48 protein-coding genes, 1 tRNA gene, 7 pseudogenes and 1 riboswitch (2 of these 57 only partly in view) are annotated in these 57671 nt (G+C 62.2%); of the genes and pseudogenes, 35 read left to right on the top strand and 21 right to left on the bottom strand.

The features are described 5' to 3' along the window. Positions 1 to 965, bottom strand: the 5' portion of a protein-coding gene (locus QA645_RS33130) for an MFS transporter (protein ID WP_283045436.1). It extends 247 nt beyond the left edge of the window; only the first 965 of its 1212 coding nucleotides appear in the window; it begins with the start codon at positions 963 to 965; its stop codon lies off the left edge, out of view. A gap of 87 nt (positions 966 to 1052) precedes the next feature. After that, a riboswitch (Fluoride riboswitch) is annotated at positions 1053 to 1131 on the bottom strand. A 221-nt stretch (positions 1132 to 1352) separates the two neighbouring features. On the opposite strand from QA645_RS33130, the gene QA645_RS33125 reads away from it, so the two are divergent. Next, on the top strand, positions 1353 to 2231 hold the full coding sequence (locus QA645_RS33125) for a DUF1194 domain-containing protein (RefSeq protein WP_254129588.1): 879 nt from the start codon (positions 1353 to 1355) through the stop codon (positions 2229 to 2231). A gap of 126 nt (positions 2232 to 2357) precedes the next feature. Further along, the gene (locus QA645_RS33120; RefSeq protein WP_283045435.1) at positions 2358 to 2993 is read left to right on the top strand and encodes a hypothetical protein; all 636 of its coding nucleotides are present in this window, start codon (positions 2358 to 2360) and stop codon (positions 2991 to 2993) included. A 4-nt stretch (positions 2994 to 2997) separates the two neighbouring features. On the opposite strand, the gene QA645_RS33115 is transcribed toward QA645_RS33120, so the two are convergent. Together QA645_RS33115 and QA645_RS33110 are read right to left on the bottom strand one after the other, a co-directional pair. Further along, on the bottom strand, positions 2998 to 3843 hold the full coding sequence (locus QA645_RS33115; RefSeq protein WP_283045434.1) for a nucleotidyltransferase domain-containing protein: 846 nt from the start codon (positions 3841 to 3843) through the stop codon (positions 2998 to 3000). An 18-nt stretch (positions 3844 to 3861) separates the two neighbouring features. Continuing rightward, positions 3862 to 4503, bottom strand: a complete 642-nt coding sequence (locus QA645_RS33110) for a carboxymuconolactone decarboxylase (RefSeq protein ID WP_283045433.1) — start codon at positions 4501 to 4503, stop codon at positions 3862 to 3864. Between the two features lie 135 nt (positions 4504 to 4638). On the opposite strand from QA645_RS33110, the gene QA645_RS33105 reads away from it, so the two are divergent. After that, entirely contained in the window at positions 4639 to 5022 is a 384-nt protein-coding gene (locus QA645_RS33105; protein ID WP_283045432.1) for a VOC family protein, read from the top strand. A 28-nt stretch (positions 5023 to 5050) separates the two neighbouring features. Here the strand turns inward: QA645_RS33105 and QA645_RS33100 are convergent, their stop codons facing one another. Next, complete coding sequence (locus QA645_RS33100) at positions 5051 to 6109, bottom strand: methyltransferase domain-containing protein (RefSeq protein WP_254129593.1); 1059 nt, start codon at positions 6107 to 6109, stop codon at positions 5051 to 5053. 253 nt (positions 6110 to 6362) lie between these two features. Between QA645_RS33100 and QA645_RS33095 the strand changes: the two genes are divergently transcribed. Then, positions 6363 to 6950 (top strand): hypothetical protein, encoded by a 588-nt coding sequence (locus QA645_RS33095; RefSeq protein WP_283045431.1) that lies wholly within the window; start codon positions 6363 to 6365, stop codon positions 6948 to 6950. Between the two features lie 4 nt (positions 6951 to 6954). On the opposite strand, the gene QA645_RS33090 is transcribed toward QA645_RS33095, so the two are convergent. From QA645_RS33090 to QA645_RS33055, 8 genes are all read right to left on the bottom strand, one after another. Beyond that, complete coding sequence (locus QA645_RS33090) at positions 6955 to 8199, bottom strand: methyltransferase (RefSeq protein WP_283045430.1); 1245 nt, start codon at positions 8197 to 8199, stop codon at positions 6955 to 6957. Beyond that, the gene (locus tag QA645_RS33085) at positions 8192 to 8926 is read right to left on the bottom strand and encodes a TlyA family RNA methyltransferase (RefSeq protein WP_283045429.1); all 735 of its coding nucleotides are present in this window, start codon (positions 8924 to 8926) and stop codon (positions 8192 to 8194) included. The genes QA645_RS33090 and QA645_RS33085 overlap by 8 nt, the downstream gene beginning before the upstream one ends. A 27-nt stretch (positions 8927 to 8953) precedes the next feature. Next, entirely contained in the window at positions 8954 to 9508 is a 555-nt protein-coding gene (locus QA645_RS33080) for a nucleoside 2-deoxyribosyltransferase (RefSeq protein WP_283045428.1), read from the bottom strand. Between the two features lie 38 nt (positions 9509 to 9546). Then, on the bottom strand, positions 9547 to 11475 hold the full coding sequence (gene dxs / locus QA645_RS33075; RefSeq protein ID WP_254192410.1) for a 1-deoxy-D-xylulose-5-phosphate synthase: 1929 nt from the start codon (positions 11473 to 11475) through the stop codon (positions 9547 to 9549). A gap of 595 nt (positions 11476 to 12070) precedes the next feature. Beyond that, a complete protein-coding gene (locus tag QA645_RS33070) occupies positions 12071 to 12322 on the bottom strand; it encodes an exodeoxyribonuclease VII small subunit (protein ID WP_254129599.1) in 252 nt (83 codons plus the stop codon). Positions 12323 to 12396: 74 nt separating this feature from the next. Continuing rightward, entirely contained in the window at positions 12397 to 13326 is a 930-nt protein-coding gene (locus QA645_RS33065; RefSeq protein WP_254129600.1) for a histone deacetylase family protein, read from the bottom strand. A gap of 135 nt (positions 13327 to 13461) precedes the next feature. After that, on the bottom strand, positions 13462 to 15123 hold the full coding sequence (locus tag QA645_RS33060; RefSeq protein WP_283045427.1) for a bifunctional metallophosphatase/5'-nucleotidase: 1662 nt from the start codon (positions 15121 to 15123) through the stop codon (positions 13462 to 13464). Positions 15124 to 15185: 62 nt separating this feature from the next. After that, on the bottom strand, positions 15186 to 15944 hold the full coding sequence (locus QA645_RS33055; protein ID WP_283053454.1) for an enoyl-CoA hydratase-related protein: 759 nt from the start codon (positions 15942 to 15944) through the stop codon (positions 15186 to 15188). Positions 15945 to 16242: 298 nt separating this feature from the next. Here QA645_RS33055 and QA645_RS33050 point away from each other — a divergent pair, with 298 nt between their 5' ends. Beyond that, complete coding sequence (locus tag QA645_RS33050; protein WP_283045426.1) at positions 16243 to 17502, top strand: MFS transporter; 1260 nt, start codon at positions 16243 to 16245, stop codon at positions 17500 to 17502. Between the two features lie 27 nt (positions 17503 to 17529). On the opposite strand, the gene QA645_RS33045 is transcribed toward QA645_RS33050, so the two are convergent. Continuing rightward, positions 17530 to 19308 (bottom strand): acyl-CoA dehydrogenase, encoded by a 1779-nt coding sequence (locus QA645_RS33045; protein WP_283045425.1) that lies wholly within the window; start codon positions 19306 to 19308, stop codon positions 17530 to 17532. Between the two features lie 241 nt (positions 19309 to 19549). Here QA645_RS33045 and QA645_RS33040 point away from each other — a divergent pair. After that, positions 19550 to 19624 (top strand) — tRNA-Gln (locus tag QA645_RS33040). A gap of 228 nt (positions 19625 to 19852) precedes the next feature. After that, positions 19853 to 21199, top strand: coding sequence for a hypothetical protein (locus tag QA645_RS33035; RefSeq protein WP_283045424.1), 1347 nt, complete (start codon positions 19853 to 19855; stop codon positions 21197 to 21199). Positions 21200 to 21249: 50 nt separating this feature from the next. Here QA645_RS33035 and QA645_RS33030 read toward each other — a convergent pair whose 3' ends face one another. The 3 genes from QA645_RS33030 to QA645_RS43395 all read right to left on the bottom strand — a co-directional run bounded on the left by QA645_RS33030 (position 21250) and on the right by QA645_RS43395 (position 23487). Further along, a complete protein-coding gene (locus QA645_RS33030; protein ID WP_283045423.1) occupies positions 21250 to 21492 on the bottom strand; it encodes a hypothetical protein in 243 nt (80 codons plus the stop codon). A 175-nt stretch (positions 21493 to 21667) separates the two neighbouring features. Then, positions 21668 to 22417 carry a hypothetical protein gene (locus tag QA645_RS43400; protein WP_349253147.1) on the bottom strand — a complete coding sequence of 250 codons (750 nt, stop codon included), beginning with the start codon at positions 22415 to 22417 and terminating at the stop codon, positions 21668 to 21670. After that, positions 22411 to 23487, bottom strand: coding sequence for a recombinase family protein (locus QA645_RS43395; protein ID WP_349253146.1), 1077 nt, complete (start codon positions 23485 to 23487; stop codon positions 22411 to 22413). Before QA645_RS43395 ends, QA645_RS43400 begins: the two co-directional genes overlap by 7 nt. 546 nt (positions 23488 to 24033) lie before the next feature. On the opposite strand from QA645_RS43395, the gene QA645_RS33020 reads away from it, so the two are divergent. From QA645_RS33020 to QA645_RS32990, 7 genes are read left to right on the top strand one after another with little or no spacing between them, the layout of a single operon-like run. Continuing rightward, on the top strand, positions 24034 to 24336 hold the full coding sequence (locus tag QA645_RS33020) for a hypothetical protein (protein ID WP_283045422.1): 303 nt from the start codon (positions 24034 to 24036) through the stop codon (positions 24334 to 24336). Beyond that, positions 24333 to 24764: a PIN domain-containing protein gene (locus QA645_RS33015; RefSeq protein WP_283045421.1), complete on the top strand. Its 432-nt coding sequence runs from the start codon at positions 24333 to 24335 to the stop codon at positions 24762 to 24764. Before QA645_RS33020 ends, QA645_RS33015 begins: the two co-directional genes overlap by 4 nt. Then, positions 24761 to 27760: a TrlF family AAA-like ATPase gene (locus QA645_RS33010; protein ID WP_283045420.1), complete on the top strand. Its 3000-nt coding sequence runs from the start codon at positions 24761 to 24763 to the stop codon at positions 27758 to 27760. The genes QA645_RS33015 and QA645_RS33010 overlap by 4 nt, the downstream gene beginning before the upstream one ends. A gap of 15 nt (positions 27761 to 27775) precedes the next feature. Continuing rightward, the gene (locus tag QA645_RS33005) at positions 27776 to 28246 is read left to right on the top strand and encodes a hypothetical protein (RefSeq protein WP_283045419.1); all 471 of its coding nucleotides are present in this window, start codon (positions 27776 to 27778) and stop codon (positions 28244 to 28246) included. Between the two features lie 59 nt (positions 28247 to 28305). Further along, entirely contained in the window at positions 28306 to 30270 is a 1965-nt protein-coding gene (locus tag QA645_RS33000; RefSeq protein ID WP_283045418.1) for an AAA family ATPase, read from the top strand. Between the two features lie 2 nt (positions 30271 to 30272). Next, entirely contained in the window at positions 30273 to 32156 is a 1884-nt protein-coding gene (locus QA645_RS32995; protein WP_283045417.1) for an ATP-dependent helicase, read from the top strand. Further along, positions 32153 to 33496, top strand: coding sequence for a hypothetical protein (locus QA645_RS32990; RefSeq protein ID WP_283045416.1), 1344 nt, complete (start codon positions 32153 to 32155; stop codon positions 33494 to 33496). Before QA645_RS32995 ends, QA645_RS32990 begins: the two co-directional genes overlap by 4 nt. Positions 33497 to 33504: 8 nt before the next feature. On the opposite strand, the gene QA645_RS32985 is transcribed toward QA645_RS32990, so the two are convergent. Next, positions 33505 to 35124 (bottom strand): caspase family protein, encoded by a 1620-nt coding sequence (locus QA645_RS32985; protein ID WP_283045415.1) that lies wholly within the window; start codon positions 35122 to 35124, stop codon positions 33505 to 33507. Between the two features lie 547 nt (positions 35125 to 35671). Between QA645_RS32985 and QA645_RS32980 the strand changes: the two genes are divergently transcribed. The 4 genes from QA645_RS32980 to QA645_RS32965 all read left to right on the top strand — a co-directional run bounded on the left by QA645_RS32980 (position 35672) and on the right by QA645_RS32965 (position 41501). Continuing rightward, positions 35672 to 36868 (top strand): DUF932 domain-containing protein, encoded by a 1197-nt coding sequence (locus QA645_RS32980; RefSeq protein ID WP_283045414.1) that lies wholly within the window; start codon positions 35672 to 35674, stop codon positions 36866 to 36868. Positions 36869 to 37039: 171 nt separating this feature from the next. Continuing rightward, positions 37040 to 39127, top strand: coding sequence for a ParB/RepB/Spo0J family partition protein (locus tag QA645_RS32975; protein ID WP_283045413.1), 2088 nt, complete (start codon positions 37040 to 37042; stop codon positions 39125 to 39127). A gap of 59 nt (positions 39128 to 39186) precedes the next feature. Next, on the top strand, positions 39187 to 40239 hold the full coding sequence (locus tag QA645_RS32970; protein WP_283045412.1) for a toprim domain-containing protein: 1053 nt from the start codon (positions 39187 to 39189) through the stop codon (positions 40237 to 40239). A 326-nt stretch (positions 40240 to 40565) separates the two neighbouring features. Beyond that, entirely contained in the window at positions 40566 to 41501 is a 936-nt protein-coding gene (locus QA645_RS32965) for a DUF2493 domain-containing protein (RefSeq protein ID WP_283045411.1), read from the top strand. Between the two features lie 45 nt (positions 41502 to 41546). Here QA645_RS32965 and QA645_RS32960 read toward each other — a convergent pair whose 3' ends face one another. Next, on the bottom strand, positions 41547 to 42248 hold the full coding sequence (locus tag QA645_RS32960) for a hypothetical protein (RefSeq protein ID WP_283045410.1): 702 nt from the start codon (positions 42246 to 42248) through the stop codon (positions 41547 to 41549). Between the two features lie 574 nt (positions 42249 to 42822). Between QA645_RS32960 and QA645_RS32955 the strand changes: the two genes are divergently transcribed. Together QA645_RS32955 and QA645_RS32950 are read left to right on the top strand one after the other, a co-directional pair. Further along, a complete protein-coding gene (locus QA645_RS32955; RefSeq protein ID WP_283045409.1) occupies positions 42823 to 43167 on the top strand; it encodes an integration host factor subunit beta in 345 nt (114 codons plus the stop codon). 210 nt (positions 43168 to 43377) lie between these two features. Next, positions 43378 to 43569 (top strand): hypothetical protein, encoded by a 192-nt coding sequence (locus QA645_RS32950; RefSeq protein WP_247355708.1) that lies wholly within the window; start codon positions 43378 to 43380, stop codon positions 43567 to 43569. A gap of 162 nt (positions 43570 to 43731) precedes the next feature. Here QA645_RS32950 and QA645_RS32945 read toward each other — a convergent pair whose 3' ends face one another. Further along, positions 43732 to 44151, bottom strand: coding sequence for a hypothetical protein (locus QA645_RS32945; protein ID WP_283045408.1), 420 nt, complete (start codon positions 44149 to 44151; stop codon positions 43732 to 43734). A gap of 413 nt (positions 44152 to 44564) precedes the next feature. Here QA645_RS32945 and QA645_RS32940 point away from each other — a divergent pair, with 413 nt between their 5' ends. From QA645_RS32940 to QA645_RS32875, 14 genes and pseudogenes are all read left to right on the top strand, one after another. Then, a complete protein-coding gene (locus QA645_RS32940; RefSeq protein ID WP_283045407.1) occupies positions 44565 to 44987 on the top strand; it encodes a hypothetical protein in 423 nt (140 codons plus the stop codon). Between the two features lie 601 nt (positions 44988 to 45588). Continuing rightward, a pseudogene (locus tag QA645_RS32935) lies at positions 45589 to 45690 on the top strand (DUF736 domain-containing protein); the annotation flags it as partial. 65 nt (positions 45691 to 45755) lie between these two features. After that, positions 45756 to 46775, top strand: coding sequence for an integrase core domain-containing protein (locus tag QA645_RS32930; protein ID WP_283045406.1), 1020 nt, complete (start codon positions 45756 to 45758; stop codon positions 46773 to 46775). A gap of 23 nt (positions 46776 to 46798) precedes the next feature. Beyond that, positions 46799 to 47509 (top strand): annotated as a pseudogene (locus tag QA645_RS32925) (TrbI/VirB10 family protein); the annotation flags it as partial. Then, a complete protein-coding gene (locus QA645_RS32920; RefSeq protein ID WP_283045405.1) occupies positions 47472 to 48278 on the top strand; it encodes a zincin-like metallopeptidase domain-containing protein in 807 nt (268 codons plus the stop codon). The pseudogene QA645_RS32925 and the gene QA645_RS32920, both read left to right, overlap by 38 nt. Positions 48279 to 48386: 108 nt before the next feature. Continuing rightward, positions 48387 to 49975 (top strand): annotated as a pseudogene (locus tag QA645_RS32915) (ParB/RepB/Spo0J family partition protein); the annotation flags it as partial. Between the two features lie 2 nt (positions 49976 to 49977). Beyond that, positions 49978 to 50412, top strand: a pseudogene (locus QA645_RS32910) (TrbI/VirB10 family protein); the annotation flags it as partial. After that, positions 50409 to 50639 (top strand): DUF2274 domain-containing protein, encoded by a 231-nt coding sequence (locus tag QA645_RS32905; protein ID WP_283045404.1) that lies wholly within the window; start codon positions 50409 to 50411, stop codon positions 50637 to 50639. The pseudogene QA645_RS32910 and the gene QA645_RS32905, both read left to right, overlap by 4 nt. Positions 50640 to 50759: 120 nt before the next feature. Next, positions 50760 to 51698 (top strand): alpha/beta hydrolase, encoded by a 939-nt coding sequence (locus QA645_RS32900; RefSeq protein WP_283045403.1) that lies wholly within the window; start codon positions 50760 to 50762, stop codon positions 51696 to 51698. Positions 51699 to 51722: 24 nt separating this feature from the next. Continuing rightward, entirely contained in the window at positions 51723 to 52328 is a 606-nt protein-coding gene (locus tag QA645_RS32895) for a ribbon-helix-helix protein, CopG family (RefSeq protein ID WP_283045402.1), read from the top strand. Positions 52329 to 52335: 7 nt separating this feature from the next. Then, positions 52336 to 53631: an MFS transporter gene (locus QA645_RS32890; protein WP_283045401.1), complete on the top strand. Its 1296-nt coding sequence runs from the start codon at positions 52336 to 52338 to the stop codon at positions 53629 to 53631. A 42-nt stretch (positions 53632 to 53673) separates the two neighbouring features. Next, positions 53674 to 53874, top strand: a complete 201-nt coding sequence (locus tag QA645_RS32885; protein WP_283045400.1) for a hypothetical protein — start codon at positions 53674 to 53676, stop codon at positions 53872 to 53874. Further along, entirely contained in the window at positions 53871 to 54224 is a 354-nt protein-coding gene (locus QA645_RS32880) for a hypothetical protein (protein WP_283045399.1), read from the top strand. The genes QA645_RS32885 and QA645_RS32880 overlap by 4 nt, the downstream gene beginning before the upstream one ends. A 309-nt stretch (positions 54225 to 54533) precedes the next feature. Then, positions 54534 to 54659 (top strand): annotated as a pseudogene (locus QA645_RS32875) (DUF2274 domain-containing protein); the annotation flags it as partial. 59 nt (positions 54660 to 54718) lie between these two features. Here the strand turns inward: QA645_RS32875 and QA645_RS32870 are convergent. After that, positions 54719 to 55534, bottom strand: a pseudogene (locus QA645_RS32870) (LysR family transcriptional regulator); the annotation flags it as partial. Between the two features lie 574 nt (positions 55535 to 56108). Further along, positions 56109 to 56342 (bottom strand): annotated as a pseudogene (locus QA645_RS32865) (transposase); the annotation flags it as partial. 402 nt (positions 56343 to 56744) lie between these two features. On the opposite strand from QA645_RS32865, the gene QA645_RS32860 reads away from it, so the two are divergent. Continuing rightward, positions 56745 to 57671, top strand: the 5' portion of a protein-coding gene (locus tag QA645_RS32860) for an IS110 family transposase (protein ID WP_283045398.1). The gene runs 99 nt beyond the window's last position; only the first 927 of its 1026 coding nucleotides appear in the window; the start codon lies at positions 56745 to 56747; its stop codon lies off the right edge, out of view.

The following is a 57671-nucleotide window of genomic DNA, read 5'->3' as shown; positions in this document are numbered from 1 at the left end:
CCCATATGCAGACCCCACAGCACGACGCCGAGCGCGAGGCCGGGCAGACTCGGCAGCAGCGCCAATGCGAGGTCGGCGCCGGCGAGGAAAACCAGGCCGAGCGCGAGCAGGGCGGTCCGGTTGATCCGGTCCGACAGCGCGCCGGCCGGATAGGCCGAGAGCGCGTAGGTGATGTTCATGAGCACCAGCACCGCCGGCACCCACATCGCATTGAGGCCGATGTTCTGCGCACGCAGGATCAGAAAGGCCTCACTGAAGCGGGCGAGCGTGAAGGCGACGCCGACCGCGACGACGCGCCAATACACGGGTCCAAGCTGCCGCATGGCGGCGGTGTCGAGCGGATTTCTTGCGGGCTCCCGGCTGGCATCCGGCTCCGGCTCGTTCACCGCGAACGCAATCAGGCCGAAGGACAGGAACGCCGGCACCACGGCGACCCAGAACACCGCGGCAAATTGGTCCGCCGTCCACCACATCAGGCCGATCGCGGCGAGCGGTCCGACGAAGGCGCCGATCGTGTCGAGCGACTGTCGCAGGCCGAAGCTCGCGCCGCGCAGGCCCGCCGGCGAGATATCGGCGATCAAAGCATCGCGGGGCGCGCCGCGGATGCCCTTGCCCACGCGGTCGATGAAGCGCGCCGCCACCAGCCAGCCGACGCTGGGGGCGAGCGGGAATAGCGGCTTGGTCAGGGCGGCCAGGCCATAGCCGAGGGCGGCGAGCAGCTTGCGCCGGCCGAGCCAGTCCGACAGCGCGCCGGAGAAGATCTTCGTGATCGAGGCGGTCGCCTCCGCGATGCCCTCAATCAAGCCGACGGTGAGCGTGGAGGCGCCGAGCACGGTGACGAGATAGACCGGCAGCAGCGCGTGGATCATCTCGGAGGAGACGTCCATCAGCATCGAGACGAAGCCGAGCACCCAGATTCCCCTGGGTAGCTTGGTGCGCGCAGCATTCGGTGCGGTCGTCGTCACGTCCCTCGCCTTTGTTTCAGGCAACAAAAAACCCGCCAGCGGCGGGTTTGTCCATGCTCCCGCCAAAGGCAGAGGCTGATTGCCTCACCTCCAGCAGGAGTCATCAGCCCACTACGGTCGTTCGACCGCCGGGCGGTTATCGGGGGACTCCATCCCCATCTGTATCGTCAGCCTAGCATGGAAATCACGGGGAACAAGTAGGCGGGGCGCTCTGTCCCGCGGCGCGATCGCGTGGCGGCGCAAGCGTGGCGACATGGCGGCAGTTTCGCGCATCGCACTAAAAGACTAACTCGCAATCCCTAACCTGAATGTGAAGCACAAGCGATCTTCGCGCTTTGCGGCAAGGCGTTTGCATGTCACCATCGCGTCATACGACGGGAGACTGCGATGCGGTTGCTGTTCTCGATCGGGGCTGTGCTGGTGGCCGGCGTACTTGCCGGAGGGGACGTCGCGGGCATCGCGGCACCAAGTTCTAAACTTGAACCGCCGAAGTTTGAACCTTCAAGATATCAGCGGCAGGCGGCCGACGGCGATGCACAGTCGGTCGATGTCGAGCTGATCCTCGCGGTCGACGTCTCCTATTCCATGGACATGGACGAGCTCGCGATCCAGCGCGAGGGCTACGCGCAGGCGATCCAGTCCAAGGAGTTCCTGCAGGCGCTGAAGGCCGGGCCGAACGGCAGGATCGCGGTGACCTATTTCGAATGGGCTGCATCCTCCGATCAGAAGATCATCATTCCGTGGCGCCTCATCGACGGACCGGAGACGGCGGACGCGGTCGCCGCCGAGATCTTGAAGACGCCGATCCGGCGCGCCTCACGCACCTCGATCTCCGGCGCGATCGGATTTGCGATGCCGTTGTTCGACGAGGATCCCTATCACGGCATTCGCCGCGTCATCGACATCTCCGGCGACGGCCCCAACAACAATGGCGGCCCCGTCACCGTCGCGCGCGACGCCGCGCTCGAGAAAGGCATCGTCATCAACGGCCTGCCGATCATGGTCAAGGAGCCGTCCTATTCGACCATGGATATCGACAATCTCGATTACTATTACGAAGACTGCGTTGTCGGCGGTCCCGGCTCCTTCGTCATCTCGATCAAGGATCGCGACAAGTTCAAGGAAGCCATCCGCACCAAGCTGCTGATGGAAGTTGCCGGACGCACGCCCGAGCGCCCTGTCGTGCGCGTTGCGGACAAGGAGAAGGAGCCGCGCGTGAACTGCCTGATCGGCGAGAAGATCTGGTCGGATCGCTGGGGCCGCTAGGGGCCCATCCCGATGAGACCGTTTGCCTCATCGCCTCAGGCATTCCAAATTAACCGCTCGTTAACTGCGGCATGGTCCTAATCGAATTGTTTCTGGATATTTCTGACGCTGCTCCCGAGCAGATTCATGCCCATCGTCACGCAGAGCACCAGCCAGATTTCGCCCGCCAATGAGCGCATGTATCACCAGAGCGCTCTGCTCGGTGAATGGAAGGGCAATTGGGCGGGCAACAACCAGCCCGTCGGCTTCAAGGTCGTGAATATCAGAGGCAGCCGTGCGCAAGTCGAGTACACCCATAACGGGCACACCGAGCGTGGTTTTGCCCAGATCAGCGGTTCGCTCATCACTTTCGGCTCGGTCACGGTCGGCACCAAGGACGGCAAGAACCTCGTGCTCCTGTTCTCCGCGGGCGGCGCAGGCAAGCAGACTGCGAGCTTGACGAAACAGGCGCCGCCGGCCTCCGACAGCCGCCTGATGGGAAGCTGGGGCGGCTATTCCAGCGACAACGGCAAGAGCGCGAGCTTTCGTGTGCTGTCGGTCAACGGCAACGAAGCCCAGGTCAGCGTCACCACCGACGGCATCACCCGCCAGGGCACCGGCATCGTCTACAAGAACGTCATCATGTTCGGGCAGTCGCAGATCGCGACGGATGACGGGCAGAACGGCAAGATCATCTACCAGGTCGGCACCAAATCCTTCATGGTGCCGGTGACGAAATATCCACCGGCGGATTCTTCATCCTCGGTCGACGTGACGGCGTAGTCGCTCAACGCTGATTCCCGCTCGACTGTGTTAGCACCTGCAATTGCCGATCGATGTCCCGCAACACCTGGCAGGCCGACGCAAGCGCGCCGTCGCCGAACAATTGCCAGACCTCTTTTGCCCGTTCGTCCAGATGCGGAATCGTCACCGGCAAGCGCGCGGCTTCCAGCAGCGCGTCCTTCTCGTTGATGAGATAGCGCGCGTTCAGCGCGAACAGGACCTGTGCAGTGCAGGCGAGCGATCGGTAGATGCATCCGGCGACATGGGTCCGATCGTCGCGGGCGATGGCAAGCTCGGCGTTCTCGATGCCGAACAGCACCTCCCACCGAAAGCGCCGGATCAGAGCATCGCGCAACGCTTGGGGATAAGGCTGCGTGATCGATTTCAGCCGGGCGATCAGGCCCTGCGGATCATGCATCGGCTCGCAATACGCAATCTCGCCCATCCAGATCGCCGAGCAGAAGCCGTGCGGATGGCCGGGCTGATAGTCCATGGTGACGGCCCCGGCATGGCAGGCTTCCATCACGGCTTCGACGGCATCGGCGTTGCGGTAGAGCAGATCGACCTTGTGTCCTTCCACCGACAACCACGCGCCGCCGACGATCCACGGTCCCCATTCGCCAATGGGCGTCACCGCCGTAGCTGCCGGGTTGTCGGCGACCGCCTTCGCGGCCGCCAGCAGCCGTTCCGTATCGAGCGGCGCGGCCGCCGTGAAGTAGAGGCCGATATCGTAGTCGGACGTCGGATGCGCGCTGCCCCGCGCACGCGAGCCGCCGAGCACGATGGCCGCGATGCCCGGCACCTCGGCAAAGGCGGACGTCAGGCGCGTGAGCAAGGGATCGTGCGGCATGAACGGCGCGTACTGCTACTATTTCGCCACGAGCGGTGGCAATGGCGGCACGCTGTCATTCGGGGCTTCCGCCTGCATCGTGATCAGCGTCATCGAGACCAGATCGTAATAGCCGATCAGGCCGATGATATCCATGATGCCGCGCTCGCCGAATTTCTGCTGCGCGGCGCGATAGACGTCGTCGGAGACCTTCCTGTCGCGATAGAGCGCCGTCGCGAGGTCGTAAAGCGCGGCCTCGTCGTCCTTCATCGCCTGCGGCCGTACGCCGTTGGCGAGGTCCTTGGCGACCTGCGGATCGAGACCGGCCTTCATCGCCAGCGGATAATGCGCGAACCATTCATATTGCGCCGTCCACTGCCGCGCCGTGATCAGGATGGCGAATTCGCTTAAACGCGCCGGCAGCGACGAATTCCAGCGCAGATAGTCCGACATCGCCGAGAGCTTCGGCGCGAGCTCGGGATTGCGGATGTAAGCGCGATAGGGTGGGTTGGTGAATTTGGCATTGCGCGGCGGCACCGCGATCGCGTCCGCCCATTCCTTCTGCGGTGCCGAAAGCTCATCGGGCTTCAGCGGCACGAAGCGGGTCGGCTCGGCCGCGCGGGCCGCTCCCGGGATCGTCACAGCGAGCAGCGCGGCCAGCGCCAGGCCGGAATATTTCATCGTCATCCTCCCATCGCGGCGGACTTGTGCCGCCTTGTTCGATCGCCAGCTTACGATGCGGCACGACCCGTGCAAGATGTCCGCTGCGCATGCTAGGCTGCGTGCTGGAGATTGCTTGCCGGATGGGAGAACCTCATGACCGACGAAACCGCGATGATGGTCGGCTCCGCGACCGTCTTCGTCGTCTCCGACATCGAAGCGAGCCTCGCTTATTACCGTGATGTGCTCGGCTTTCAGGTCACTTTCGAATATGGCTCGCCCTTGTCTTACGCTTGCCTGTGCCGCGACGAGGTGGCCCTGCATCTGCTCGCGACGGCGGCAACGAAACGATTGCCCGGGCAGGGCGGCCTCTGCATCTTCGTCCGCGACGTGGACCGGCTCTACACCGAGCTGTCCGGACGCGGCGCGAGGCTCATCAACCGGCCGGAGGACCGCGACTACGGCATGCGCGATTTCGATGTCGTCGATGCCGACGGCAATCAAGTCACATTTGGCATGGGCACGGACGCGGCGGCCTGACGGCCGGCCGCGCCCGTCGCGATTAGGATCAGATCCGTGCTTCCAGGATCAGGTTGAAGGGGGTCTCGGCGGCCCGGCGGAAGCGTGATAGGCCGCCTTCGCTGGCGACCTTGCGCAGCCGTGCTTCGCCGGCTTGCGCGCCGAGTGCGAGGCCCACCTCCTGATCGAGCGAGGCCGGGGTGCAGATCATGGTCGACGCCGCATAATAGACGCGCCCGACCGGATTGAGATTGTCCTCGAGGCGGTCGCCCGCGAACGGTTCGACCAGCATGCAGGTGCCGTCCTTCGCCATGGTCTGTCGCACGTGGCTGATCGCGCCGACGGGATCGCCCATGTCGTGCAGGCAATCGAAGAAGCAGACGAGATCATAGCCCTCGGCCGGATAGGTCTTGGCCGAATGAACCGCGAAGCTGACGCGATCACCGAGCTTCGCCTCGGCTGCCGCCTTGCGCGCCGCCTCGATCGAACCCTCGTGATAGTCGAAGCCGTAGAAGCGCGACTTCGGGAAGGCCTCGGCCATCAACCGTGTCGAGACGCCATGGCCGCAGCCGACATCGGCGACCTTGGCGCCGCGCTTCAGCTTGTCCACGACGCCGTCGAGCGCGGGGAGCCATTCCTGCACGAGGTGGTGCATGTAGCCGGTGCGGAAGAAGCGGGCCGTGCCGCAGAACAGGCACTCGCTGCGCCGGTTCCAGCCGACGCCCTTGCCGGACTTGAATGCGTCCGAGACCTTCGGCTCGTCGAGAAACGCCGATGCGATGACGTTGCCGAATGCGCCGAGGAAAACCGGACTATCCTCGTCAGCAAGCGCCATCGCCTGCTCCGGCAACATCGAAAACTTTCGTGATGCGGAATCGTATTCGATGTAACCGGATGCCGCCTGGCTCGACAGCCATTCGCGGATATAGCGCTCCGTCGTTCCGGTGGCGCTCGCGAGCTCGGACGAACTCATCGGCCCCTTGGCGGCGAGGGTCCGGTAGAGACCGAGCTTGTCTCCGAGCAGCACCAGCGATGCATTCATCGCCGCGCCGAACTCGGTGACCATCTTGCCCATAAAGGCATTCAACCTGTCGGCATTGACCTCCATGACGGCCTCCTTACAAAGGTTGGGCATTTTCAAGGGTCTGCGCAATCGCGCTGCGGGACAGCGCCAGGCTTTCGCGGTCAAGCCCGCGGCCTGAACTTGCGCGTCCTCTCAATGGGTCAATCCGCCACGGAGGAGGTTCAAAGCGTCAGGAAGAGGTGATCTGGGAACCGGATGGCGCAGTCAACGGCATCGCATCGCTGGTATTGGGGCGGGCCCCGGCGTATAATTCGTGACCATTCTGACGGTTACCTGAATGCCCAGCCTTGTACGTTCCTGCGGTCTCGCAACTCTCTTCGCGGTGCTCTGCTTCGGTGGAGCACCGGCTCATGCGCAGGTCGCACCCCTGCAGTATTGGATTCCGGGCGGGGCTTTCGGCTTCGGCAACAGCGCCGACAGCTACGGTAATTTCCCGGCCTTCAATGCCGGCGATGCGAGCGGCTATGGCTTTCGTCCCGGTTTCTTTGTCGGAAGCCAGAGCGGCAATCTCGGTCTGAGCGGTTTCAGCCAGCCGGGCCTGGCCGGCAATTTCAGCGCGCTGTCCTACGACAGCACGCAGTTCGGCTACAACATGAAGAGCGCGGGTGGCATGCCCGTGACGTTCTTTGCCGGCTTCGACACGCTGAAATATGGCAACGGCATCGGCAGTTCGGTTGCGCCGCTGACCTCCGGCGCTGCGCCCGGCTATGGCGGATTCGCCGGTGTCGAGTTCAAACCGACGTCGAACCTCAGCCTGTCGTTCGGGGCCGGTTTTTCCCAGCGAGGCTCGGGCCGCATGGATAGCGATATCAGGTCGGACATGCTGCCTGGCGAGTCGCCGGCGCTCGGCCAGCTACGACACTAGGGCGTCATCGCGTAAATCGCGCCACCAGCTCCACGTGCGGGGTGTGGCGGAACTGGTCGACCGGGACCACGGCGTCGATCTTGTAACCGCCATCGATCAGCAGCCTCGCGTCGCGGGCGAAGGTTGCGACGTTGCAGGATACCGCGATCACGATCGGTACCTTGCTCGCCGCGAGTTTCAGCGCTTGCGCTTGTGCGCCCTGGCGCGGCGGATCGAACACCACGGCATCGATATCGCGCAACTCCGGCGGCACCAGCGGACGGCGGAACAGGTCGCGCGGCTCGGCCTTGATCGGCTTCAGCCCCGGCGTGCGCGCGGCCTTCGCGAGCGCGGCGATCGCGCCGGCGTCGTTGTCGTAAGCGGTGACGCGGGCCTTCTCGGCGAGCCGCAATGCGAACGGGCCGACGCCGCAGAAGAGATCGAGGACCTCCTTCGCCTTGCCGAGGCGCTCGGCAACGAGTGCAGCCAGCGTCTCTTCTCCCGCCACCGTTGCCTGCAGGAACGAGCCCGGCGGCAGCGTCACCTCGGCACGGCCCATCCTGATCGTCGGCGGCAGGCGTTGCAGCACCAGCTCACCATGCCGCGTCAGCCGCGCCAGGTGATGCTGCTCGGCGACGCGCGATAGCGCCGTGACCAGAGGCGTCGGCAGCGGCCCGGAGCCGCGCACGTCGACATCGAGACCATTGGCGGTCGCGGTCACCTGGATATCGAGCGGTTTCGTCACCGGCATTTTTGACGTCAGCGGCTCCGCGAGCGCCCAGGCGGCATCGAGCGCACCGTCGAGCGCAGGATCGAGGATCGGGCAGCGATGGATCGGGATCACGTCGTGTGAGCTTGCGGCCGAGAAGCCGACCTTGAGCACGTCATGCGTGCCGAACCTTCCGTGCAGCGTCACACGCCTTCGGCCGGTGCCGTGGGCATCGACCAGCGGCGCCACCTCGCAATCGAGGCCGGCCTGCGCCAGTGTCTCGACCACGATGTTGCGCTTCCACGCGTGATAGGGCTCGGCCGCCCAATGCTGGATGGCGCAGCCGCCGCAGATGCCGAAATGTGGGCAGAACGGCTCAACGCGCTCGGGGCTTGCGACGTCGACCGCGAGCAGCTTGCGGCGGTCGGGATGACCGGCGACATGGTCGACCTCGACGCTCTCGCCGCCAAGCGTGTAGGGCACGTAGACCGCATCGCCGGTCGTGAGCGAGACGCCATCGCCGCGATGGCCGACATGATCGATCGTGATGCGTTCAACCACGGCGCGCGCCCAGGAAGAATTCGATGTTGCCGTCGCCGCCTGTGATCGAGGAGGGAAACACCGCGATGTCGGTGCAGCCGAGCGACGCGGCAAAGGTCGCGATGTCGTCGCAGATTTCCTGATGCACCGCGGCGTCGCGGACGATGCCCTTCTTGTTGTGCTTCCGATCGGCTTCGAACTGCGGCTTGATCAGCGCCAGCAGGCTCATCGGCGCGGCGGCCAGCGACAGCGCCACCGGCAGCACGGCCTTCAGCGAAATGAAACTGACGTCGATCACGACGACATCGGGCCGCGCCGGCAGTCGCTTGCCCTCATAGCTGCGAATGTCGGTCGCCTCCATCGATACGATCTTTGGATGATCGCGCAGCGAAGCATGCAGCTGGCTGGTGCCGACGTCGATGGCGAACACCAGGCTCGCGCCATTCGCCAGCAGCACTTCGGTGAAGCCGCCGGTGGAGGCGCCGACGTCGAGGCAGACATGGTCCTCGATGTCGATCGGATAGCGCTCCAATGCGCCCGCGAGCTTGACGCCACCGCGCGACACATAGGGGTGCGCCGGCTCGGCCTGGATCACGGCGTCCTCGGCGATCGTCTCCGAAGGTTTGGCGACCTGCTTGTCGTCGGCCGTGACGAGGCCGGCCTCGATCGCCGCGCGCGCGCGCGCCCGGCTCTCGAACAGGCCGCGCTCGACCAGCAAAACATCCGCACGCTTGCGGGCAGGGGACATGGTCTCTCCGAAAGACGATTGAAACGTCTATGATGCGATCAATCGCGCGGCTGCGATCCGGACGCAAGTCTCGAACGCGGCGAGATCGTGCCAGACGTCGGCCGGCGGTTCTGCGGGCGTCACCAGTGGGCAGCCGTGCAGCTCCAGCGCGTGGATCATCATGAGATTGTCGACGAGGCCGAAATCCTCGACCGTCAGCCCCTGTGCGTCGACGAGCCGCCCGTCTTCGGAGGTGACGGCCGTGAAGCGCCCGACGCGGTCGGCATAGGTGGCGCCATCGTTGGAATAGGCCAGGCAGAGCTTGCGGCGCCCGGCCATGTAGCCGAGCTCGTAGACGGTGCCGGGATCGGCACCGGCGCCCCGGAACGGGGTGAGATTGGCGATGATGGCGTCGGCCCCGTCCATCATGGCCTCATTGCCGCAAAAGATCTGCCGCGACGCATCAGGCGCGGTGAGGTCGATGGCGTTGTCGAGGGGATAGAGGCCGGTGAGGCCGTGGGCAGCGCAGATCGCGGCTTTCTGCCGGCCGATCTCAACCGCATCCGGCAGGAACACATCGGGACCTGCCAGATAGATTTTCATGAACGTCGCGCCGCTTCGCGTGAGGTCGAAGCTCGCCCTCAGGCGAGCTTGACCGTCTCGGTCTTGACGTCCTTGCCGAGCGCTTCGAACACCTTGGCGACGATGCCCTTGGCGTCGAGACCGGCGCGGGCGTACATCGCGTTCGGCGTGTCGTGATCCTGGAACACGTCGGGCAGGACCATCGTGCGGAACTTGACCATGCCGGTGTCGAGCACGCCCTGATCGGTCAGGAACTGCGCGACATGCGAGCCGAAGCCGCCGATCGAACCTTCTTCCACCGTGATCAGAACGTCGTGGTCGCGGGCGAGCTTGAGCACCAGCTCGGTGTCGAGCGGCTTCATGAAGCGCGCATCCGCAATCGAGGTCGAGAGGCCATGGGCGGCGAGCTCGTCGGCCGCCTTCTCGCATTCGGCCAGACGCGTGCCGAAGGAGAGCAGGGCGATCTTGTTGCCCTGGCGGATCATGCGTCCCTTGCCGATCTCGAGGGGAACGCCGACGTCGGGCATCTCGATGCCGCGGCCTTCGCCGCGCGGATAGCGCAGCGAGCTCGGACGGTCGTCGATCGCAACCTGGGTCGCCACCATGTGCACGAGTTCGGCTTCGTCGGCCGCCGCCATGATCACCATGTTCGGCAGACAGCCGAGATAGGCGTTGTCGAACGAGCCGGCATGCGTCGCGCCGTCGGCACCGACGAGGCCGGCGCGGTCGATGGCGAAGCGCACGGGCAGGTTCTGGATCGCGACGTCATGGACGATCTGGTCGTAGCCGCGCTGCAGGAAGGTCGAGTAGATCGCGCAGAACGGCTTGTAGCCTTCGGTCGCAAGACCGGCGGCGAAGGTCACCGCGTGCTGTTCGGCGATACCGACGTCGAAGGTGCGGTCGGGGAAAGCCTTGTTGAAGATGTCGACGCCGGTGCCCGACGGCATCGCCGCGGTGATTGCGACGATCTTCTCGTCCTTCTGGGCTTCCTTGACCAGGCTCTGGCCGAACACGTTCTGGTAGGCCGGCGCGTTCGGCTTGGCTTTCGCCTGGGTGCCGGTCGCGACGTCGAACTTGACGACGGCGTGGTACTTGTCGGCGGACGCTTCCGCCGGGCCGTAGCCCTTGCCCTTCTGTGTCACGACGTGGACCAGGATCGGGCCGGTCTCCATGTCGCGCACGTTCTTCAGTACGGGCAGCAGATGGTCGAGGTTATGGCCGTCGATCGGGCCGACGTAATAGAAGCCGAGCTCTTCGAACAGCGTGCCGCCGTCCATCATGAAGCCGCGGGAATATTCCTCGACGCGGTTGGCGCGGTTGGCGAGGATCTTCGGCAAGCGCTTGTTGATCTGCTTGGCCGCATCGCGCAGGGTGCGATAGGTCTTGCCGGAGTAGAGGCGCGACAGATAGGCGCTCATGGCGCCGACCGGCGGCGCGATCGACATGTCATTGTCGTTGAGGATGACGATCAGGCGCGAGTTCATGGCGCCCGCATTGTTCATGGCCTCGTAGGCCATGCCTGCCGACATCGCACCGTCACCGATCACTGCGATAACGTTGTTCTTGCCGCCGGCGAGGTCGCGCGCGACGGCCATGCCGAGGCCGGCGGAGATCGAGGTCGAGGAATGCGCGGCGCCGAACGGATCGTAATCGCTCTCGCTGCGCTTGGTGAAGCCGGAGAGGCCGCCGCCGGTGCGCAAGGTGCGGATGCGGTCGCGGCGTCCGGTGAGGATCTTGTGCGGATAGGCCTGGTGGCCGACGTCCCAGATCAGCCGATCGCGCGGCGTGTCGAAGACGTAGTGGATCGCGGTGGTGAGCTCGACCACACCGAGACCCGCGCCGAAGTGACCGCCGGTCACCGAGACGGCATCGATGGTCTCCTGACGCAGCTCGTCGGCGACCTGGCGAACCTGCTCGACCTTGAGCTTGCGCAGGTCTTCCGGCGTCCGGATGGTGTCGAGAAGCGGCGTTTTACTATATGCGTTCACGGCGATTTCCAATTTGTCAGCGCCGGAAGGTCATTCCGGTGCGCGATGGGTTTGCACAATGTCGGCGCAGCGCGAGTCCTCAAACCGTCGGAGCCACCTGCATGGGGCAAGGCCCCGTCTTCAAGCTTAGGTGAGCTTAAGTGCGCTCCGGTTCAGTCTCTGTGATCCCTGTCACGTAGATCGGCTTCGTCCGTCCCAGCCAATTTCATTAGCGATTTGAAGCTCTTGTCGTCGGAAATCGGTCCCCACGTCAAAGCTAACAAAAAGCCACACTCCGCGCAGCTTTACACCAAAGCTTCGGCCAAAGCCAACCCGCCCGACCGCTTACGGGTATGCAGGTGCAACCGGCGGGCCAATTTGGTTAATCGCGGCGCCGGCGGGGAAGTTCCAATCTTGCCCGGTTCCTTGGCAGGATTCTGGGCGAAAGAACAGCCATTTTTACGGGATTCGCCGGGCGAAAACGCGTCAGCGCGGGAACTCGTCAATTTTGGTGCCCGGCTGCTCGCTCCCGGGAGCAGAGATAGCGGCGTGCGATCTTGAAAAAATGCAGGCGACCGATGCTCGGGACGGGCAGCTTTGGGAGAGAAAGCGCCCTTTACTGCACGTCGAGCGGTGCGGTTCCGACCGCCTGGCCGCTGGCATCGGTCGTGATCTTGTCGACCCGAGCCTCGGCCTGGCGCAACAGTTCCTCGCAGCGGCGCTTCAGGGCTTCGCCGCGCTCGTAGATCGTGACGGATTCCTCGAGCGGCACCTTGCCGTCCTCGAGCCGCTTCACGATCGTTTCGAGTTCCTCGATCGCGCGCTCGAAGGTGAGCCGGGAGACGTCGACTTGGGTATTTTCGGCCATATCCGTTTCCGATTGCCCGATTCGCTTGCCATCTCAAACAGCAGAGTTTTGCGGGCTTTATGTGGCGGGTCCGTCTAGGCGCCCATCAGGGCGCCGACATGCGCCGTAACAGATTCTTTCAGTCCTTGCAGGTCGTAGCCGCCTTCGAGCACAGAAACAACGCGGCCGCCAGCGGACTTGTCGGCGAGGTCCATTAGCTTGCGCGTAACCCAGGAATAGTCCTCCGCGCGCAAATTCAGCGAGGCCAGCGGATCGCGGTAATGTGCGTCGAAGCCCGCGGAGATGATGAGCAGCTCAGGGCTGAATTTCTCGAGTTGCGGCAGGATCAGATTCTCGAACGCGCTGCGGAATTCGGGCCCGCCGTCTTCCGAGGCGAGCGGCGCATTGACGATGGTGTCGTGATCGCCGCGCTCGCCCTTGGCGCCGGTGCCCGGAAACAGCGGCATTTGATGCGTCGAGCAGTACATCACGGTCGGGTCCGACCAGAAGATGTCCTGGGTGCCGTTGCCGTGGTGAACGTCGAAATCGACGATGGCCGCGCGCTTGATGCCGTATTTGCGCTGCGCATGGCGCGCGGCGATCGCGACATTGTCGAAGAAGCAGAAGCCCATCGGCTTGCCGATCTCGGCGTGATGGCCGGGCGGGCGCACCGCGACGAAGGCGTTGCGGTGCTCGCCGTTCATCACCGCTTCGGTCGCAGCCACCGCACCGCCGACGCCGCGCATCACCGCTTCCCACGTGCCGGGGGACATCGAGGTGTCGCCGTCGATATAGACCTGGCCGCTGGTCGGCGCGATGTGGCGCAGCTCGGTGACGTAATGCTCGTTGTGGCACAGCGTGACGAGATCGAGATCGCCCTCCGGCGCGAGGTCGCGCGCCAGGAACTGGAAGCGCTCGACCGACAGCGCCTCCTCCACCGCGCGCAGGCGGTCGGGTCTTTCAGGGTGTCCCGGCGGCGTGACGTGGTCGAGGCAGGCCTTGTGGGAAAGGAGGAGCGTGCTCATCAGGTCGGCCTCACAGGGAACGAACTCTCGACGTCGCTTGGCGCATCCGGCGCCAAAACGCAATGCAAAACCCAATCTATGCGTTCCACCGCGAATGGCAAAGGGTTGTCCCGTTCCGCGCGGGCTTCATCCGCATCAATTCACGCGCAGGATGCGGGTCGGCGGCAGCGGGCCGATCGGACCATGTGCCTTGAAAAAGGCAAACAGCGCATCGGCGTCATAGCCGCCATATTGCGGCGAAGCGCCCTGTTTCGCGACCGTAAACCCGTCGCCGCCGACGGCGAGGTAATCGTTGACGGTCACGCGGTAGCCGGTACCCGGCTCGATCGGTTTGCCATTGAGCGTCATTTTGTCGGCCATCACGCGTTCGCCGAACTGCTTTGACGCATCCCAGCTATAGCTGAATCCGATCGACACCTGGAGGATCCGCGGCCGCTTCGGATCGAGCCATTGCTGCTCCAGCATGTCCTTGAGCTGGTTGCCCGTGAGCGTCATCGTGACGAGGCGGTTGCGAAATGGCTGGCTCGCGAACAGCTCGCCGTAGGACACCGACACCGCGCCGTTCTCTTTCGGAATGATGTCGGTGCGGATGCCGCCGGGATTGGTGAGCGCGATGACAGCGCTGCCATCCTTGGCGTCCCTGGTTGCGGCGAGCTGTGCATCGGCAATGACGTCGCCGAGCGCGCTTTCACCGGCCTCGTTCGGGACGCGCGACAGCGTCTGCGTCACCGATCCGGCCGGCCGGTTGGCGATCGGCGCCGAGAGCTTGTCATAGGCGTCGATCAGCGCGGTCTGCTCGGGATCCTTGGCGAGCGACGCGTTGGCGACGATGACGTTCTCGGCCTTGGCGCTGACGATGTCGCGCGTTGCCGGATCGAGCTTGAGGTCGATCGCAGTGACCAGCGTGCCGTATTTGTCGCCGCTGGTGACGAGCCTGCCGTCGATATTGCAAACATAGGCACGATGGGTGTGGCCGCTGACCACGACGTCGACGGCGCGGTCGAATTTTTTCACAATATCGACGATGGGCCCCGTGATCGCCGGGCATTCGTTGTAGTCGCCGGAGGGCTCGCCGCCCTGGTGGATCAGCACCACGATCGCCTCGACGCCTCGCGCCTTCAGTTGCGGCACCAGCGCGTTCACCGTCTCGGCCTCGTCGCGAAATTCGAGCCCGGCAATGCCCGACGGAGAGACGATGCCGGCGGTCTCCTTCAAGGTCAGCCCGATAAAGGCGACCGGGATGCCCTCGAATTCCCTGATCTCGTAAGGCGGCAACACGCTCTTGCCGGTCGCGGTCTCGATGGTGGAAGCCGCGAGGTAGTGGAATTTTGCTCCGGTGAACGGATGCGGCCCCTGGCATCCATCTTCCGGATGGCAGCCGCCGTTCTGCATCCTGAGCAGCTCGGTCTTGCCCTCGTCGAATTCGTGATTGCCGACCGAGGTGATCGCAAGCCCCATCATCGAGAGCGCCTCGACCGACGGTTCGTCGTGAAACATCGCCGACAGGAACGGGCTCGCACCGATCAGGTCGCCGGCGGCGACGAAGATGGTGTTCTTGTGCCCCTCGCGCAATTGCTTCACCAGCGTCGCCATGTACTCGGCGCCGCCGGCGGCGACCATCACCTTCTTGCTCTTGTCCTCGGGATCGTTGATGCGGATGCCGCCCGGCGGCGGACGGAGATTGCCGTGGAAATCGTTGATCGCGAGGATGCGCAGCTCGACGGGCGCTGCGGTCTGGGCTGCGGCGGGCAGGGCGAAGATGAGCGCGAGCGCAGCAAGGATGGATTGGTATCGCATGGAATCAGAGTAGTCGTTCCGCGCGAAGATTTCACGAAGCATTGTCGTGATCGCGCCGAGGCCTATCGCTTCTTCCTGTTCGCAAACGCGTTGAACGCGGCGATCGCTTCGCCGGATTTCAGCCGCTCGCCGAACAGATGGCCCTCCTGATCGATGCGGCGGGTGAGTTCTTCCGGCGGGGCACGCAGCAGCTTGCGCGAGGTCGCAACCGCTTCGGCCGGCAGCCGGCAGATCTCGCGCGCCACCTTGCGGGCCTCGACTTCGGTATGTCCCGGCGACACCACGGTGTTGACGAAGCCGGCGGCATGGGCCTCCGCGGCGGTGAAGCTGCGCCCCATCACCAGCATTGCAAAGGCGCGCTGGTATCCCATCGTGTGCGGCATCAACAGGCTGGCAGCTCCGACCGGCACGAGTCCGAGATGGATATAGGGCGCGGAGAATGTCGCAGCGGTGGAGGCGAGCACATAGTCGCAGTGGAACAGCATCACCGTCCCCACGCCGATCGAGGCACCGTCCACGGCGGCAATGATCGGTTTGACGTTGAGGGTGAGCGAATAGAGAAATTTGGCGCCGTCTGACAAGGTTTCCGGACGCGAAGTATCCGCGTGCATGAAATCGTCGATGTCATCGCCGGCCGTGAACACGCCGGAGCCGCCGGTGATGATCATGCAACGGATATCGGGATTGTTCTGCGCGGTGTCGATCGCGCGGCTCATCTCGCGATACATGTCCTGGGTGATCGCGTTCTTCTTGCTCGGGCGGCGCAGGGTGATGACGCGCGTTCCACGCTCTTCGGTGACGACGATATTGCCGTTCGGCATGAACACTCCCTGCGGCCGCCGCGGCGCCTGCCATCGGCGAGTCTTAGCATAGCTCAGCCTACATGATCCGGCCGGCGTGCCAATCCTGCGGCTCACCAATTCGGTGGGGATGCCGGTGGGCGGTTGCATGACACCCGTCCGACATTGCATTCGTACGGGGGAACCGTGATGCGAAAGCTGCCTCCCATATGCTGCGGCGTTTTGCGCATTGCAACAATTGGCTACAATGTTTAATTTGAAAAACCGGTGGTTGTGCGGCACGATCAGCCGTCTCGTTCAGGAGGCCGACACTTGATCGATGATTGCCGCAACGGGCGTTGACGAATCCTCGGTTCACTACCGCGGCTGGCGCGTGGTGCTGGCCTGCTTCCTGATGGCCTTCTTCATGTTCGGCTTTGGTCTCTATGGCCAGGGCGTCTATCTCGCCGAGCTCCAGCGCGCGCATGGCTGGCCCGGTACGCTGGTGTCCACGGCCAGCACATTCTCGTTCCTGCTGACCTCCGTCCTTGTCATTTTCACCGACGATCTGCTTGCCCGCATCGGGCTGCGGGCGTTGATCCTGTGCGGGCTGGCCGCGCTTGGCGCATCGACCGCGCTGCTGGCTCTGATGCAGGCGCCCTGGCAGCTCTATCTTGCCTATGCGCTGATGTCGGTCGGCTGGACCGGCATGGGCTCGGTGGTGATCGCAACGGTGCTGAACGCGTGGTTCGTGCGGCGCCGCGGGCTTGCGCTCAGCCTCGCCTTCAACGGCGCGACCTTCGGCGGCATCATCCTGGTCCCGGTTTTGCTGGCGCTCAGCAGCAGCATCGGCTTTCGCTCAGCCATGCTGGTGGCCACCATCGTGATGGTGGTGCTGGTGCTGCCGGTCGTCGTCGTCTTCACCGGCTGGCCGGTCGATGCGGCACCGAATGCAGCTGGTATATCCGGGGCCAAGGCCGCGGGTCATTCGCGCAAGGATCTGCTCGCCAATGCGTCATTCTGGACCATGGTCCTGCCGATCGCGATCGCGTTGCTCGCGCAAATGGGATTCATCATCCACCAGGTGACGTTTCTCGAGCCGCTGATCGGCCGCGCCAGTGCCGGCCTGGCGGTCACCATCATGGCCGCGATGGCGGTGGTCGGCCGGCTGTCGCTCGGCCTGTTCGTCGACCGGCTCGATCCGCGGCTTGCCTGCGCCGCGTCGATGACGAGCCAGGCGGCGGCGCTGTTCGTTCTGCTGCAGAGCCAGAGCCCGACCGTGCTGCTCATCTGTTGCGCCGTCTATGGCTTCTCGATCGGCAACATGATCACGTTCCCGCCTTTGATCATCCAGCGCGAGATCGGCAGCACGGCTTTCGCAGCCGCGATGGGGTTGGGGACGTCGATCAGCGGCATCGTCAGCGCCTTCGGCCCCGGCATCGTCGGCCTCGTGCGCAGCGTGAGCGGCGATTACACCATGGCGTTCGCGATGTGCGTGGTGCTCGATGTCATTGCGGCCGGCATCGTGCTGTGGCGGCCGGGAAGACGGGCAGCCGTCACGCGCGATCTATCGCCCGAGCAGGATCGTAAGGTGGGATAATCCACCCGACGTGTCCAGGCTTTCAGGTTACCCCAGCAACACTGCATCCGCCGCCGCGACCGACTCCGCGCTCTCCGTTACGGTGCGCTCGAGCGCGGGCGCCTGCACCGTGATGTTTTCGGCGAAGAAGCGTGCGAGCGAAACGTAACGCGCGGCTTCCGTGTTGCCGTCGGCCTTGGCGGCGAGTGCCTCGGAGGCCAGCATGCAGCCGCCGAGCGTCGCGCCGAACTGCTGCAGATACGGCGTCGCGCCGGCGAGCGCCTCGTTCGGCGCAGAGGTGACGCGCTCCAGCAGCCACTTGCTCGTGCGCGTCAGCGCCTCCAGCGCCTCGCGCAGTTTCACGCCCGTGGTGCCGAAGGCAGGATCGTTGGAAGCTTCGACCTGCTTCACGGTGGCGGAGAACTCGTCGAGCAGCGCCCACACCGCCGCGCCGCCGTTGGCCGCGAGCTTGCGGGTGACGAGGTCGATCGCCTGGATGCCGTTGGTGCCCTCATAGATCGCGGTGATGCGGGCATCGCGATAGTGCTGCGCGGCGCCGGTCTCTTCGATGAAGCCCATGCCGCCATGCACCTGCACGCCGAGATAGGCGACCTCGTTGCCGATATCGGTGGAATAGCCCTTTGCCATCGGCGTCAGCAGCGCGGCGCGCGCAGCAGCATCGGCGCGCACCTTCGGATCCTTGGCGCGCAGGGACACGTCGAGCGCGACCGCGGTCGCATAGCAGATGGTGCGTGCGGCCGCGGTCTGCGCCCGCATCCGCATCAGCATGCGCTTGACGTCGGGATGCACGAAGATCGCATCCGACCCGTCGCCCTTCTTGCCGACGGCGCGGCCCTGCTTGCGCTCCTGCGCATAGGCCAGCGCCTGCTGATAGGCGCGATCGGCGACGCCGACACCCTCCAGGCCGACGCCGAGACGGGCCTGGTTCATCATCGTGAACATGCAGCGCATGCCCTGGTTCTCCTCGCCGATCAGGAAACCGATCGCGCCGCCATGGTCGCCCATGGTCATGGTGCAGGTCGGCGAGGCGTGCATGCCGAGCTTGTGCTCGACGCCGGAAGCGAAGATGTCGTTGCGCGCACCGAGCGAGCCGTCGGCATTGACCATGAACTTGGGAACGAGAAAGAGCGAGATCCCCTTGGTGCCGGCGGGCGCGTCCGGCAGGCGCGCCAGCACGAAATGCACGATGTTGTCGGTCATGTCGTGCTCGCCATAGGTGATGAAGATCTTCGTCCCCTTGATGCGATAGGTGCCGTCGGCCTGCTTGTCGGCGCGGGTGCGCAGCGCACCGACGTCGGAGCCGGCCTGTGCTTCCGTGAGCTGCATGGTGCCGGTCCATTCGCCGGTGACGAGCTTTTCGAGATAGATCGATTTCAGCTCGTCGCTGCCATGCGCATCGAGCGCCTCGATTGCAGACGCCGTCAGCAGCGGGCAGAGGCCGAAGGCGACGTTGGAGGCGCTCCAGATTTCGGTGCAGGCGGCGTTGATCGCCATCGGCAGGCCCTGGCCGCCGAAATCTTCCGGCCCGGACACCGCGTTCCAGCCGCCGTCGGTCCAGCGCTTGTAGGCATCCGGCCAGCCCGGCGCGGTCGTGACCTTGCCGTCGTCGAGCTTGATGCCGTGCTCGTCGCCGACCTTGTTGAGCGGCGCCAGCACGTCGGTCGCGAACTTGCCGGCTTCCTCCAGCACCGCCGACACGATGTCGCCGTCGAAATCGCCGTAATGGCCGGCGTCCACGGCGGCCTTGAGGCCGGCGCCATGGTTGAGCGACAGCAGCATGTCAGAAATCGGCGCGCGGTAGGTCATGGCTCACTCCCGTGGACAGGTTTGGCGCCGTATTCCCATGAAACGCCGGAGGTCTCAATGGGCGGGAGGGCCGGGGCCGGGCGGGGATCCAGCCTATAATAGAGTGTGGCCGGGCCGGCCCCGGGCCCGCGGTATTTTGCCTCTCCAGGCGGTTGAAATGCTGCGCCGCTCCCTATAGACCGGCTGCGACCAGAGGGAATCTGCGGTTGCCGGTTCTTCCGCCGTTCCCCTCGTCGCCTGATGGGGCGTAGCCAAGCGGTAAGGCAGCGGATTTTGATTCCGCCATTCGGAGGTTCGATCCCTCCCGCCCCAGCCACCGGTATTATCAAGCCTCCTCAATCCTCCTCCGATCTCCTTCCCGCGCATCGCGCGCTTGGCGGCAATGCTTTGTTAGTTATGGGCTTTTCTCCTCTAACCATGTCTTGCGTCCGCATCTCTCATCACCCGCCTCGGGCCGCCTTGAATTAAAAACGGAATCAAGCTAGATAATCCAGCGAAGTATGACTGGGCAGTAAGCCCAATCGATCTTGGAATTTCCGAAATTATGACCAAGTTTTTCAACGCCAAAAATCTTCATTCCCTGCCGGACGGCGGTCTGGACGAGAAAGGCAAGCGCAAGCAGAAGCTCTATACCGATGAACACCATCGGAGCTTCAAACTGCTCGTGACCGGCAACTCGCGTCTGTTCTATTCGCAGTGGGAGAAGCCCAAGCACATGCTGAAGGAGATCCAGAAGCGCCAGCCCAAGCTCACGCCACTCGGCAGCGTAGAGGATTTCTCTTACAGCGCCGCGCTCGCCGCGCATCTCAAACTGCAGGACGACATCAAGCAGGGCATCTATCCTGAGACCACCAAAGGCGTGGGCCGCCGCAAGACCGGCCCGACCTTCGAAACCTATGGCACGAAAGTCGTCGCAGGGTGGGCTGACAAGCGCAAGAACGCCAAGGATGCCGCAGGCATGAAGCGGATCATTCCGATCTATTGCACGGCGATCAACAACCTGCCGATTGGGAAAATCGGCACGCCCGAGGTGCTCGACGTCATGCGTCCGATCTGGGACGCCAAGCCGGCGATGGCCGAGGAAGTGCGTGCGCTGGTTGCCCGCGTCCTGAAGGCGGCGGCGAGGGAAGAACTGCGTCCCATGAGCGATCCGGCAAGCGTTGAGGCTATCGTCGCGGTGCTCGGCAAGCCCGTCAAAAAACGCGGGCGGATTCGCGGACCCATGAAAGCGCTCAAGGGAGAGAAGATGCCTGAGTTCATGGTCGAGCTGCGCGCCATCAAGAGCCAGTCGGCACGCGCGCTTGAAGCGCTGATCCTCTCCAACCTGCGCACCAATGCGGTGCGCTATCTGCACATCGACCATCTGGATCTGGAAGGCGGTGCTGACGATCCGTTGCGGCTGGGTCCGAAATGGACTGTGCCGAACGACCTGATGAAGGTCGATGACGACGGCCATCCGTTCATCCTGCCGATGGTCCCGCGTCTCGTCGCCGTGCTCAAAGAGCAGATTGCGTACCTGCAAGAAACCTTCCCCGGCCAGCCGGTCGGGCTGTTGTGGCCCGGCGACGCTAGTCAGCTCAAAAATCCATTCGAGCAGCCGATCTCGGAAAACACCATGCGCGATCTGCTCGTGGATACGCTGAAGAAGAACGCGACGCCGCACGGCATGCGCGCCACCTTCCAGACGTGGGCGGAAAATGAGCTGCAGGACGACGGCGAAACCATGAAGTTCAATCCCGATGCCATCGGCTACTGCATGGCCCACAATCCGGGCGACAAGGTCAAGCGCGCCTACCGGCGCAATCGGCTCTGGAAGCCCCGCATGGGCATCATGAATGCATGGGAGCGCCACCTTGCGCGGCCGAGGCCGCAGCTCAAGGCGGTCGCCTGAATATGCGGCGTTATAGACGCAACGGAGGGCTCGTAGCTGAAAATTAGTCTTCACCGCGCGCCACGAACGGCGCGCGGTTGTATGTCGGGCCATTGCTCGATATAGCGCGTGATCTCGCTCGCCATCACCACCACCGAGTGTCCGTGCTTCTTGGCCTTCAGTTCGCCGCGCGCGATCACGCGGTCCAGTTTTGCCAGCGACATCCGCAATTCGATGGCAGCCTCCCGGCGTGTCAGGAACAGCCGCTGCGTTGGCGCTGGCACCTCTCGTTGCGCCTTGTGCATTCCCGTCATGGCCCGTCTCCTCTTTATCGGCGCTCCAGCTATCATCACTAGCTCCAGCTATCATCAGTCGCGGGCTTCGATCTCCCGCGGATGTAGCGGATGATGGTCTCGCTGAACCCGTCGATGTGGGTCCATCGGCCACAACCAACGCCGTTCCTGTTGGACGCGAAAATCTCTCTCACGGCTAATCCAGGAATGAGCTCGGGCGACTCATCATGGTCGCAGAGGGCTGACCCGAGGTGAACAAGTTAATGCTTAGGTCGTTGAATCGGCGGCTAAGTTGTGCAGATAGGTGGGTTGCTATGAATGTCGTTGAGCTCAACTCGGCCTGCGCGAGCCGCCGACTGACTACGAACAAGGTCATAGGTTCAAATCCTATCCCCGCAACCACCGACGCTTGCGATAGCAAGCCGTTCAGAGCCCCGGCCTCCGAAAGGAAGTCGGGGTTCTTTTTGCCTGCCGCAAACCGGAGGATCGCGGCTAGGTCGCCGCGCAGCACGATCGCGAGTTCCTCCGCCTCAGGCATCAGCGTCACCTGATCGACGAGGGTACGGAAAACCTCCGCTGCCTCCCCTTTGTCGTCGTCGCTTTGCAGGCTTTCGTACAGCGCGGCCACGCGCTGCCGATAGATCTCCGCCATGTTGGGATGTAGGAGTGGCGGCGGCTCTTCTCCGTTCGCGAGCTTCTCCCGTACCTCCACCTTTCTGGCCTCGAGCCGCTTCATGTCCTCGACAATGGCCTCGATCGGACCCCCAGCCTTGATGGCGGCCACCAGCTTTCCAAGTTCACGTTCAATGCGCGGAAGCTCGTTCCTCATCGCCGCAAGGTCTGCTCCTCGGTCGATCCGCAGCCGGTTCACCTCGCGGGTAAACTCATCGCAGAACTCTTTGAACAGCTCTGGTTCCATCAGGTGCGTGCGAAGGCCGCTCAGCACAGAGGTCTCCAGCGCATCGCGCCGATGTTCAAACGATTATTGCACGTTCCCTTGTTGCGAGCCGTTGCGCAGCCGAGCAGGTCCTTCGAAATCATCGTGTACCCGCCGCCGCAGCATCCGCACTTCACGAGGCCCGCGAGGAGGTATTTGGGCCGATGGCGCTCATTAAGCCTGTTCTCGCCAGGCGCTGAAGGCTCGTAGGCGAGCGTCTGCTGACGCGCCTTGACCGCATCCCACATTTCCTGATCGACAATGCGCAGCTCGGGGACTTCTTGGATCACCCATTCGGATTCAGGATTCAGCCGAGAAACGCGCTTTCCGGTATCAGGGTCTTTGAGATAGCGGAGCCGATTCCACACGAGGCGACCCACATAGAGCTCGTTGTTGAGGATGCCAACGCCGCGCTTTGGATTGCCGTGGATCGTCGATGGTCCCCATTCGGCACCCTGCGGCCCAGGTACGCCTTCCTTATTCAACTCAAAGGCAATCGCGCGGGATGACTTGCCGGCAATGTAGTCTGCAAAAATACGGCGCACAACAGCGGCTTCCGCATCGTTAATCGTCCGATCGCCGCGGATCGGCTCGCCATCGGCCGCAAATTGCTTCACCACGTCGTAGCCGAAGCACAGCCCGCCACCGGACTTGCCGTCCTCGACGCGGCCGCGCAGTCCGCGGCGCGTCTTGTCGGCCAGGTCCTTCAAGAAGAGGGCGTTCATCGTGCCCTTGAGACCAACATGCAGATGCGTCACGTCACCTTCCGAGAGCGTGACGATACGCACTCCGCTGAAAGCCATACGTTTGAATAGTCCAGCGATATCCTCCTGATCGCGGCTCAGGCGATCCATCGCCTCCGCGAGCACGACGACGAATTTTCCGCGCGTCGCGTCACTGATCAGCTCTTGAATGCCAGGGCGCAGGAGCGACGCGCCGGAGATTGCGCGATCGGTATAGCTATCGACGACGGTCCAACCCTGCTTTTCGGCATGCAGGCGGCAGAGCCGCAATTGATCCTCGATCGAAGCGTCTCGTTGATTGTCGGATGAGTAGCGGGCGTAGAGCGCGACCTTCACCAGGCGACCTCCTTACTCCGGGAGGCGATCTCGCGTCCAGTTCTCAGATTCTGTTTTAACGAAGTCATGTGCAGCCTGCCGGGCCAGCAGTCGGACCAGATTGACGAGACGAGGATCAGGCTTTGACGACGCAAGCACGGCCGGTTCGCGTGTCGCGTCGGCGACCACACGAAGCTTTTCGGCTGTTGTCGTCTCGGTCGCGCCACGATCGCGTCCCTGTCCTCGGGAGGAATACTCCGCTTCGCGACGATGATGCCAACAGGCAGCGTGTTTGCAAGATAAAAACGTATTGTAAATCAATAGCTTGCAGCGAGGCGGGGCGGGGCGTGGAGGGTGACGGCGTAGTCGCGGGGCACAGATCGCCCGTCGTCGTAGCAATAATATTCTTGTGATCACCGCCCTTGGAAGGGAGGCGTCTAACCACGGTGGCACCCTCTCGCGTCTTGGAGAGGCCATTTTCATTTGCCGGGACCGATAACAATTCCACCAGCCTTGCGCTTTAAGGACAATGCGGCTATATATCTGGATATAGCATGGAGGCATGCGATGAGCAACAGCGCGCAGAAGAGAGCCCTCGAGAATTATCGGTCCCGCCTGACAGAGCGTGGCATCGCGCGGTTCGAAATCCAGGCGCTCGATGCCGACCGCGATCTGCTTCGGTCGCTTGCTCGGAAATTGACGGAGGAAGGTCCGGAAGCTGGGCAGCTTCGCCGAACCATACAGCAGGCAGTGGCGGGGGAGCCTCCGAAAGCGGGCGGCATTCTCGCCGCGCTGCGTCGCTCGCCTCTGGTTGGTGAGGATCTCGACCTCAGCCGGCCGCGAGAAGAGGGACGTAAGGTCGATCTGTGACGCGCTATCTCCTAGATACCAATATCATCAGCAATGTCATAAAGCCCGAGCCGTCCGGCTCGCTACTGGCCTGGATGGGCGCGCAGAGAGACGACGACCTCTTCATTGCTTCGCTTACCGTCGCTGAAATCCGCCTAGGCATCTTGGAGAAGCCGAAAGGCAAGAAACGCAGCAGCCTAGAGACTTGGTTCGCCGGTGTCGAAGGCCCGCAAGCGCTGTTTGCGGGCCGTGTTTTATCGTTTGACGAGAAAGCTGGCCTTGTCTGGGCGCGACTGATGGCAGACGGCAAGGCGCGCGGCCGTCCACGAAACGCCCTCGATACGATCATCGCGGCCATCGCCGAGGCGAACGGATGCGTCGTAGTCACCGACAACGAAAAGGACTTTGAGGGCGTTGAAATCATCAACCCACTTAGGGTGGTTGAATGAGCGGCGCCCCCACAGGAACCCGCGAGCCGGGCGGCTCGAAGTGGCATCGGTGGGATCCGCACATCCACGCCCCGGGCACCGTACTCAATAACCAGTACCGTGGGAGCGACGCCTGGGAGAAATTCCTCTCTGCCGTCGAAGCGTCTTCCCCACGCATACGGGCGCTGGGTATCACCGACTATTATAACGTTGACGTCTACGAGCAGGTGCTCGCGCACCGAAAAGCGGGACGCCTCGCCGAGGTTGATCTCATCTTCCCCAATGTCGAGCTGCGTTACGGCATTGGGACCGGAAGTGGCTCGCCGATCAACTTCCATCTTCTTGTTTCGCCAGACGATCCCGAGCACGTCGAGCAGATCCGGCGTTTCCTCCGCTCTCTGACCTACACCGCCTACGGCCAACCCTTCCGTTGTGAGCGCTCAGACCTCATCCGCCTCGGCCGTGCTCACGACAGAACGGTTGTCGATGATGTCGCGGCCTTCGCTGTCGGCGCCAACCAGTTCAAGGTCAACCCTGACGAGCTGCGTGCAGAGTGGAAGAAGAACCCTTGGGTCCAGGATAACGTCCTGATCGCGGTCGCCGCCGGCAGCAACGACGGTACATCAGGACTCCAAGGCGACGCATCCCTCGCGACGCTCCGCAAAGAGATCGAACGGACCGCCCACGTCATCTTTTCATCGCAACCCAAGCAGCGAGCGTTCTGGCTCGGTCAAGGCGCGGTTACGGTCGAAAGGCTCGTCTCGGATTGGAACGGCAGGAAACCATGCTTGCACGGAAGCGACGCGCATGGTCCCGACCGCGTCGGCGTCGTGGAAAATGATCGTTACTGCTGGATCAAGGGCGATCTCGCTTTCGAATCGCTCCGTCAGACCTGCTTAGAGCCGGAGACGCGCGTCTTCATCGGCGTGACGTCCCCGCGCGGCGCACTCCCCTCGCAAGTCGTCAGCAATGTTGAAGTGACGGATGCAACGTGGCTGGTCACAAACAACGTGCCACTCAACGCAGGGCTTGTCGGCATCATCGGCGCGCGGGGTTCCGGAAAGACGGCGCTTGCAGACATCATCGCTGCCGGCGGATACGCCCTCTCGCCCCATCTCAGCGAGCGCTCCTTCATTCGCCGCGCCAAAGACCATCTTGGTGAAGCCTCGGCGCGCCTAACATGGGAGGACGGTGATCCGACCTCGAACGAGCTTCGTCATGTCGAGATGGAGGACTTCCTCGACTCACCGCGAGTTCAGTATCTCTCGCAACAATTCGTTGATAGCCTTTGCTCAGCCGAGGGCGTCACCGATGAACTTCTAGCTGAGGTCGAGCGTGTCATCTTTCAAGCCCATCCGGACGAGGATCGGATGGGAACCACCGAATTTCGAGAGTTGCTTGACCTTCGCGCAGCACGTGGACGCGCCCTGCGCCAAAGCCATGAGGAAGCACTCGCAGAAGCTGCTTCCGAGCTAAATATTGAACGCGAGCGTAAAGCCGGTTTGCCCGCGTTGAAGAAGCTACGGAGCGAGAAGGCGGCATCCATAACCAAGGACAAGCGCGATCGAAGCAGCCTGATTGGCAAAGGCGGCGAAGAACGCGCCAAGCGGCTCGATGTGGTGTCCACGGCCGCGGAGTCCGTTCGGTTTCAAGTCGAGCAATCGCAACGACGTCGCCAAGCACTTCTGGCGCTCAAAGACGAGGCGGACGATACCCGCAAGACGAAAGCGCCGGCACGCCTTCGGCAATTGCAACAGGCCCACCCCGAAGCCGGGCTGAGCACCGAGCAGTGGAAAGCGTTTCTTCTGGAGTTCGCGGGCGATGTCGACGTGATCCTGTCGACGGCAATCAAAGCCGTTGACACGCGCATCAAGACGTTGTCCGGACCAAGCGCGGGAGAAATCACGGTTGCGTCCGGGGTACCGCCGTCGCCGACGTCGCTGCTTCCGGACGGACAAGAGCTCGCCAACCTCACGCTCAGTTTGCTCAACAAGGAGGTCGCCCGGCTCCGCGCCTTAATCGGCATCGACACGGAAAATGCGAAAGCCTTCGCCCGCCTGTCCGAAAAAATCTCTCGCGACGAGGCGGCGTTGGCCAAGCTCGATCGTGACATCGAGACGGCAGAGCAGGCCGACGAACGGATCAAGGACCTCATTCAATCGCGGCGCGACAGCTACGCTTCCGTTTTCGACGGCATTATCGACGAAGAGCGCGAGCTGTCTGCGCTCTATGCGCCGCTCAAAGCCCGCCTCGAGGCGGAGGAGGGGGCGCTTGGAAAGCTCTCCTTCACTGTCCGGCGAGCGGTCGATGTCGCCGCCTGGGCGCAAATGGGCGAGGAGTTGTTGGACCTGCGCAAGACCGGTCCGTTCAAGGGCCGTGGCGCGTTGCTGGCCGCAGCGAAAATGGATCTCCAGCCAGCATGGGAAGAAGGCTCAAGCGCCGAGGTCGCCGAAGCGATGGCGCGCTTCCGTGAAGCTCACGAGCGCGACTTGGTCGAGCATGCACCCGTCGAGCGCAGCAATGCCTCGGCATATCGCGAATGGGCGGGCCGAATTTCCAGTTGGCTATACGGAACGAGCCACATCACCGTCAGCTATGGCGTCCAATACGAAGGCGTCGATATCGAACAGCTCTCGCCCGGCACGCGTGGTATTGTTCTGCTCCTTCTCTACCTTGCGATCGATCGGGATGACGACCGGCCGCTCATAATCGACCAGCCTGAAGAGAACCTCGATCCGAAGTCGATCTTCGACGAACTCGTGGAGCGATTCCGTCGCGCCAAACTGCGCAGGCAGATAATCATCGTCACTCATAACGCCAACCTCGTCGTGAACACCGACGCAGATCAGGTCATCGTGGCAACCTGCGGCCCGCATCGACCGGGTCAATTGCCGGAGATCACTTATCAGAGCGGAGGGCTTGAAAACCCCAATATCCGCCGCATGGTTTGCGAGATTCTCGAAGGAGGCGAAATTGCATTCCGTGAACGCGCGCGTCGCCTGCGTGTCCAAATGTAGGGCGGAGGCATCGCAATGGATGGGCATAATTTCGAGAGGTTGAGGGCGCACATCCTGTCCCTCTCGGTGTCTCAACGCTTCGATATCGCGCGCACGGAGTGGTCGCTGGTCGCGATCGAGATCAGCGAGGAGTTCGATCAGTGCCCCTGCGGTCAAGAGATCAAGGAACATTGCTACATCCGCAATCGCCTCAACGGCAACGAGACCTATGTTGGCAATATCTGCATCAACCGCTTCATCCAGATTGACACGGGAAATCTATTCGACGGTCTGAAGCGCATCGCGAAGGACCTGACCGCAAACGCGAACAACGATCTCATCGAGCATGCCTACCGAATGGGCTACCTCTACGGTGAGAAGGAATACACATTCCTGAAGCAAACGATGCGAAAGCGAAATCTCTCCGCCGCGCAAATCGCGTGGAAGGCCAAAGTAAATCGGAGGATCGTGTCCCAAACCGTGGTTCGGAAACGCACCGTCAGATAATGCGAGCGCGCCACCGTAAAACTGAAGCTAACGAGCGCAACTCTTAGGGAATGGCGCGAATGCATATTGAAAAACTTAGCCTGACCAATTTCCGATGCTTCGGCCCTGCTGCGATGACGATCGATCTCACGCCTGACCTCACCACGTTCGTCGGCGTGAACGGCGCGGGCAAGACGGCCGTTCTGCAAGCGCTTCAGCGCCTATTCGGGATAACCGGCGAACAGCGCCGCCTCCGCCGGCAGGACTTCCACGTTCCGGCCGCAGAACCAGTGGCACCGGCGCAGCGCACGTTGATATTAGAAGCAATACTGGCTTTTCCCGAGTTAGACGCAGGCGGACCCAACGCCAGCGCCATTCCTGAATTCTTCCACCAGATGGCGGCCGATGATGCCGGCCGACTGAAATGTCGTCTGCGCCTCGAGGCGACCTGGACCGACGACGGCTCGCTTGAAGGGACGATCGAGCAGAAATATTGGGCCGTTCGGGCATTCGGCGCCTTTGCAGAAGTCGACTGTATCGAGTTGAAGCCGATCGACCGCGCTCGCATCCAAATGATCTACGTGCCTGCCTCGCGAGACGGCGCGTCCCAGGTCACTGCCTTCCTTCGAGGTCGGCTTTGGCGCGCGATCAATTGGTCGCAGGGCGTGAGGCAGACCTTTGCCGATACCGGCGCCACCCTTAACGGCGCGTTCGCGGCCGAGCCTGCTGTCGAGATCGTCGTCGGCGCCGTCGCTCGCCGATGGCAGGAGGTTCATACGGCGGGCACGGACACAACGCCAATCTTCCGTCCGATCGACCTGCGCTTCCAAGAGTTCATCCGCAAAGTCGAGGTCGTCTTCCGGCCAGACGAGGCTGGACGTGAGCGCGCGCTTGACGATCTTAGCGACGGTCAGCGTTCGCTATTCCATCTGGCAATGACCGCCGCCACCTTGGACGTCGAAGCCAACATAGCCGCGAACCCAGCCGGACCAGGCTTCCAGCCCGGGGGCGTTCCGCTCCCTGCGCTCACGCTGATCGCCGTGGAGGAGCCCGAGAACAACCTTGCTCCGTTCTATCTCTCCCGCATCGTGCGCCAGATCGAAAACCTGACAGCCGGGCCGCGCGCGCAGGCGATCATTTCGAGCCACTCGGCAAGCATTCTCGCCCGTGTCGATCCGTCCCAGGTTCGCCATTTCAGGCTCAACCCGGCCGACCGAACCGCCCATATCCGCGCCATCCGCCTTCCTCTAGGTCAAGAGGAAGCGTCGAAATTCGTTCGTGAGGCAGTTCGGACCTATCCGGAACTCTATTTTGCGCGCTTCGCGGTTCTAGGCGAGGGCGCCTCCGAGGAAGTCGTGCTGCCGCGCCTGGCCGAAGCGATGGGCCTCGACATCGACCGTTCCTTCGTCGCTGTCGTTCCGCTCGGCGGCCGTCACGTGAATCATCTGTGGCGCCTCCTGACCGATCTCGACATCCCCTACGCAACGCTGCTCGATCTCGATTGGGGCCGCGACGGAGGCGGATGGGGCCGCATCAAGACGGCCTGCGCCCAGCTTCTGGAAGTCGGGGTCGCGCCCCAGGCGCTGTTCGGACAGCATCTCAACCCCGCCGGTCCGGCAGCTAACCTCGCGATGTTTGACGGCCTCTCGGCCGACAACACAGCATTGATGACCCAATGGACGAATTGGCTGCGCCAATTCCACGTCTTCTACTGCACACCCCTCGACCTCGACTATTCCATGTTGCAGGCGTTCCCGGTCGCCTATCAGGTGCTCGAGCCAGGCCGCCATGGGCCCTCAGCGCAAGGCGATCCCCGAACGGCGGTTCTCGGCGAAGCTGGGCGCGGCGACCTCTATGGCGCAGCGCAAGACCAGCTGCTGCGTTGGTATCGCTATCTGTTCCTCGGTCGAGGCAAGCCCAGCACGCATGTTCGTGTCCTCAGCGGCCAAACGTCCGAAGTACTGACGGCGGGCGCGCCCGAAGAACTCCGGGCGCTACTTGCATCGATCGTGGCGCGCCTGGCGCCAGCCCCGCCGGCCACCTGAGTATGAAACTCGTTCGACCAGAGGACTGGCGACCAAGGGGGATCGGCGATCTCGAACCCGCCGCTTGGCGCGCTTTGCGCCAACCCGGCTCGACCTGCGTCGTCGCGGGGCCCGGCGCCGGCAAGACGGAATTTCTCGCGCAGCGCGCGGCCTATCTTCTCGAGACTGGCCTATGTCCCGCTCCATTCCGCGTGCTGGCGATCTCGTTCAAAAGCGACGCTGCCGACAATCTCGCCGCCCGCGTGCGGAAGCGCTGCCCGCCTGAGCTCGCAAACCGCTTCACCTCGTTGACGTTCGACGCCTTTACCAAGAGCTTGGTCGATCGATTCCAGCCGGCGATTCCTGCGGACTGGAGGCCTACCCGCCCTTATAACATTGGATTCCCGACCTATCGTGAGGTGACGGGCTTCCTTCAGCAAGAGCTTCTGGGCGCGCCAACCGACTGGAGAGCCGACGTCGCGGGACTGGGCGCGGGCGACTTCGAGTCTCACCACGTCGGGGCCTATCGCCTGCCGATCGTCCGCGCGGCGCCGCAGTCGGGCATCCAGCGCACCATCCAGCGATGGTGGGCGGGCCAGCTTGGCGCTCAGCCGCGGTCGAGTCTGACATTCGTCAGCCTCAACCGTCTTGCCGAACTGCTGCTGCGTGCCGGCCCTCACATTCGGCGAGCTCTGCAGCTCACCTACCCCTTCGTCTTTGTCGACGAGTTCCAGGATACGACCTACGCACAATACGATTTTCTGTTGTCGGCGTTTGCCGGGGGCGATATCGCGGTCACTGCGGTCGGCGACGACAAGCAGCGCATCATGACATGGGCTGGCGCGCGGGCCGACGCCTTCGAGCGGTTCGAGGCCGACTTCGGGGCCATTCGCATCCCGCTGCTCTTCAATTTCAGATCTTCGCCGGATCTCGTGCGCATTCAACATGTCGTCGCCAGGGCGTTAGATCCCAACGCGGTCGCGACGGTCGCTCAGGCCCTGCGCCAGGTCGACGGCGATGTCGCGCAGGTTTGGAATAGCCCGACAAAGGCGCGCGAGGCCGAACATCTCGCCAAATGGCTGGCAAACGATATGGCCGCGCGTGGCCGTGCGCCACGCGATTACGCCATTCTGGTCAAGCAGAAGTCCGACGACTTCGAAGCCGACCTAGCCGGCGCTTTCGCTCAGGAAGGACTTCGCCTGCGCAACGAAAGTCACGCGCTCGGCCGCACGACCCTGCAGGACCTCCTAACCGATACCTTCGCTAAGATCGCTATCGCGCTACTTCGCCTTGGCTCGACCCGGCGCGCCGCCGACGCTTGGCAGGTGTCGTCGGCGGCTCTTCTCGAAATCCGCGCAGTCGTAGCCGACAACGATATCGCCGAAGCCAGAACGGAGGAACAACTCACCACGTTCGTCACCGCGCTGCGCGCTGATATGGCCAACACCGCGCCGTCAGCAGCCAGTGCAGCCATATTCATAGATCGGACCTTTGCCTTCCTCGATCTCCTCGCGATAGCCCGAACCTATATCGAGTATTCGACCGGCGACCTTCTCGCGATCATGGTCGACGCCTTCAGGCGCCATTTAGCCGCGTCCGTGGATGGGGCCGCGACATGGACGGAGACGCTCGACGCCTTCGAAGGCATCGGACAGGTTCCGCTCATGACCGTCCACAAAAGCAAGGGGCTCGAATACGACACCATCGTCTTCGTCGGGCTCGATGACCAAGCGTGGTGGGCGCATCGACCAGGAAATCCGGAGGGGCTCGCCACATTCTTCGTCGCACTCTCCCGCGCCAAGCAAAGGGCGATCTTCGCCTTCTGCCGCGAGCGCGGGCAACGTCAGCGTGTTGCGGAACTCTTTCAGCTTCTGACCGACGCCGGCGTGCCGGAGATCGCGATATGAGCGTTCCTGCGGATCTCGCCGAACGCCTCGCCTCGATCATTCAACAGCGTGCGACCAACGCTCAGATGCCTTCACTCGGTCTCAGCGCCGGGCTGACGATTCCGCCCCACCAGGAAGGCGTCAGCAAACGCGACCGTGCACGTGAGGCACTTGCAGGAAAGAGTCCACGAGAACTTGGCGAAATCGCCCGCCGGCTCGGCGTTCATCTCGGCGACTATGACCTGGAGGAGACGGGCCTTGCGGTGTTGGAAAGCGACAGCGCCCCCATAACCGAGATCACGCGCCGCGACGTCGCCAAATGCTTTGGGGATGATCTTTGCGGGCAGCAGGATCCTGTAGCACTTGTTGGACGGCTTTTCCCGATTCAGAACCTGGCTGCCGAATTCTTTTCCGGCCGAAGCCTTGCGCGCGAGATCGAGCAGCACATGGTGCGCAACCCCGGCGACTGGGATGTCGAATACTTGTTCCAGCAGATCGGCGCCTTGACCTGTTCGCGCGACAGATTCGGCCACCTCCTCGAGGCCGCATTGCACCCGCTCGGTCGCCGCGGCCCAGAACAGATCGATTTGGCCGAGGCGATCAACCGCGTGCTGAGACGGGATGGCTACATACTAAACATCGAAGCCGAAGAATCTGGTTACCCCATATACCGTCTTCAACCTTTGAGCCGTGGGCCGACGGGGAGCCCAAAAAACCTCATCTTCGCCTCGAACGGCCCCAAGCCCGAGATCGGCTTTGCCGACGCGATTAACAATGACATCGTCATTTTGTCCAACGCTTCGAGCTGCCTCGTCTACGACCGTCCGCTCAAGCGTGACGGCCTCCTGTGGAGCGAACTCGTTGATTGGTGGCGCGCAAGGCCAGGTGTCGATCCCGGTGACGCCGCACGGACACTTGGTCTGCGCTTGCGCGCGTCACTCGCGTCCGATGCGGAGCGCTATTTGTTCGACACGTATTTCAGGCTCTACCGCCCGAAGCTCAAAGACGCACTCCCTGCCATCATCCCGCAGGTCTATCTCCACTACGACCCGGCCGTCGTAAAGCTTCTTCGCCACCGCGCCGGGCTCCGACGTCAGCGAATGGATTTTCTTCAGCTTCTTCCGAACAATCAGCGCGTGGTCATCGAGGTCGATGGCGCCCAGCATTTCAGCCGCGAGGGAGAGCCGTCATTGGTAGCCTATGCCGAGATGGTCTCGGCCGATCGTGAGCTACGACTGGCCGGCTATGAAATCTACCGGTTCGGATCCAATGAGTTGGTCGGCGCCGGCGCCTCGGACATGATCGAACGCTTCTTTGAGCGGCTATGGACGCTGCACAAGATCAACCCGACGACCGGATAAGGCGGATTTCACCGCCGCCGAAGCTCGCGGCGCACGGGCGTGGGCACGGCTTGGCTGGTCGGCGCCGCCAGCATCGGACTCGCCCGACTGGTGCCGAATTGGAACTTCTGTGCCGCGTCGACAAGTTCAAGCGTCCCTGATCGACCGAAAGAGATTTCCAGACGGCGTTGCTTCAGGTCGAACGTGAAGGTCACGCCATCTCTTTCGTATGTCGCTCGTTCTGATCGATCATCGTCATGCACCTCGCCACCTTGGCTTTCCTGGATATCTTCCAACTTCTCGACCAAGGCGTCGAAGGTGTCGTCCATCCGTTCGAATTCGACTACCAAGCGATCGAACTCGTTCCCAAAAATCTCATCGATGGCCGCACGATGCGCATCCCAGCCATCACGGAGCTCTAGTCGACGTCGGATGATATACTCCGCCGGATCATCGGGGTTCTGGCCCGTCTCGATCGAGTAACGAAATGCTGCCGTATCCAGGTCGCCGCCACCGGTGTCGTCGGCCTTTCGGACGTCCTTCCGCCGCGCGTTGAGCGCACTGCGCGCCGCTTCGTAGAGCTCTTGCAACTCCTCCGCCACGCGGTCAGAGAGCAGACGCTGACACCACGCTTCCGCAGAATCGCTTGCTTCGGTGGGCACGGTATGTTTTTTCGCGCGCGAAAACCCGGGAAGGCAGCGTATTTCGCCCGTCTCCGTCCCCTCCAAGAATTCGCTGTTGTTCCGCAGCGAGATGCCCGCCAAAGCCGCGTCGGCCGGCACTGCTGGCGGTTTCGGAATGTGATGTATCCGGAAGCTATTGCTGCCCGAAAGAATGGCTTGAGGCGTCTGGCTGCCACGCACCTGCATCTCGCGTGTGATGTACCGTGGCACTTCCTGGCGGAGATGATCGCGCAATCCGAAGTCGGTCAGCCAGCGCTCGCGGGTTAAGGCAGCCGGCGCCCGACCTTCGAGCGCTTCTAGCAAGAAGTGTGTCCAAACCCCGTGCTTCAGCGTCGTCGAGGGATAGGACTTTTCACCCGGCGAGCATGACAGGAAGACGCCAAGGTACCAGGCACTGTCGAGAAATTCCCGGACTTCACTCGCATCGAGATTGGAAATGACGTCGCGTGACTTGACCACTCCACTAAACTTTTCCGCGCAGGCATCTACGAACACGAGCGCTTGACGACACTCACTGTCCATGAGCGGCTCAAGAAGATCGTCGCGCATCGACAGCGACGTATCCTCGATGTTGGTGCGGTTGGTGTCGTAAGTGCTGAGACGATTGCCGCCTGCACCATGAAACCCATGTCCGGCGTAATAAAAGATGAAGAGCTCGTCCGCAGCGAGATTCTTGATCGTGTACTTCAGCTCGTCCCGCAAGGCTGTCAGGCTGGCATCAGCATCTTTGAGCACATGCACCGACACGTCATCGCCGTCCAAACCGGCATAGTTTCTTTTGATGATGTCGGCAAATGCGTCAGCGTCGGCATGAGCGAAGTCCACGGACGGCAAGGGGTCCCCGTTCGATGGCTTCCGATAGTTCTCGAGCGCGACGACAAAGGCGGTCACCCGCAAAAAACCGCGCTCGGATGGTGCCTCCAGCCCAACCGGTTCGACGCCTGCGCTTCCCCTCCTAGTCATCATCGTCCTCTTCCAGAAACTCGTTCTCCAGGCGCCGTGCCTCGGTGCGCAACCGATCCAGGTCGTGACCGGATCGGTGAAGCGCAAGCAGGAGGAAAAGCAGCCTTCGAGCCGTCGGGCTCATCGCTCGTTTCCGCCCTTCGCTCGTTCCAGCCGCGCCCCAAGATCGGACTGTGGCCATGCTCGAGCTCGTCAACCTCGCGAGCCGGGCACTGCGGCCACTGGCTTCGCCGTCGTTGAGTTCCTGCGCGATCCGCCTGACTGCGGTTGACTGGTTCACGATCGTCCTATCACTCTGTCACAGTGACAGAGTTACTATAGTTTCACGTGCGACGGCAAGTCGTTGTTTATGCCTGGCGCTGGCCGGACCGGATGTAGGTTCCAGAAATCCAGCCCTAAGGGGGGCGCCTCTTCCCCCTGCGGCCAACCCCAGGGCTCGGCCGCCCCCTTCTCTCATGTCCCCCTTTTAGAGTGAGAGGACGGATCGGCTTCGCCGTGATGGGTTGAAGACTGGAGGACAGGCCTCCGGCACCCGTCATGGAGAGCCGCTATGACCCATGTGGAAGTTCTGGATGCCGCCCGCGAGCGTGTCGGCGGTTACAAGGTGGACGTGAGCCGCGGCCAGCGAGTCGGCCGCGTGTCGTCGGAGTGGTTCTCGCGCCCGGCAGACGAGCGCTACCTATCCCTGTCCGATCTCCACGCCGCCGTGCACGGACGGACCGAACGTAGCCGTACCCGAACTGTGGAAAGCGCGGCGATCCGGGTGCAGGCAAGCCGCGATGATGCGGAGCGTCTGGCGCTGATCCTACCTGGTGCCGACATGCCGATCGCACCGACCCACTGGAGCTTCGGCCAGCTTGCCAGTTTGGTTGGAGCGCCGGCGGCCTACCTCCGTCAGCTTCCAGCGCCGCTCGCTGGCATCAACCTCCAATTTGGCCTCAGCTCGCATCGAGGCGAGCAGGTCAAGACGCTGGAGATCGAAGATGGTCGCGTCGAGCTTCGCGCAGTTACGGGGCCCGAATACGGGCGGATCTTTGATCATGAACTCGTGGCGGCCGTTCAGCGTATCGCCGGCAATGGCACTGGCGAGACGCGCTGGAAGACCCCGGGCGTACTCGATTGGACAACTGGTGTTTATCATCCGCATGTTGACATCACCAAGGATACGACGACGCTCTACGCGTCCGACCGCGACGTCTTCCTCTTCCTGGTCGACGACCTCAACCCGATCGAGGCCGGCCGATTGGCCGACGGTTCACCCGACCTCTATTTTCGCGGATTCTACTGCTGGAATTCGGAGGTGGGTGCCAAGACGCTCGGCATGGCGAGCTTCTATCTCCGTGCCGTTTGCCAGAATCGGAATTTGTGGGGCGTGGAGGATTTCGAGGAGATTACCATCCGCCACTCCAAATACGCCGCCTCGCGCTTCGCGCACGAAGCGGCGCCGGCGCTGACCCGATTCGCCAACTCCTCAGCCGTCCCGTTCGTCAACGGCATCAAGGCGGCGCGGGAGCGGATCGTCGCCCGGACCGATGAGGACCGCAGTGACTTCCTGCGCAAGCGCGGCTTCTCCAAGACCGAGACGGCGAAGATCATCGAGACGGTGCTGACCGAGGAAGGCCGCAAGCCCGAGAGCGTATTCGATTTCGTGCAAGGCATCACTGCGGTCGCGCGGGACAAGACCCATCAGGACGCACGGCTTGACCTGGAGGCGCGTGCGAAGAAGCTGCTCGACCGGGCAGCCTGACTCCCGGAAAGCCGGAGACGCGGAACGGCGTGTCTCCGGCTTCGTGCCTTTCCGTCTTTCCTGATTGCCGACTTCGCGGCGCTGCCCTTGAGAGGTAGAGGGCGGCGCTGCGCTTCGTGACGAGTTCAGGCCGAGAGAAAGGCTCTCGGCGCTCGTTACGGAGTATTTCCTATGGCGACCGCTGTTCAGAAGATCACTCTCTCGCCCTCGCGCGACATTCCCTTTAACAAGCTCGTGCTCAGCCAGTCGAACGTCCGGCGCGTCAAGGCCAACGTCTCGATCGAGGAACTGGCCGAAGACATCGCCCGCCGCGGCCTGCTGCAAGGCCTCAGCGTGCGAGCCGTCCTTGACGCCGATGGAGCTGCGACCGGCATGTTCGAAATCCCGGCCGGTGGGCGGCGCTATCGCGCGCTCGAGCTGCTCGTGAAGCAGAAGCGTCTCGCCAAGACCGCGCCCGTGCCCTGTGTGATACGCGACAGCGGTATCGCCGAAGAGGACTCGCTCGCCGAAAACGTCCAGCGTGCACCGCTTCATGCCCTCGACCAATTCCGAAGCTTCCTGGCGCTCCGCCAGAAGGGGCAATCTGAGGAGGAGATCGCCGCCGCCTTCTTCGTTTCCGTCAATGTGGTGAAGCAGCGCCTGAAGCTGGCATCGGTCTCGCCGGCGCTGCTCGACGTCTACTCCGAGGATGGATTGAGCCTAGACCAGGTCATGGCCTTCACCGTTTCCGGTGACCACGAACTTCAGGAGCAGGTGTTTGAGCGGCTGAAGGCGTCCCACGAGAAGCAGCCCTACGTCATCCGACGGATGCTGACCGAGGGCGCCGTGCGCGCCTCGGATAAGCGGGCGCAGTTCATCGGAGTGGACGCTTACGTCGCGGCCGGCGGTACGGTGTTGCGCGACCTGTTCCAGGGTGACGATGGCGGCTGGTTGCAGGACGTCGCGCTCATCGAGCAGATGGTGGCCGACAAGCTAAAGACGGAGGCCCAAACGATCGCCGCAGAAAACTGGAAATGGATCGAGGTCGCGCCGGACTTTGCCTACGGCCATGTGTTCGGTCTGCGCCAGCTTCGCGGCGAGGCCGTCGCGCTCACGGCGGAGGAGGAGACGACCCGCGACGCGTTGCAGGCGGAGTTCAATCGGCTATCCGAGGAATACGCCGACGCCGACGAACTGCCCAGCAAAGTCGACGAACGCCTGTCGGAGTTGGAAACGGCACTGGAGGGCTTCGAGAACCGTCCCGTCGTGTTCGACCCGGAAGAAATCGCGCGCGCTGGCGCGTTCGTCAGCATCGATGCCAACGGCCAGCTTCGTGTCGAGCGCGGCTACGTCCGGCCCGAGGACGAGCTGCCGGCGGAGCCAGAGCCCCATCCTGCCGACGGTGAAGCCGAACGAGCGGTGGCCGCAACCAACGACGGCGGCGAGGCCGTCGTGGCGGCCGTGCCTGCTGGCGAGCCGGACGAGGACGAGGGCCTTTCGCCTATCTCCGACCGGCTGATGACCGAACTGACCTCGCACCGCACGCTCGGCCTTCGCCACGCGCTGGGCGAGCGGCCGGACGTCGCCTTCCTCGCGGCCTTGCATGTCCTTACGCTCAAGACCTTCTATCGCTATGGCTCGGATAGCTGTCTCAAGCTTGACTTGAAGAGCGTCAGCTTCGGCTCGCAGGCACCAGGGTTGAACGACAGCGCATCGGCCGAGGCCATCCGCGCTCGGCACGAGAGCTGGGCGAAGGTCCTTCCGAAGGAGTCGGCCGGCCTCTGGGACGCGCTCCAGGAATGGGACGGTGACAGTCAGGCAGGCCTGTTCGCCCACATTGTCAGCCTCTCGGTCAATGCCGTGTACGAGCCGTGGAATCGCCGGCCACGGGCGTTTGCCCATGCCGATCGTGTTGCGCAGGCGGTCGATCTCGACATGGCGGCAGCCGGATGGAAGCCGACTGTCGACAATTTCCTCGGTCGGGTGACGAAGGCTCGCATCCTGCAGGCGGTAGCACAGGCGAAAGGCCAGCGCGCCGCCGATCGCATCGAGCATATGAAGAAAGGCGACATGGCGGCCGAAGCGGAGACGCTCCTCGCCGACACGGCCTGGCTGCCCGAACCGCTGCGCACGCCGGGCCAAACCGCCGGAGAGGAGCAAACACCCGAATCTGCGATCGAGGAAACTCCAGAGAAGTCCAGCGAAAACAAACTGGAAGACGAAGAAGAGCCGGCTACTCACAATAACGACGCCGGTGAGCAGATCATGGCGGCCGAATAAGCTGTCGAGAGCAACAAGGCCCGCTGGCGACGGCGGGCCTTTTCTTTTCGAGGACGATCATGGCGAATAGCTCGCACGATCTCGCGCAACGCCTTGGTCAGCAGGCTGAGGCCGTGTGCCGTCGCTACCTCTCTGCTGGCCGACGCCAAGGTAGCTATTGGCTCGTAGGCGACGCCCGCAACACGCCTGGCCGCTCAATGTTCGTGCGGCTCAAAGAGTCGGTGAGGGGGCCAGCGGGAAAATGGCGGGACGCACAATCAGGCGAGCACGGCGATTTGCTCGATGTGATCCGCGAGAGTTGCGGCCTGGTCAAGTTCAAGGACGTCGCCGACGAGGCGCGCTCCTTCCTCAGCCTGCCCCATCCCGAGCCTGAGCCCGATCGCACCGAATCGCGACAGCCCGGCGCACCATCTGGTTCGCCGGAGGCAGCACGTCGGCTCTTCGCCATGTCGCAGCCGATCGAACGCACACTCGTGGAAGCGTATCTCCGTAACCGCGGCATTGCGGCTTTGCACGGAATCGGAAGCCTCCGCTTTCATCCGGGGTGCTACTATCGACCTGATGACCATAGCCCAACCGAGACCTGGCCGGCGATGATCGCCGCCGTCACCGATCTTTCGGGCCACCTGACCGGGGCGCATCGCACCTGGCTCGACCCGGATGGCTTCAACGAGACGACGTTCGGCAAGGCGCCGATCGATACGCCGAGACGGGCCATGGGCGACCTTCTCGGTCACGCAGTTCGATTTGGCGTGGCGGGCGAGGTGATGGCGGCCGGCGAGGGTATCGAGACGATGTTGTCGCTTCGGTGCGTTCTGCCCAGCATGCCAATGGTCGCGGCGCTCTCGGCAGCGCATCTCGCCGCAATCCTGTTCCCGGACACGCTTCGCCGGCTCTACATCGCCCGCGACGACGATCCCGCGGGCGACAGCGCGATGGCCACGTTGATCGACCGGGCGCAGGTGGCCGGGATCGAGGCGATCGTGATCTCGCCACGGTTTGGCGACTTCAACGAGGATCTCCACCTTCTCGGGATCGACGCGCTTCGGTCCGCGAGCCGGGTGCAGATCGCGGCGCAGGATGCCGCCCGGTTCATGGAGCTGGCGGCATAGCCGGAACGGGGAAAGGCCGCGCTGCCGCTTCATTATCCCCAGGCGGGCGGTCCTGTTTCCCTCGGCGCCGGAGAGGACCGCTCCCACGGCCTTCTTAAGAGGGCGATCGGGCGGCAAGCGGCCCGGACCGGCAACCTCGGGGGCCGACTATTTTCCGTCGGCGGCGGAGCCGCCTTTACATCGCCAGACAAAATAGTCGGCCCCCTTCGGTCCTCCGCTCTGCTTCGGCCCTTCGCTCCGCTGCGGGTGCAAGTCCGTTCCGCCCGCCGCTTTCGTCGCCATGAAGGCCGCGATGGGCGCGGTCGATCCGGCGAAGGAAAGCCGCAATGACCACCGACCACGATGATGATTTCGAACCGGAGCAAAGCTCATCCCCGACCGACCACGTCCTGCAGGAGCTCCAGCTCTATGGCCACCGTCCCTTCCACGATGAGCCCGATCCTCGGCCGCTTCCCGAAGCACAAATCCTCGCCGGCAGCATCTCCGATGTCTTCGACGCCCTCGTGGTGGCACTGTCCGATACCCGTCTCGAGCCCGATCTCGACGACCTGCTCTGGTCAACGGTGAACGTCTTCCATCGTGCGATCGACAGGATCGAGCGCGAGCTCGACGACAACGAGCTGGCGCAGCAGCGCTCGCAGCGGGAGCAGGACGGCAGCGAGGTCAAATCCGTCGAGCTGGAGCGCCTGACAGCAGAGGGCCAAACGCTGATCGAGCGACGCAGCGCCTTCGAGCTGATGCGCGACCAGGCCGGTGAGCACTTCGAGCGCCACACCCATTCAGCGTGGCGTCCGCGGAACGGATCGAAGGTCAATCACCGTCATCTCACGGCAGCGATGATCGACAGCCGCGACTTCCTGGCAGCGAAAAAGCGCGTCGACAACCAGGTGCTCTTGCCCGCAGGCCCGAAGGTGGCGCTGACAGGCGGCCTTGACTTCAACGATCACCGGCTGATCTGGAACAAACTCGACCAAGTCCACGCCAAGCATCCGGACATGGTTCTGCTACACGGCGGATCGCCGAAGGGTGCCGAACTGATCGCCGCCAAATGGGCAGATAATCGCAAGGTCCCGCAGATCGCCTTCAAGCCCGACTGGACCAAGCACAACAAGGCCGCGCCGTTCAAGCGCAACGATGCGATGCTCGACGTGCTGCCGATCGGCGTGATGCACTTCCCGGGCACCGGGATCCAGGACAACCTCGCCGACAAAGCCAAGAAGCTCGGCATCCCGGTCTGGCGATTTGGCACGGGCGGCGCTTAGGCGCCGCCATCTTCTACCTTCAATCCTCCGGATAGACGGAAGAATTCAACGTTGCTGGCGCCAGAACTGAGTGCTGTAATTGTTCAGGTCGCGGGTATGGGAATCGACCGTTGCCTGGAATGTTTTTGGGATCGTGTCTCCGTTACCACCTTCCCTGAAATAATCCCTCACTGAGTAGAGCGCTCCTCTCATCAGGTGCTCCCACGTTTGATACAGCTTGGTCTGTCGATCCTGCTCCTGTTTGGCAGCGCTCGGCTTCCGCTTGGGGACGGGGATCGTATAGTCGGGACGTAGATCCACGTCATGGACGAAGATTATGCTGCCGAGCGTCCACTCGTCATCAACAGTCCGGCGCCACCGATAGCTTACTCGGACGCTCAGGCGCTTATCGAAATGGTAAGGCGGCATGATCCGGTCATCGACGTAGAAGAGCTGCCCTTCCTTTTGTTCCGTTTCCATTCGGCGCTTCATAGCGTCGACCGCGAAGGATAGGTCATGACCGGCGCGTCGGAGGGCGTCTGCTGTTCTTGCGCGCTTTCCGGGGGCCTTGGCCTGGCGGTGTTCCGTCAACGCCTGTTCGAAGTAATGGAGCTTTCTCGCAATGTAGGGTCCGCAGCTCCTGAGAGGGAGGCGATGCAGATCCAATTGCTCCCTGTCGACCGATTGGTCGATAAGCCTGTCCAGCTCGTTGGTATCGATCGCCGCGAGAGCATCTTGCTGATCGCGGGGGATATTGATCTCTCCCATACCTGCTATCCTCGTTACCTGTTGAGGCTCGAATGATCGTGACGACTTCGGTGCCGCAGAGGCTGGCGGGAAGTCAGGGACCGTCAAGAATCGCAATTCCTCCATAAGACAATATCAGGACAATTCTCATAGATCGTTGGCGTTCTTCTTTACTCCGGTGATCGTCGATGCCTGTGCGTTGCCCTGCGGGCCGCGCTTTCGGCTGCGCCGGAACCACGGCGTTGCCGTGTTTCCGCCATTCGGCTTCAATCGCTAACGCGGCAAGGCGGCGGACTGCTTAAATTGGTGATTGGACACAGTCAGTCGCCGATCGCCGGTAACGACGATGCGTGCAGGGCGTGCGTAGAAGGCGAGGTCGATGTCGCTCTCGATCAGCCATTCGAGTTGAAGCGGTTGCGGGCGACGGGCAGATACGAATGTTAGCGCTACCGGACGATGACCAACCCGAGTGCTCGGTCATCTTCAGCCCGCTTGCGTTCGGCGATTTCTGGTTGTCGTGACGCCTGCTGCGGCTTGACAGGCGCTAGCGCTTCCGAGAAATGGTCACCCACAAATTCTGTGGACGCCAGTGTCAATGATCAGGTCCGAACTCGTTGAGCGTATCGCCGGCCGAAATCCGCGCCTTTATCAGCGTGACGTCGAGAACATTGTCAATGCAATCCTGGACGAGATCGTCTCTGCGCTCGCGCGCGGTGATCGGGTTGAGCTTCGTGGATTCGGAGTGTTCTCTGCCAAGCAACGGCAGGCTCGCATCAGCAGGAATCCGCGCACAGGTGCGCTCGTGCGGGTCGACGAGAAGCGCCTTCCGCACTTCAAGGCCAGCAAGGAAATGCACGAACGACTCAACAGCGAAGCCGAACCGAAAGACAGCAACTCGGCCGTCCAAGACGGTCTGAGAGCGTCCGGGCAGACTGTGTAGCGGCTGAGACTGGTGTGGTGAAGAAGCAACGTTAATATTGTTTTCGCAAACGTAACCGCCATTGACGCTCCACAAATCTCAATGAACGAGGCACTCTGAGGTCGGCGCCGGGGCTGGACTACATTGCGTCTTATTGAGCTATTTCCCGGGGAGCCGTGGATCTCATCTGCGGCTCCATTTTATTGCGTGAATGTCTTTGAGAAGATGTCGATGGCCATCCAGGATTTAAGTGATGCGAGCGTCCTTAAACTCTACGAAAATATTCGGCAGCAAGTTGCGGCCGATCTGCGCCTAGGCAGCAAACATCGTCTGCTGGGCGAGACTGCGAAACGAGAAGCGCTGCGCCTTGAGGAAGAACTGAAGCGCCGTCGAGTTCCGTATACCCCCATCAGTTGGGGCTGACGCTCGATCCAAGTGAAGCCGGCGCGAGCCGTCACGACGCGTGATCAATCTGATGAGGATTGAAGCCGTCTTTCCTGGTCCTCGATGGTGGGAATACCTTCGCTCGGCCAGGTATCAAACGCAGCCGAGATTCTCTTCACTCAGCGCTCTCGCGCCTGCATTTCATCGCCTGCGCCGCTCAATCTCGTCAGCGACTGCGCTCGTGGCGCGCACCAGCCGTTCGTGCAGAGTCTCGAACATGTCGAGAATCTCATCATTGGGTTCATTCCTGCCTTCTTCGATAGCCTCGGCAACCAGTTCGTCGAGAGGCGTCTCCTTCAATTGGCCTTTCTCGAGAAGGTGTTCAAACAGCCCGTCGCTATCGGGCTGCGGCTGGATACGGCCGTCGGAGTTGCACCAAACGCCGAATGTCTGGTGCCTCATAACGGCTTGCTCAACCATCTCCGCCTCCAGTGGGATCAGCGTACCCCACGCCTCGTCCTTCTCATCGACGAATCCTGCCACGTACATCTGTTGCTCATCAGCGTCCTCATCGCGAGGGCGGAAGAACGGCGTGAGGACGATGTGAGGGGATTCTGCCATAACAATCTCTCCAGGGGAGCTAGCAGCAGTTGCATTGGTACATGGCAGCATCAGGGCCTGCGCCGACACGCCGGATCATCCAAAAGCTGCAAACTGTGGGAGCGGCTGTCGGCGACCCACTAACAATTTGTTCTCTCAACCATCACTCTTGCAGATAGATTATTCTGGCGTGCGACCTGATCGAATTGGCCAATTTCTGCCGTCTCCTGTGGTCGTGGTTATCCCCACCTGCGCATAAGCACGAATTCGACCCGTTCCAACGATGAAGCAACCGAGCATCGCGGAGGCCGGGCGGTGGAAGTCCCGCGGGATTTCCGCTCGCGCTCACAGTCGTCTCCGCTATACTCGTGCACGCGCCGTGGTGGTGGTGGAAGGCGCGACCGTCAGACCTCTATCTCACGGAGCCCACCGCCATGATCATCTTCGGACCACTGCTCGTCATCACCGGCATTGGCTTCTTTTGCTGGCTGCTGTTCACCCTAGCTGTCTTTGCGCTCCCGTTTTTTGTCGGCCTCACGACCAGCGTCTGGGCTTTTCATACCGGTGCCGGTGTGCTCGGCGGCGTCGCCGTGGGTCTCGTCGCAGGCGGCGCGACCTTCGGCATCGGCCAGCTTGCGCTCGCCTATGTGCCGTGGACCTGGCTTCGAATGCTGATCGTCGTCCTCTATGTCGCGCCCGCCACTGTCGCCGGTTACAGCGCCACGCATGGAATCGCGCTAATCGCGATGCCTGCACCGATCTGGCAGACGATATTTGCTGTCGTGGGTGCCATCGCCGTCAGCATCACGACATTCATCCGCATCACTGGAATGACCGCGCCCGGACCTGCCGGGTAACGCTAGCGGTCACTGTAGCGTCACATTGAGGGCGGGACTGGATCAAATATCCGGAATGCACGCGGTCCTCATCGTCGAGTCGAATGAAGCCGATCTGGCTGACGAAGCTCGAGCGATCGTCGCGAGGGCCAGCTTCGTCATGTCATCATGGAGGCATGGACCAAGCGGTGTCCTCTCAAGGATATGGCCGACAACAAACGTGAACGGGCCGTCCCGCCGAGGCGCGATCACGAACGCCAAATCCGTCCGCTGCTGACAGGAGAGGGCGCCTGCCACCATCGAACTCACTCGCCGGACTCTCGGTGCCGAATCGCCACGTTCTCCCCGATATCAGCTCTGTCAGGCCGAGGCGCACCGAACGGCCTCTTTGATGGATTGATCTGGCCGAAGGCCGGCTGAAGCCTCGATCGCCTAAGGCGCAACAGCGGCGTCACAACTTTCTTCCCCTGCCGGCTGCGCCGTCATTCCTCGCGCGAGACAAGAAAGTTCCTCCTTTGCCGTCGAGCCCCTGCGGGGTGCGCCGTCGATCGCCTCCGGCCTGTCGATCACCATCGAGGCCGCAAGGTGCGGGCTCGGAAAACAGAGATCAAGGAGAACGACAATGGCGACCATCGGCACCTTCAAGAAGACCGGAAACAACGAATTCAATGGCGAGATCGTGACCCTCTCGCTCGAGGCCAGGAACGTCCGGATCGTCCCCGAGACCAACCTGTGTGTACCGAAAACCTCATCCGAGTGTGATGCCGCCTTGGAATCGCCTAAGCTGGCATGATGATCGGGCTGTTCTGCTTCGCTCTGGCCGTCTTGGCCTCGCCATTCAGGTCGAAGTTGCGGCTTGAAGCCGAGAATGCGGTGCTTCGACATCAGTTGATTGTCTTGAGGCGCAGGCGGCGTGGTCGCGTTCGGCTCACAAACCTTGACCGCTGGTTCTTTGTCCAGCTGTATCGCCGGTTTCCGGCAATCCTGAAGGTTCTCACAATCATCCGGCCTGAGACGCTGGTGCGTTGGCACAGAGCCGGATTCCGCTGCTACTGGCGTTGGAAGTCGCGCCCACGGGGAGGGCGACCACCAGTCGAGACAGAGCTGCGCACACTGATCCGGCAGATGAGCGTCGAAAATCCGCTTTGGGGTGCGCCACGCATCCACGGCGAACTGCTCAAGCTCGGGTTTGAGGTAGCGCAGTCGAGCGTCGCCAAGTACATGGTCAAACGGCGGGTGCCACCCAGCCAGGGATGGCGAACCTTCTTGCACAATCATGCGCCAGACGTCGCCGCGATGGACTTGTTTGTTGTCCCGACCGTTAGCTTCGACCTGCTCTATGCTTTCGTCATCGTTCGGCTGGACCGGAGAGATCTTGTCTGGATCAACGTCACGGCACATCCAACCGCCGAATGGGTCGCGCGTCAAATAACGGAGGCATTCCCCTGGAGTGAGGCTCCGCGCTACATGATCCGGGACCGGGATTGCATCTACGGTGCGGTGGTCACACGCCGGCTGCGTGCCATGGGTATTCGGGACAAGCCTGTTGCACCGGCTTCACCTTGGCAGAATGGCTTTGTCGAACGGCTGATCGGATCGATCCGGCGTGAATGTGTGGACCACATCATTGTCTTGGGCGAGATGAATTTGCGTCGGGTCCTGAAATCCTACGCCGACTATTATAATGGCATCAGAACGCATCGATCCTTGAACAAGGATGCGCCGGTTTCTCGCCCGGTTCAGCGAACCGGTGTGATCAGTTCACGCGCCATCCTGGGCGGACTTCATCACCACTACGCCCGCGTTTAAGTTTTCGGTACACACAACCGGACGAGCAGTCCAAGAACTTTCGGTTGAGAGCGGAGCATCCGCGCGTGACACGTTTGTCGCGGAAAGCTCTGGCCGGAGGGAGCGCGGTTGCATTGCTGGTCATTGGCGGAACTGTGCTGTGGTCACTGCAGAACAATCGCCCGCGAAATCAGGCGGCCGATGAGCTTTACAACACCGATCGTCACAATGTTGCCGATGGCATTACGACGCTGCCAAAGGATTACACGGGCGTTCCACGCCAAGCCATCCCTCAGCTTGGTCCGCCGCTCCCCGGGGATCTTGGTCGACCGATCCTTGCTGCTCAGGGCCAGTTGCCGACGGGCAGCGCCGATCCGGAGCAGCAGCGTCGAGACCAGGAGACCGAGGCCGCCCGTATCAGCCATTTGTTCGCTTCGTCCAATGGGAGAGAAGTGCGTCCAGCCGCCGCTGCTCAGAGCGACCGCAATACTCCATCGGTCTCAACTACCGGGAACGACGAAGGATACGGGCAGAACGGTCAGGACAGGCAGCTAGCCTTCGCCAACTCATCCGTGGATCGTCGCACGGTAAGTTCTGATCGCATCACAAAACCCGCTTCACCGTATCTCGTGCAGGCTGGTACGGTCATTCCAGGTGCCCTGATCACCGGGATCCGATCGGATCTTCCAGGTCAGATCACGGCGCAAGTGACCGAGAATGTTTACGACACGCCGACTGGTCGTTCCCTGCTTGTGCATCAACGTTCTGATCCTCTGGGGGGCCGCCACCGAGCGCGCATTCACGGGTCAGAGCTGGCTGACATTCCGCCAGGCGTTGTCGCTCGGTGGCCACGTCCGCAAGGGCGAGCGCGGGACCACCGTGGTCTATGCCGATCGATTTGTACCGGTCGACGAAAAGCGGCGCGCGACCGAAACGGGCGATGAAGCGCAGGCGATCCCGTTCCTCAAGCGCTTCACGGTCTTTAATACTGATCAATGTGACGACCTGCCTTCGGAGATCGCGACGACAGCGCCGCCTTCGCCACCAGGCCTGATCGAGCCGCAGGTCGAAAAGCTCATCAAGGCGACTGGCATCGATTTTCGGATCGGTGGCAACCGCGCATTCTATGCGCCGGCAGAAGACTATGTGCAGGTACCTCCACCACAGGCCTATTTTGAGCCGATCAACTGGCATCGGACCGCCTTGCATGAGCTGGCGCATGCCAGCGGCCATCCGTCACGTCTCAACCGTGACTTGTCGGGCGGCTACGGCACCAAGAAGTACGCCTTCGAGGAGCTCATCGCAGAGATATCGGCAGCGTTCAGTTGCGCGTCGCTCGGTATCGTACCGACGGTGCGACATGCCGACTATATCGGCTCCTGGCTCGAGGTGCTGCGCGAGGACAATCGCGCGATCGTGCGAGCTGCTTCACAAGCCAGCAAGGTTGCGGACTATCTGCTTGGCTTTCTGCCGGAGTCCGTTGTTGACGTGACGACCGAGAGCGCGGAGCAGGAGGCAGCGTGAAGATCTCGCCAGTCGCTTCGGATACGAGAGTGAGAGGGGAGGTGCGGTTTTCGCGACGGGTTGGAGGCCGAGAGAGAGGCTCCCGGCCGCCCGTCGCGGAGAATTGACATGACGAAAGCCGTCCAAAAGATCACCCTGTCGCCCTCGCGGGACATTCCGTTCAACAAGCTGGTGCTCAGCCAGTCGAACGTCCGGCGCGTGAAAGCGGGCATCTCAATCGAGCAGCTCGCTGAAAGCATAGCCCAGCGGACGCTTCTGCAAAGTCTCAACGTGCGGGCGGTTGTGGATGCTGAAGGCAATGAGACCGGTATGTTCGAGGTGCCGGCGGGCGGCCGGCGCTATCGCGCGCTGGAACTTCTCGTCAAGCAAAAGCGCATGGCGAAGGTGCAGGCCGTTCCTTGTGTCGTGCGTGAGGGCGGCATCGCAGAAGACGATTCGCTTGCGGAGAACGACGAGCGGGTAGGCCTACATCCGCTCGATCAGTTCCGGGCCTTCCAGACCTTGAGTGGCGCCGGCATGTCCGAGGGGACATCGCGGCTCGACACTTCGTGGCGCCGGCTGTCGTCAAGCAACGCCTCCGGTTGGCGTCCGTGTCGCCAAAGCTGCACGACGTCTATGCCGAAGACGGCATGACCCTCGAGCAGCTCATGGCCTTTTCTGTCACTGCGGATCAGACGCGGCAGGAACAGATCTGGGAGAATGTCAGCCGCTCGGGCTACGATGAACCTTATCAAATCCGGCGGATGCTGACCGAAAATACCGTGCGGGCGTCCGATCGCCGCGTCCAGTTCATTGGGCTCGATGCTTACCAGCAGGCAGGTGGCGGCGTTTTGCGCGACCTGTTCGAGCACGATGATGGCGGCTGGCTTCAAGACGTCGCTCTCCTCGACCGTCTTGTCACGGAGAAGCTCAAAGCCGAGGCGGAGGTAATTGGTGCGGAAGGATGGAAGTGGATATCAGTCGCCGTTGAATTCCCCTACGGCCACACTGCACGCCTGCGCGGGCTGGACGGCCAACCTGTCGATCTCACCTCCGAGGAGCAGGCCACCATCGACGCCCTCAATGCCGAGCAGGCGAAGCTCGAAACCGAATATCAGGATGCGGATGAGCTGCCCGAAGAGATCGACCAGCGTCTCGGCGCGATCGAGGCGGCGCTGCTGGCGCTCGAAGACCGCCCGAAAACCTACGATCTGCCGGAGATTGCCCGGGCCGGCGTCTTCGTCAGCATCGATTCCGAAGGACGTCTTTCCGTCGATCGGGGCTATGTTCGGCCTGAGGATGAGGCGCCTGCGGCCGGTTGCGACGTCGAACAGGGCACCGATGCTTCGTCGCCTGATGGGCAGGAGGCTGGTGCCCCCGTACAACGCGCGGCGATCTCGGTCGCCGGCGCACCGACCGAACCGGAGGAGGATGATGAAGACCCGGCAAGGCCGTTGCCGGATCGGCTCATCATCGAGCTCACGGCCCACCGAACGCTGGCATTGCGGGATGCGCTGGCGGAAAATCCCGCGATCGCGTTCCAAGCGGTGTTGCACAACTTCGTGCTGACGGCTTTTTACCGGTTTGCTTCGTCCGGGAGCTGCCTTGAGATCGGGCTGCGCACACCAACCTTTCCCGCTCAAGCTCCTGGGCTGAGGGAAAGCGTCTCGGCCAAGGCTGTCGAGGTGCGGCATGAGGCTTGGAAGGCACGGTTGCCGCTCAGGGCGCCAAGCTGATCGGCCAGTACGACAGCTCCGTGGCGTTCGGCCAGAGCCGCATCCTCCTGGTCTGGACTCGCATCATCATGCCTAACGGCAACTCGATCGTGCTGGAGCGCCAGCCCGGCGCCGACACCGGTGGTTATGCCGGGCTCGAGGATGAGGTCGACAATCATTGGGGCACGCTGTTCAAGGCCGCCGTTCTCTCGACCATGCTCAGCGTCGGGGCCGAGGCGGGCACGAGCCAGAACGAGAACAATCTCGTTCAAGCGATCCGCAGCGGCGCGTCCAACAGCATCAGCCAGACCGGCCAGCAGATCGTGCAGCGCCAGCTCAACATCCAGCCGACGCTGACCATCCGGCCAGGTTTTCCGGTCCGTGTAATTGTGACGCGAGACTTGGTCCTCGCCCGCTACCCGAAGGGAGGAACACCATGACGAAGCTCAAGCTTGGACCACTCGAAGACGACAAGCCGGTCAAGCTCACGATTGAGCTGCCAGCGGCGGTCTTCAGGAATCTCAAAAGCTATGCCGAGATTTTAACGCGTAGCGGCGACACGCCGATACCGATCGAGCCCGCCAAACTGATCGCGCCAATGATCGAGCGCTTTATGGCGACAGACAAGGGGTTCTCAAAGGTGAATCGCGCGGCAACAAATCGATAAAGCGACGATCGTTCAGCGTTGCCTTGTGAGAGGCGGCCGGGACCAAAGCCCGTCAAGTCAGATCCGGTCATAGACCAGAATTTGCTCTACGGAGCGGCGTTCAGGTGAAGAGGAAGTCAGATGCCATATATCGATGCCACGGGTGTGAAGCTATATTTCGAGGAAGGAGGCGAAGGCCGACCGATCATTTTCCTGCACGAGCTCGGCTCAGATAGCCGCCAATGGGAAACCCAGGTTCGGTACTTTTCCCGTAGCTATCGCTGCATCGCCTTCAACGCCCGTGGATATGCCCCGAGCGACGCCCCTCGCGATCCGGCCCTCTATGGCTGGGAGCTCGCTGTGAACGACATCGCCGCCGTCATGCGTGGCCTTGCCCTCGAGCACGCACACCTGGTCGGATCGAGCATGGGTGGATATGCCGCCTTGCAGTTTGGATTACGCTACCCGGAGAAGGCCAGCGCGATTGTCGCGGCCGGTGTGGGAGCCGGATCGGCTCCGTCCCAGCGAGACGCCTGGTCGAGAGAAACCTCCATTCTCGCGCGGGCTTTCATCGAGCGCGGGATGGACGCCATGGCCCGGAAAATGGCGCATGGTCAGACTCGTATCCAACTCAAATACAAGGATAGACGGAGCTGGCAAGAGTTTTGGGAACGCCTGCGTCACCACTCACCGCTAGGTATGTCGAATACGATGGCGCGCTGTCAGGGGTTACGACCGTCATTGCATGATCTGGCCGATCAGCTCTCAACGATGCGAACACCGGTATTGCTGGCCCTGGGCGATGAAGACGCGCCCTGCCTCGAGACCAACCTGATGCTGAAAGCAGTGCTTCCGAACGCCGGTCTTTGGATCAGTCCCAATACCGGCCACTCCATCAATCTGGAAGATCAGGCAGCATTCAATGCTCAGGTCGACAGCTTTCTTGCCGCCGTCGAGCGTGGGAGCTGGCGCCGCGGATATCCAGCGATTGAGACCGAATCCAACTTGAGATTTGAGATGACGCTCGATCCGTACGCGAACGCCGACGTGGTCCCTTTGTCTGCGTATCCAATTGTCTAGCCGTTTCGCAAGCCGAGTCTTCTCATGACAACCCGGACTGGCGTTCATCTCAGCGAATCCATGGCAACGCGGCTCGCCGCCGCGGCTACACGCACGGGCGTGACAAAATCAGAACTTATTGAAGCCGCGCTCGATCGCTTTCTTCAATCCGATAGCGCCGCTGAACATTTCGCGATCGTGGCAGACCGCCTCGCTGAGCTGAACGATCAGATCAGGCGTCTCGGTGCCGATCTCAAGATGGTGAATGAGGTCGCAGCCCTTCACGCGCGCTACCACTTGGCCGTTACGCCCTCGTTATCGGCTACAGAGCAGCATATTGCTGCTGTCGTCGGCGCCAAACGCTTCGAGGAGTTCGCCGCGCAAGTAGGACGACGTGTTGAGCTCGGGATATCTCTGACGCGGGAGACTTTGAACCGGCGCGTCAGCAGAAATGAGGACCACTCCGAGTGCGACTTCGCGGCCAGCGAGGCGCACGGCACACCTTCCAAGTCCTCTGAATCAATTTTTGGCGCATCCGCCGCGGTTGATGGCGCATCAGAGCCGAACGCTGCCGTGCGGGAGGACGGCAGCGCTCGGCCCTTTCCAAAACAGGCTCACGGCCCACTTCAGCGAGAGATCCAGCGGCGATGAGACGACGTTGCGCGCAACGCTGCCCACGTCAACGGCATCTTCCGCTCTGCGCCGCGAGTTAGCAGATGTCAATGGTCTCGCTCTTATCATACGGGTATTTCTGCCATTTGCCGTCGGCTATTATCTCTCGTACCTCTTCAGGACAATCAACGCCTTGATCGCCGCTCCCCTGACATTGGAGTTGGGGCTCGGCCCTGGCGATCTTGGCTTGCTGACCTCGGTCTATTTTCTCACCTTCGCGGCGGCGCAGATACCGGTCGGCATCCTGCTGGATCGGTATGGTCCGCGGGTGATCCAGAGCGTGCTGCTGGTTGCTGCTGCGGTCGGCGCCGCATTGTTTGCGACGTCAGATAATTTGATCATGCTGGCTCTCAGCCGGGCGCTAATCGGTCTCGGTGTCGCCGCGAGCCTGACCGCCGGATTGAAAGCCCTCGTTCTCTGGTTTCCGAAGGACCGTCTTCCGTTTCTCAACGGCCTGATGGTCATGCTCGGGGCATTGGGAGCGGTCACCGCGACCTCGCCGGCGCAGTTGTTGCTGGCTTGGGTTGGGTGGAGGACGCTCTTCGCATTGTTCGCCGTCGTCACTGCCGGCTGTTCGGCGATGATCTATCTCTTGGTGCCCGAGAGTGCATCGGCAACGCCGGTCATGCGTGGAGCAGCCATGGCCAGTTTGAAGAAGATTTATACCGATCCGCATTTCTGGCGTCTGGCGCCGCTATCAGCGACTTCCGTCGGCACCGCCTGGGCGCTGCAGGGACTTTGGGCGGCGCAGTGGTTCACTGACGTCGAGGGACTTGATCGCGCTGCGTTGGTGCAGCATTTGTTTGTCATGGCCGCAGCCCTCAGCCTGGGTGCGCTCCTGCTAGGCGTTCTGGCTGATCGGCTGCGTCGCTATGGCATTGGAACAGAGGCGCTCCTCGCGGTCGTCGGCCTTGTGTTCATTGCCGTGCAACTCGCGATTATCCTGCGATGGCCGTTGTCATCATACGTCCTGTGGGCCGCCGTGGCCGCCGTCGGCGCAGCCACGGTGCTTAGCTATGCGATTCTGGCTAGTTATTTCCCGAAAGAACTTGCCGGACGGGCCAATGCTGCTCTGAACGTGTTCCATATCGGTGGGGCGTTTGTCCTGCAATATGCCACCGGCCTCGTCCTTGAACATTGGACGCCTCAGGCGGGACATTATCCTGACATCGCGTACCGGATAGCCTTTACCCTCAATCTTGTCCCTCAGATCATCGCATGGCTCTGGTTCGCTTTCCCGTGGGTGCTTCGGCCGCAGGCCAGCGCTAGGTTCAGCGATTAGGAGCGCCAGCGTCGGCGGCAGCCTAGGTTCAGAAAAAACAACTTGGCCAGCGCCAACAAAACCTGCGCTTCGTGGAAGAAAAAAGCGCATCACCTTCCACTGCCTGCGCCACACGACGAGATGGCTGGAGGTCTGGAAATGTTGCGCCATGTGCCCGTTTGCTGCCCGGAGCGCACGCACTTCATCGGACTCGCGCGAGCCGCACCGACCGACAACCCCATCGTCCTCGACAAGGGGATTTGATCTTCGATGGCAGAATAGGCAAGTATGCAACCGGCGGGGGTGCCGCAGGGATGCAGGCCGGAACCATGATCTTATATACCTACTCACGTGAGGCTGAACCGAGCGAAGACCGCTGGAAAGACACAGGAATCCCCGGTTTCTTTTTTGCGGAACTGGACGAGGTGCGACAGGCCGTCCTCGAGCTCCGCGAGGAAGTCGCCTCGGATGACGATAAGGAGCCTTCATGGAGTCCGGTTCGCATCGAGCGGATTGAACTCCTCGCTCCGACAACGCAGAACGTCCTGACCCTGCTCAACGAGGGGATCGGACCGCTGATCCGGCGCTATGAAATCGTGGAAACCATTGCTTGAGCAGAGAGCTGTCCGGCCAGTCCATACCCGCGCAGTTTGCAGACCGCCTGTTTTCGGAGCCACCTTGCAACGACTGTCTCCCGGAGAGACGCCAGATCGGTGAGGTAGAACTCCAGGATAGGACTTCCCTCGGCGCCGTTGATAGCCGGGACGGGCTCGATCCCGCCCCGGCTATCAACGCCTCCGCCAGCCTCGTCATCGTGTGCATGTTCGGCAATCGTCATAGCAACCAGACATCACAGGCATGAAACAGTCCGATAGAGTCCGGATGATGCCGGGATTTTGACGCGAGTTGGAGATTCGACGACGCCGATTGAGCCAGGGAAGCTGATCGCGCCGATGATCGAGCGCTTCATGGCGACCGGCCGGGCCTTCGCGAAGGCGCGGCGAAATGCTGCTCGGTCCGTCCCTGGTGCGGCCGAGAGATCCGGATAGCGCTCGCGAAGCAGGTCGAGCAACGGACGCAGCGATGGATTGCAATTGTCCTGCCGCCAATAGGCGCGAAAGTTCAGCTGCGTCGGGCCCTGGGCATCATGCACCTCGCGGAAGGTAACACCCGGATAGTTAGCGCCCGTCGCACCTTCGAGTGCCAGGAGGATACCCCAGCCGGCTCCGACCGAGGTGAGAAGCCGGTCGAGCGACGCTTCATGGTGGAGCAATTGACAAGTATCAAGACTTCCCATCTTGCTGATGAGAAGCTTGACGAGTTCGGGACCGGGGCCGTGTTCTGTCACCAAAAGGGCTTCGTGCCTCAGTTCGCCCCAGTGAACCACATCACGGCCTGCTAACGGATGACCCGCGGGGAGAGCAACCACGGCACGTTCGCCCCAGAGCAACAAGGATCTGTCGCTCCAGCTCGCATTGGGCTCGACCAGGAAGGCGACGTCAATGGCGGAGCTGGCGAGATCGGACATCAAATCGTCGCTCGATCCGTCGACGAAATGCGGTTTGACATCAGGGAAGCGCCGCTGGTGCTCGAGAAGGGTGGCCCGTAGATTGCCGGCGGAGAATGAGGCGTGGATCCCGATGTTCAATAGACCGCTCTCGCCGCGCCAGCGGCTCTTGAGGCGGCCGGTCATCGCCTCAGTATCATTCACGATGCGCCGGGCAGCATCGAGGAATTCCTGACCTTCGATGGTCGGTCGCGTACCGGCTTTAGTGCGCTCGAAGATGGCACCGCCCAACTTATGTTCGAGATTGCGCAGGCGGCGACTCAGCGTTGACTGCTTAACCCTGAGGGTCTCTGCCGCTTGGCGGAGGCTTCGGTGCTGGGATGCGACGATAGCCCAGCGTAGATCTCGAAATTCCATTGGCACGGTCGAAGCGCAACCCCCTCTAGCTCGTATATTCGGTGCTACCATTCCAAACCGCAGTTGGGATCGATCAAGATAGCAACTGGTAGTAGAATTTTCTTCCAACTCAATGGGAAGCAAAGTTTCAATCTAAATGGGTAGAACCGGGAATATCCGCAGTGGTGGCCCGATCCTGCGCGATCCTGCCCAGGGCATTCGCTTGCCGAGCTGCTGTCCATCCGGCCGGGAGATTGCTTGCTTTGCCCTGCAATCATTCGGAGAATCTTGTCGAGGGAACAGCGAACTGTGCATCGGTCGAGTGACATACAATCGGACGATCCACAGACTGCAGAAGCCGGTTGTGATAAATAAATCCCGAGTTTGCATGGACGAGGTTTTCCGGTTTCGAGCCTGTCGCGCCGATTGCGTTATATGATGAGCCGAACTTGCGCGCGGGTTTGACCGTGATTCATTTCGGGTCGATTTCCCGGGCGTATCGCCTGGCCGAATTGGCGCGACTCGATCCGATAGCGCGCGCCTGCCGCCGCCGTCAGTTCCTTCCGCGTCACCATGGTTAGCCGCCCCACCTTCGCCCTGTTGCGATCTTGGCCTTCAGGCAGGCCTCGACCGTGCATTTGAAGATCCTACGGAATCGCTCTTCGCCCCAGCGCTGGCGGATGCGCGTCAGGCTTGAATGGTGCGGTAGCTGCTCGTGCAGGCCATAACCAGCAAACCATCGAATGGCGATGTTGACCTGAGCCTCACGGATCAGCTTGCGATCGTGTACGATCCCGGTGAGCAGACCCGCGAGCATCAGCCGTATAGCCGGTGTCCCATTCCCGAGACCTAAGTAGGAGCGCTGGCGGGAAAAAGGCGCTTGAGGCGGTGGCCGGCTGTTGCGCCAAGGCGGGACTGCCGCCCTCGCTCCTACGGAGCAATCGTAGGTGTTTCATGCGCAATCGTGACCTTGTCTCCGACAGCTTCCTGACACTGACCGCGGCCGGTCTGGTGATGCTCTGCTCGAGCCTGCTCGCCTTTGCGTTCACTTAAAGCGAGTGCGCTCGTTGCGCTTTTGCGCCTTGACCAAGCAAAAGTGCTTGGCGGCTAGCAAGCCCAGCAGCACGGTGCCTGACACTGAAAACGATGACGTAATTGCGGTCAGCGCCCGGGGGCATAAAAGCTCCGTTATCGTCGAGCTCTCGCAATCAAGCGATTCGGAGGAGCTGTCATGAGGCAATACGTCGGCCTGGATGTCTCGCAAAGAGAGACTTCGGTTTGCGTGGTCAACGAGACTGGTCAAGCGATCTTTGAAGGGAAGGCCAAGTCTGATCCCGGCGATCTGTCCAAGCTGCTTCGCAAGCATGCGCCATTGGCGGAGCGTATCGGCTTTGAGACGGGCGCGATGGCAAGCTGGCTTTGGCACGAGCTTCGTAGGGTTGAACTGCCCGTCGTTTGCATCGATGCAAGGCATGCACACGCAGCACTGTCTGTCCGCATGAATAAGAGCGATCGGAATGATGCTCGGGGCCTTGCCGAACTGGTGCGGGTTGGATGGTATCGAGAAGTCAAGATCAAGAGCGAGGAGAGCCAGAAGGTTCGAGCGATTCTTGTCGCGCGATCTCGCCTTGTGTCCATGCGGCGGGATATCGAGAACCAGGTCCGCAGTCTGATCAAGGAATGTGGGTTGCTATTCCCTCGCGCGATTGGCCAACAGTTTCGTAGCCAGGTCGGCGAGCTATTGGGCGAAGATCATCAACTCCTCAACGTGGTCGAGCCGCTCCTGTCGATTCATGAGCATATCTGCCAGCAGCAGAGCAAATTCGACGACGAGGTCCGCCGATTGGCAAAGTCTGACGAGACGACGCGTCGCCTGATGACGGTTCCTGGTGTTGGCGTGGTTACTGCCTTGACCTTCCGCCATACGATCGATGACCCGTCCCGCTTCCGATCGGCCTCGACAGTCGGCGCCTATCTCGGCCTCACACCTCGGCGCAACCAATCTGGTGAAACTGACACTAGTGGCAGGATATCCCGATGGGGCGACAGGCTTCTCCGAACCTACCTATTCGAGGCAGCGACGGTCCATCTCTATCGGACCAAAAAATGGTCTTCCCTCAAGGCGTGGGGAATGAAGCTCGTGAAGCGGGTCGGTTTG

Source organism: Bradyrhizobium sp. CIAT3101 (assembly GCF_029714945.1).
Taxonomy (GTDB): domain Bacteria; phylum Pseudomonadota; class Alphaproteobacteria; order Rhizobiales; family Xanthobacteraceae; genus Bradyrhizobium.
The sequence above is the reverse complement of the archived record's forward strand: the minus strand, read 5'-3'. Positions and strand labels throughout refer to the sequence as shown.

What these genes read in the sequence shown, in the direction of transcription:
- QA645_RS32970 (WP_283045412.1), top strand. Translation starts at nt 39,187, where the DNA reads ATGGCGAATAGCTCGCACGATCTCGCGCAACGCCTTGGTCAGCAGGCT.
- QA645_RS32995 (WP_283045417.1), top strand. Translation starts at nt 30,273, where the DNA reads ATGAAACTCGTTCGACCAGAGGACTGGCGACCAAGGGGGATCGGCGAT.
- QA645_RS32965 (WP_283045411.1), top strand. Translation starts at nt 40,566, where the DNA reads ATGACCACCGACCACGATGATGATTTCGAACCGGAGCAAAGCTCATCC.
- QA645_RS33100 (WP_254129593.1), bottom strand. Translation starts at nt 6,109, where the DNA reads ATGGAGGTCAATGCCGACAGGTTGAATGCCTTTATGGGCAAGATGGTC.
- QA645_RS33080 (WP_283045428.1), bottom strand. Translation starts at nt 9,508, where the DNA reads ATGAAAATCTATCTGGCAGGTCCCGATGTGTTCCTGCCGGATGCGGTT.
- QA645_RS33005 (WP_283045419.1), top strand. Translation starts at nt 27,776, where the DNA reads ATGGATGGGCATAATTTCGAGAGGTTGAGGGCGCACATCCTGTCCCTC.
- QA645_RS33105 (WP_283045432.1), top strand. Translation starts at nt 4,639, where the DNA reads ATGACCGACGAAACCGCGATGATGGTCGGCTCCGCGACCGTCTTCGTC.
- QA645_RS33070 (WP_254129599.1), bottom strand. Translation starts at nt 12,322, where the DNA reads ATGGCCGAAAATACCCAAGTCGACGTCTCCCGGCTCACCTTCGAGCGC.
- QA645_RS33060 (WP_283045427.1), bottom strand. Translation starts at nt 15,123, where the DNA reads ATGCGATACCAATCCATCCTTGCTGCGCTCGCGCTCATCTTCGCCCTG.
- QA645_RS33120 (WP_283045435.1), top strand. Translation starts at nt 2,358, where the DNA reads ATGCCCATCGTCACGCAGAGCACCAGCCAGATTTCGCCCGCCAATGAG.
- QA645_RS33000 (WP_283045418.1), top strand. Translation starts at nt 28,306, where the DNA reads ATGCATATTGAAAAACTTAGCCTGACCAATTTCCGATGCTTCGGCCCT.
- QA645_RS33125 (WP_254129588.1), top strand. Translation starts at nt 1,353, where the DNA reads ATGCGGTTGCTGTTCTCGATCGGGGCTGTGCTGGTGGCCGGCGTACTT.
- QA645_RS32950 (WP_247355708.1), top strand. Translation starts at nt 43,378, where the DNA reads ATGGCCATCCAGGATTTAAGTGATGCGAGCGTCCTTAAACTCTACGAA.
- QA645_RS33095 (WP_283045431.1), top strand. Translation starts at nt 6,363, where the DNA reads ATGCCCAGCCTTGTACGTTCCTGCGGTCTCGCAACTCTCTTCGCGGTG.
- QA645_RS32895 (WP_283045402.1), top strand. Translation starts at nt 51,723, where the DNA reads ATGACAACCCGGACTGGCGTTCATCTCAGCGAATCCATGGCAACGCGG.
- QA645_RS32930 (WP_283045406.1), top strand. Translation starts at nt 45,756, where the DNA reads ATGATGATCGGGCTGTTCTGCTTCGCTCTGGCCGTCTTGGCCTCGCCA.
- QA645_RS33030 (WP_283045423.1), bottom strand. Translation starts at nt 21,492, where the DNA reads ATGACGGGAATGCACAAGGCGCAACGAGAGGTGCCAGCGCCAACGCAG.
- QA645_RS32940 (WP_283045407.1), top strand. Translation starts at nt 44,565, where the DNA reads ATGATCATCTTCGGACCACTGCTCGTCATCACCGGCATTGGCTTCTTT.
- QA645_RS33085 (WP_283045429.1), bottom strand. Translation starts at nt 8,926, where the DNA reads ATGTCCCCTGCCCGCAAGCGTGCGGATGTTTTGCTGGTCGAGCGCGGC.
- QA645_RS33110 (WP_283045433.1), bottom strand. Translation starts at nt 4,503, where the DNA reads ATGAAATATTCCGGCCTGGCGCTGGCCGCGCTGCTCGCTGTGACGATC.
- QA645_RS32990 (WP_283045416.1), top strand. Translation starts at nt 32,153, where the DNA reads ATGAGCGTTCCTGCGGATCTCGCCGAACGCCTCGCCTCGATCATTCAA.
- QA645_RS32900 (WP_283045403.1), top strand. Translation starts at nt 50,760, where the DNA reads ATGCCATATATCGATGCCACGGGTGTGAAGCTATATTTCGAGGAAGGA.
- QA645_RS33065 (WP_254129600.1), bottom strand. Translation starts at nt 13,326, where the DNA reads ATGAGCACGCTCCTCCTTTCCCACAAGGCCTGCCTCGACCACGTCACG.
- QA645_RS33035 (WP_283045424.1), top strand. Translation starts at nt 19,853, where the DNA reads ATGACCAAGTTTTTCAACGCCAAAAATCTTCATTCCCTGCCGGACGGC.
- QA645_RS33115 (WP_283045434.1), bottom strand. Translation starts at nt 3,843, where the DNA reads ATGCCGCACGATCCCTTGCTCACGCGCCTGACGTCCGCCTTTGCCGAG.
- QA645_RS32960 (WP_283045410.1), bottom strand. Translation starts at nt 42,248, where the DNA reads ATGGGAGAGATCAATATCCCCCGCGATCAGCAAGATGCTCTCGCGGCG.
- QA645_RS32980 (WP_283045414.1), top strand. Translation starts at nt 35,672, where the DNA reads ATGACCCATGTGGAAGTTCTGGATGCCGCCCGCGAGCGTGTCGGCGGT.
- QA645_RS33055 (WP_283053454.1), bottom strand. Translation starts at nt 15,944, where the DNA reads ATGCCGAACGGCAATATCGTCGTCACCGAAGAGCGTGGAACGCGCGTC.
- QA645_RS32955 (WP_283045409.1), top strand. Translation starts at nt 42,823, where the DNA reads ATGATCAGGTCCGAACTCGTTGAGCGTATCGCCGGCCGAAATCCGCGC.
- QA645_RS33045 (WP_283045425.1), bottom strand. Translation starts at nt 19,308, where the DNA reads ATGACCTACCGCGCGCCGATTTCTGACATGCTGCTGTCGCTCAACCAT.
- QA645_RS32945 (WP_283045408.1), bottom strand. Translation starts at nt 44,151, where the DNA reads ATGGCAGAATCCCCTCACATCGTCCTCACGCCGTTCTTCCGCCCTCGC.
- QA645_RS33010 (WP_283045420.1), top strand. Translation starts at nt 24,761, where the DNA reads ATGAGCGGCGCCCCCACAGGAACCCGCGAGCCGGGCGGCTCGAAGTGG.
- QA645_RS32975 (WP_283045413.1), top strand. Translation starts at nt 37,040, where the DNA reads ATGGCGACCGCTGTTCAGAAGATCACTCTCTCGCCCTCGCGCGACATT.
- QA645_RS32920 (WP_283045405.1), top strand. Translation starts at nt 47,472, where the DNA reads ATGTTTACGACACGCCGACTGGTCGTTCCCTGCTTGTGCATCAACGTT.
- QA645_RS32905 (WP_283045404.1), top strand. Translation starts at nt 50,409, where the DNA reads ATGACGAAGCTCAAGCTTGGACCACTCGAAGACGACAAGCCGGTCAAG.
- QA645_RS32985 (WP_283045415.1), bottom strand. Translation starts at nt 35,124, where the DNA reads ATGATGACTAGGAGGGGAAGCGCAGGCGTCGAACCGGTTGGGCTGGAG.
- QA645_RS33050 (WP_283045426.1), top strand. Translation starts at nt 16,243, where the DNA reads ATGATTGCCGCAACGGGCGTTGACGAATCCTCGGTTCACTACCGCGGC.
- QA645_RS33020 (WP_283045422.1), top strand. Translation starts at nt 24,034, where the DNA reads ATGAGCAACAGCGCGCAGAAGAGAGCCCTCGAGAATTATCGGTCCCGC.